The 55896-nt window shown below is 61.4% G+C and carries 55 protein-coding genes (2 of these 55 only partly in view); 13 read left to right on the top strand and 42 right to left on the bottom strand.

The window, feature by feature from the left end; genetic code table 11:
• Positions 1 to 460: the 3' portion of a bifunctional helix-turn-helix transcriptional regulator/GNAT family N-acetyltransferase gene (locus tag AACQ95_RS15770; protein ID WP_241279003.1), read on the top strand. 479 nt of this gene lie to the left of the window's left edge; only the last 460 of its 939 coding nucleotides appear in the window; its start codon lies beyond the left edge, outside the window; the stop codon is at positions 458 to 460.
• Between the two features lie 55 nt (positions 461 to 515).
• Here AACQ95_RS15770 and AACQ95_RS15765 read toward each other — a convergent pair whose 3' ends face one another.
• Entirely contained in the window at positions 516 to 974 is a 459-nt protein-coding gene (locus AACQ95_RS15765; protein ID WP_098980748.1) for a carboxymuconolactone decarboxylase family protein, read from the bottom strand.
• A 92-nt stretch (positions 975 to 1066) separates the two neighbouring features.
• Here AACQ95_RS15765 and AACQ95_RS15760 point away from each other — a divergent pair, with 92 nt between their 5' ends.
• Complete coding sequence (locus tag AACQ95_RS15760; protein ID WP_241279002.1) at positions 1067 to 1531, top strand: MarR family winged helix-turn-helix transcriptional regulator; 465 nt, start codon at positions 1067 to 1069, stop codon at positions 1529 to 1531.
• Between the two features lie 121 nt (positions 1532 to 1652).
• Here AACQ95_RS15760 and prfC read toward each other — a convergent pair whose 3' ends face one another.
• Positions 1653 to 3242, bottom strand: a complete 1590-nt coding sequence (gene prfC / locus AACQ95_RS15755) for a peptide chain release factor 3 (RefSeq protein WP_339357907.1) — start codon at positions 3240 to 3242, stop codon at positions 1653 to 1655.
• A gap of 298 nt (positions 3243 to 3540) precedes the next feature.
• A complete protein-coding gene (locus AACQ95_RS15750) occupies positions 3541 to 5403 on the bottom strand; it encodes a diguanylate cyclase (protein WP_241279022.1) in 1863 nt (620 codons plus the stop codon).
• A gap of 213 nt (positions 5404 to 5616) precedes the next feature.
• Here AACQ95_RS15750 and AACQ95_RS15745 point away from each other — a divergent pair, with 213 nt between their 5' ends.
• Positions 5617 to 6621: a sensor domain-containing diguanylate cyclase gene (locus tag AACQ95_RS15745; protein ID WP_098980751.1), complete on the top strand. Its 1005-nt coding sequence runs from the start codon at positions 5617 to 5619 to the stop codon at positions 6619 to 6621.
• A 6-nt stretch (positions 6622 to 6627) separates the two neighbouring features.
• Here the strand turns inward: AACQ95_RS15745 and AACQ95_RS15740 are convergent, their stop codons facing one another.
• Positions 6628 to 7080, bottom strand: coding sequence for an Lrp/AsnC family transcriptional regulator (locus AACQ95_RS15740; RefSeq protein WP_241279000.1), 453 nt, complete (start codon positions 7078 to 7080; stop codon positions 6628 to 6630).
• A 137-nt stretch (positions 7081 to 7217) separates the two neighbouring features.
• Between AACQ95_RS15740 and AACQ95_RS15735 the strand changes: the two genes are divergently transcribed.
• Positions 7218 to 8141, top strand: a complete 924-nt coding sequence (locus AACQ95_RS15735) for a DMT family transporter (protein WP_241278999.1) — start codon at positions 7218 to 7220, stop codon at positions 8139 to 8141.
• On the opposite strand, the gene viaA is transcribed toward AACQ95_RS15735, so the two are convergent.
• Entirely contained in the window at positions 8088 to 9542 is a 1455-nt protein-coding gene (gene viaA, locus AACQ95_RS15730; protein WP_241278998.1) for an ATPase RavA stimulator ViaA, read from the bottom strand. The two genes, AACQ95_RS15735 and viaA, sit on opposite strands and share 54 nt — an antisense overlap.
• Before the next feature lie 52 nt (positions 9543 to 9594).
• Positions 9595 to 11202: an ATPase RavA domain-containing protein gene (locus AACQ95_RS15725; RefSeq protein ID WP_241278997.1), complete on the bottom strand. Its 1608-nt coding sequence runs from the start codon at positions 11200 to 11202 to the stop codon at positions 9595 to 9597.
• A 237-nt stretch (positions 11203 to 11439) separates the two neighbouring features.
• On the opposite strand from AACQ95_RS15725, the gene AACQ95_RS15720 reads away from it, so the two are divergent.
• The gene (locus AACQ95_RS15720) at positions 11440 to 11928 is read left to right on the top strand and encodes a hypothetical protein (protein ID WP_445290537.1); all 489 of its coding nucleotides are present in this window, start codon (positions 11440 to 11442) and stop codon (positions 11926 to 11928) included.
• 58 nt (positions 11929 to 11986) lie between these two features.
• Entirely contained in the window at positions 11987 to 12436 is a 450-nt protein-coding gene (gene rimI / locus AACQ95_RS15715; RefSeq protein ID WP_241278996.1) for a ribosomal protein S18-alanine N-acetyltransferase, read from the top strand.
• An 8-nt stretch (positions 12437 to 12444) separates the two neighbouring features.
• Here rimI and AACQ95_RS15710 read toward each other — a convergent pair whose 3' ends face one another.
• Positions 12445 to 12990: a hypothetical protein gene (locus tag AACQ95_RS15710; protein WP_241278995.1), complete on the bottom strand. Its 546-nt coding sequence runs from the start codon at positions 12988 to 12990 to the stop codon at positions 12445 to 12447.
• Positions 12991 to 13176: 186 nt separating this feature from the next.
• Here AACQ95_RS15710 and AACQ95_RS15705 point away from each other — a divergent pair, with 186 nt between their 5' ends.
• Positions 13177 to 14967 carry an AMP-dependent synthetase/ligase gene (locus AACQ95_RS15705; protein ID WP_241278994.1) on the top strand — a complete coding sequence of 597 codons (1791 nt, stop codon included), beginning with the start codon at positions 13177 to 13179 and terminating at the stop codon, positions 14965 to 14967.
• A gap of 75 nt (positions 14968 to 15042) precedes the next feature.
• Here AACQ95_RS15705 and AACQ95_RS15700 read toward each other — a convergent pair whose 3' ends face one another.
• From AACQ95_RS15700 to AACQ95_RS15675, 6 genes are all read right to left on the bottom strand, one after another.
• Positions 15043 to 16257, bottom strand: a complete 1215-nt coding sequence (locus tag AACQ95_RS15700; protein WP_241278993.1) for an aldose 1-epimerase family protein — start codon at positions 16255 to 16257, stop codon at positions 15043 to 15045.
• Between the two features lie 673 nt (positions 16258 to 16930).
• Positions 16931 to 17803 carry a hypothetical protein gene (locus AACQ95_RS15695; protein WP_241278992.1) on the bottom strand — a complete coding sequence of 291 codons (873 nt, stop codon included), beginning with the start codon at positions 17801 to 17803 and terminating at the stop codon, positions 16931 to 16933.
• A 571-nt stretch (positions 17804 to 18374) separates the two neighbouring features.
• Complete coding sequence (gshA, locus tag AACQ95_RS15690) at positions 18375 to 19973, bottom strand: glutamate--cysteine ligase (protein ID WP_241278991.1); 1599 nt, start codon at positions 19971 to 19973, stop codon at positions 18375 to 18377.
• A gap of 59 nt (positions 19974 to 20032) precedes the next feature.
• Positions 20033 to 22846 (bottom strand): M16 family metallopeptidase, encoded by a 2814-nt coding sequence (locus tag AACQ95_RS15685; RefSeq protein WP_241278990.1) that lies wholly within the window; start codon positions 22844 to 22846, stop codon positions 20033 to 20035.
• Between the two features lie 26 nt (positions 22847 to 22872).
• Positions 22873 to 23310 (bottom strand): YqaA family protein, encoded by a 438-nt coding sequence (locus AACQ95_RS15680; protein WP_241278989.1) that lies wholly within the window; start codon positions 23308 to 23310, stop codon positions 22873 to 22875.
• Complete coding sequence (locus AACQ95_RS15675; RefSeq protein ID WP_241278988.1) at positions 23307 to 24296, bottom strand: NADP-dependent oxidoreductase; 990 nt, start codon at positions 24294 to 24296, stop codon at positions 23307 to 23309. Before AACQ95_RS15675 ends, AACQ95_RS15680 begins: the two co-directional genes overlap by 4 nt.
• Before the next feature lie 44 nt (positions 24297 to 24340).
• Here AACQ95_RS15675 and AACQ95_RS15670 point away from each other — a divergent pair, with 44 nt between their 5' ends.
• Positions 24341 to 24508 (top strand): hypothetical protein, encoded by a 168-nt coding sequence (locus AACQ95_RS15670; protein WP_005308905.1) that lies wholly within the window; start codon positions 24341 to 24343, stop codon positions 24506 to 24508.
• 49 nt (positions 24509 to 24557) lie between these two features.
• Here AACQ95_RS15670 and AACQ95_RS15665 read toward each other — a convergent pair whose 3' ends face one another.
• On the bottom strand, positions 24558 to 25556 hold the full coding sequence (locus AACQ95_RS15665) for a Preprotein translocase subunit SecY (RefSeq protein ID WP_241278987.1): 999 nt from the start codon (positions 25554 to 25556) through the stop codon (positions 24558 to 24560).
• Between the two features lie 345 nt (positions 25557 to 25901).
• Here AACQ95_RS15665 and AACQ95_RS15660 point away from each other — a divergent pair, with 345 nt between their 5' ends.
• Positions 25902 to 26225 carry a hypothetical protein gene (locus AACQ95_RS15660; protein WP_241278986.1) on the top strand — a complete coding sequence of 108 codons (324 nt, stop codon included), beginning with the start codon at positions 25902 to 25904 and terminating at the stop codon, positions 26223 to 26225.
• A 53-nt stretch (positions 26226 to 26278) separates the two neighbouring features.
• On the opposite strand, the gene AACQ95_RS15655 is transcribed toward AACQ95_RS15660, so the two are convergent.
• The 4 genes from AACQ95_RS15655 to rpsF form a co-directional block, all read right to left on the bottom strand.
• On the bottom strand, positions 26279 to 27022 hold the full coding sequence (locus tag AACQ95_RS15655) for a ferredoxin--NADP reductase (RefSeq protein WP_241278985.1): 744 nt from the start codon (positions 27020 to 27022) through the stop codon (positions 26279 to 26281).
• 100 nt (positions 27023 to 27122) lie between these two features.
• Positions 27123 to 27569 carry a 50S ribosomal protein L9 gene (gene rplI, locus AACQ95_RS15650; RefSeq protein ID WP_043135484.1) on the bottom strand — a complete coding sequence of 149 codons (447 nt, stop codon included), beginning with the start codon at positions 27567 to 27569 and terminating at the stop codon, positions 27123 to 27125.
• 49 nt (positions 27570 to 27618) lie between these two features.
• The gene (rpsR, locus tag AACQ95_RS15645) at positions 27619 to 27849 is read right to left on the bottom strand and encodes a 30S ribosomal protein S18 (protein ID WP_005313392.1); all 231 of its coding nucleotides are present in this window, start codon (positions 27847 to 27849) and stop codon (positions 27619 to 27621) included.
• Positions 27850 to 27879: 30 nt separating this feature from the next.
• On the bottom strand, positions 27880 to 28269 hold the full coding sequence (gene rpsF / locus AACQ95_RS15640) for a 30S ribosomal protein S6 (RefSeq protein WP_005313395.1): 390 nt from the start codon (positions 28267 to 28269) through the stop codon (positions 27880 to 27882).
• A 237-nt stretch (positions 28270 to 28506) separates the two neighbouring features.
• Between rpsF and AACQ95_RS15635 the strand changes: the two genes are divergently transcribed.
• The gene (locus tag AACQ95_RS15635) at positions 28507 to 29730 is read left to right on the top strand and encodes an Nramp family divalent metal transporter (protein WP_241278984.1); all 1224 of its coding nucleotides are present in this window, start codon (positions 28507 to 28509) and stop codon (positions 29728 to 29730) included.
• Positions 29731 to 29840: 110 nt separating this feature from the next.
• Positions 29841 to 30689, top strand: a complete 849-nt coding sequence (locus AACQ95_RS15630) for a hypothetical protein (RefSeq protein ID WP_241278983.1) — start codon at positions 29841 to 29843, stop codon at positions 30687 to 30689.
• Positions 30690 to 30734: 45 nt separating this feature from the next.
• On the opposite strand, the gene AACQ95_RS15625 is transcribed toward AACQ95_RS15630, so the two are convergent.
• The 6 genes from AACQ95_RS15625 to rnr all read right to left on the bottom strand — a co-directional run bounded on the left by AACQ95_RS15625 (position 30735) and on the right by rnr (position 37001).
• Positions 30735 to 31571, bottom strand: a complete 837-nt coding sequence (locus AACQ95_RS15625; RefSeq protein ID WP_241278982.1) for an EamA family transporter — start codon at positions 31569 to 31571, stop codon at positions 30735 to 30737.
• A 128-nt stretch (positions 31572 to 31699) separates the two neighbouring features.
• On the bottom strand, positions 31700 to 32560 hold the full coding sequence (locus tag AACQ95_RS15620) for a DMT family transporter (RefSeq protein ID WP_241278981.1): 861 nt from the start codon (positions 32558 to 32560) through the stop codon (positions 31700 to 31702).
• Positions 32561 to 32777: 217 nt separating this feature from the next.
• Entirely contained in the window at positions 32778 to 33227 is a 450-nt protein-coding gene (locus AACQ95_RS15615) for a GNAT family N-acetyltransferase (RefSeq protein ID WP_098980768.1), read from the bottom strand.
• A 57-nt stretch (positions 33228 to 33284) separates the two neighbouring features.
• Entirely contained in the window at positions 33285 to 33851 is a 567-nt protein-coding gene (locus tag AACQ95_RS15610; RefSeq protein ID WP_241278980.1) for a Crp/Fnr family transcriptional regulator, read from the bottom strand.
• A gap of 10 nt (positions 33852 to 33861) precedes the next feature.
• On the bottom strand, positions 33862 to 34611 hold the full coding sequence (gene rlmB / locus AACQ95_RS15605; RefSeq protein ID WP_241278979.1) for a 23S rRNA (guanosine(2251)-2'-O)-methyltransferase RlmB: 750 nt from the start codon (positions 34609 to 34611) through the stop codon (positions 33862 to 33864).
• A complete protein-coding gene (gene rnr / locus AACQ95_RS15600; protein ID WP_098980771.1) occupies positions 34608 to 37001 on the bottom strand; it encodes a ribonuclease R in 2394 nt (797 codons plus the stop codon). Before rnr ends, rlmB begins: the two co-directional genes overlap by 4 nt.
• A gap of 134 nt (positions 37002 to 37135) precedes the next feature.
• Between rnr and AACQ95_RS15595 the strand changes: the two genes are divergently transcribed.
• The gene (locus AACQ95_RS15595; protein ID WP_181003604.1) at positions 37136 to 38158 is read left to right on the top strand and encodes a GGDEF domain-containing protein; all 1023 of its coding nucleotides are present in this window, start codon (positions 37136 to 37138) and stop codon (positions 38156 to 38158) included.
• Between the two features lie 62 nt (positions 38159 to 38220).
• On the opposite strand, the gene luxS is transcribed toward AACQ95_RS15595, so the two are convergent.
• The 8 genes from luxS to AACQ95_RS15555 form a co-directional block, all read right to left on the bottom strand.
• Positions 38221 to 38730 (bottom strand): S-ribosylhomocysteine lyase, encoded by a 510-nt coding sequence (gene luxS / locus AACQ95_RS15590; RefSeq protein WP_241278978.1) that lies wholly within the window; start codon positions 38728 to 38730, stop codon positions 38221 to 38223.
• Positions 38731 to 38748: 18 nt separating this feature from the next.
• Positions 38749 to 39342: a transglycosylase SLT domain-containing protein gene (locus AACQ95_RS15585; protein ID WP_276203889.1), complete on the bottom strand. Its 594-nt coding sequence runs from the start codon at positions 39340 to 39342 to the stop codon at positions 38749 to 38751.
• Between the two features lie 61 nt (positions 39343 to 39403).
• Positions 39404 to 39742, bottom strand: a complete 339-nt coding sequence (glnB, locus tag AACQ95_RS15580) for a nitrogen regulatory protein P-II (RefSeq protein ID WP_005308848.1) — start codon at positions 39740 to 39742, stop codon at positions 39404 to 39406.
• 9 nt (positions 39743 to 39751) lie between these two features.
• Complete coding sequence (locus AACQ95_RS15575) at positions 39752 to 41374, bottom strand: NAD+ synthase (RefSeq protein ID WP_103471594.1); 1623 nt, start codon at positions 41372 to 41374, stop codon at positions 39752 to 39754.
• Positions 41375 to 41447: 73 nt separating this feature from the next.
• Positions 41448 to 43544: a type IV pilus modification PilV family protein gene (locus AACQ95_RS15570; RefSeq protein WP_241278977.1), complete on the bottom strand. Its 2097-nt coding sequence runs from the start codon at positions 43542 to 43544 to the stop codon at positions 41448 to 41450.
• Positions 43545 to 43556: 12 nt separating this feature from the next.
• Positions 43557 to 44654, bottom strand: coding sequence for a PilX N-terminal domain-containing pilus assembly protein (locus AACQ95_RS15565; RefSeq protein WP_241278976.1), 1098 nt, complete (start codon positions 44652 to 44654; stop codon positions 43557 to 43559).
• A gap of 1 nt (position 44655) precedes the next feature.
• The gene (locus AACQ95_RS15560; RefSeq protein WP_084214198.1) at positions 44656 to 45279 is read right to left on the bottom strand and encodes a PilW family protein; all 624 of its coding nucleotides are present in this window, start codon (positions 45277 to 45279) and stop codon (positions 44656 to 44658) included.
• Complete coding sequence (locus AACQ95_RS15555) at positions 45270 to 45806, bottom strand: GspH/FimT family pseudopilin (RefSeq protein WP_103471598.1); 537 nt, start codon at positions 45804 to 45806, stop codon at positions 45270 to 45272. The genes AACQ95_RS15560 and AACQ95_RS15555 overlap by 10 nt, the downstream gene beginning before the upstream one ends.
• Positions 45807 to 45899: 93 nt before the next feature.
• Here AACQ95_RS15555 and AACQ95_RS15550 point away from each other — a divergent pair, with 93 nt between their 5' ends.
• Positions 45900 to 46286, top strand: coding sequence for a type IV pilin protein (locus AACQ95_RS15550; protein ID WP_241278975.1), 387 nt, complete (start codon positions 45900 to 45902; stop codon positions 46284 to 46286).
• Positions 46287 to 46307: 21 nt separating this feature from the next.
• Here the strand turns inward: AACQ95_RS15550 and tppA are convergent, their stop codons facing one another.
• From tppA to ileS, 10 genes are all read right to left on the bottom strand, one after another.
• The gene (tppA, locus tag AACQ95_RS15545) at positions 46308 to 46709 is read right to left on the bottom strand and encodes a type IVa pilus pseudopilin TppA (RefSeq protein ID WP_241278974.1); all 402 of its coding nucleotides are present in this window, start codon (positions 46707 to 46709) and stop codon (positions 46308 to 46310) included.
• A gap of 8 nt (positions 46710 to 46717) precedes the next feature.
• A complete protein-coding gene (locus tag AACQ95_RS15540) occupies positions 46718 to 50071 on the bottom strand; it encodes a pilus assembly protein (protein WP_241278973.1) in 3354 nt (1117 codons plus the stop codon).
• 11 nt (positions 50072 to 50082) lie between these two features.
• On the bottom strand, positions 50083 to 50559 hold the full coding sequence (locus AACQ95_RS15535; protein ID WP_241278972.1) for a pilus assembly PilX family protein: 477 nt from the start codon (positions 50557 to 50559) through the stop codon (positions 50083 to 50085).
• Between the two features lie 11 nt (positions 50560 to 50570).
• Positions 50571 to 51665, bottom strand: a complete 1095-nt coding sequence (locus AACQ95_RS15530) for a PilW family protein (RefSeq protein ID WP_241278971.1) — start codon at positions 51663 to 51665, stop codon at positions 50571 to 50573.
• A complete protein-coding gene (gene pilV, locus AACQ95_RS15525) occupies positions 51662 to 52075 on the bottom strand; it encodes a type IV pilus modification protein PilV (RefSeq protein ID WP_043141549.1) in 414 nt (137 codons plus the stop codon). Before pilV ends, AACQ95_RS15530 begins: the two co-directional genes overlap by 4 nt.
• Positions 52072 to 52575 carry a type IVa pilus pseudopilin TppE gene (gene tppE, locus AACQ95_RS15520; protein ID WP_241278970.1) on the bottom strand — a complete coding sequence of 168 codons (504 nt, stop codon included), beginning with the start codon at positions 52573 to 52575 and terminating at the stop codon, positions 52072 to 52074. Before tppE ends, pilV begins: the two co-directional genes overlap by 4 nt.
• A 260-nt stretch (positions 52576 to 52835) precedes the next feature.
• Positions 52836 to 53771, bottom strand: coding sequence for a 4-hydroxy-3-methylbut-2-enyl diphosphate reductase (gene ispH, locus AACQ95_RS15515; RefSeq protein ID WP_043557522.1), 936 nt, complete (start codon positions 53769 to 53771; stop codon positions 52836 to 52838).
• Positions 53771 to 54223 (bottom strand): FKBP-type peptidyl-prolyl cis-trans isomerase, encoded by a 453-nt coding sequence (gene fkpB / locus AACQ95_RS15510; protein WP_205619635.1) that lies wholly within the window; start codon positions 54221 to 54223, stop codon positions 53771 to 53773. The genes ispH and fkpB overlap by 1 nt, the downstream gene beginning before the upstream one ends.
• Positions 54224 to 54231: 8 nt before the next feature.
• Positions 54232 to 54732, bottom strand: a complete 501-nt coding sequence (gene lspA / locus AACQ95_RS15505; protein WP_043141560.1) for a signal peptidase II — start codon at positions 54730 to 54732, stop codon at positions 54232 to 54234.
• Positions 54732 to 55896: the end of an isoleucine--tRNA ligase gene (ileS, locus tag AACQ95_RS15500; RefSeq protein ID WP_241278969.1), read on the bottom strand. 1697 nt of this gene lie beyond the right edge of the window; only the last 1165 of its 2862 coding nucleotides appear in the window; its start codon lies beyond the right edge, outside the window; its stop codon occupies positions 54732 to 54734. Before ileS ends, lspA begins: the two co-directional genes overlap by 1 nt.

Raw genomic sequence — 55896 nt, 5'->3', positions numbered from 1 at the left:
GGTGCGCGCCGTCTCCGCCGAATACGGCCTCACCGCCGACAAGGGCTATGGCGTGGCCGACCCCAACCTGGATCGACTGCACGAGACCTACCAAGGGGAGAAGAGCCGCTACTGGGTGATCGAGGGGCCCGATGGCACCATCCTCGGCGGCGGCGGCATAGCGCCGCTGGCGGGGGAAGAGGATCGGGTCTGCGAGCTGCAGAAGATGTACTTCATGCCCTCCCTGCGCGGGCTGGGGCTGGGGCGGCGACTGGTGTTGCAGGCGCTGGACGAGGCGAGAACCCTGGGTTACCAGCGCTGCTATCTGGAAACCACCGAGGTGTTGCGCGAGGCGACCACGCTCTACGCGTCGCTGGGTTTCGAGCACCTGCCGGGGCCGCTCGGCTGCACCGGCCACGATGCCTGCGAGATCTGCATGGTGCTGACGCTTGGCACCGGCGATGGCCAGACGCTCGCCTGAGACATGGGGTCGAGGATGAGAAAAGGGCGGCACTGGTGCCGCCCTTTTCTTCTGCTTAAAGCTGAGCGGCGGGCGGCACGAAGCGCAGCGCCACCCCGAGCCGGTTCCAGCTGTTGATGGTGGCCACAGTCACCGACAGCTGCACTATCTCGGCTTCGCTGAAGTGCTCGCGCAGCTCCCCATAAAGCGCATCGGGCACCCCGGCCTCGGGCAAACGGGTCAGGCACTCGGTCCAGGCCAGGGCCGCCCGCTCAGATGCAGTGAAGACGGTGGCATCGCGCCAGGCAGCCAGCTGATCCAGCCTGGCCTGCCCCACTCCGCTGCGACGGGCGATATTGAGATGATATTGCAGGCAGAAGCTGCAGCCGTTGAGCTGGGAGGCGCGCAGCTTCACCAGCTCGCTCAGCTCCTTGTCGAGGCCGGCGTCGTCCACCGCCTTGCCGGCGGCGATCAGGGCATCGTGGGCTGCCGGCAGCAGCTGGCGAAAGTGGGGGTAATCGATGCGGGTGCTCATTCTGGTGTTCTCCTTCGTCATGGCTTAATATCAGGACACGAACAACATATCAGCCCCCTGACATGATAGACAAGCCCCTTGTTGAGACTGGATTGAAACCAGAGACTCCCACCCCCGGCGAAGGCAAGCGTGGCGAGGCGGGCCACCTCGGCTACCTGCTGCGCCAGGCCGCCGCCGCCCAGCGCCTGCGCATGGAGCGGGCACTGGCGGACTTGCCCGTCACGGCCCCCCAGTTTGCCCTGCTGACCATGCTGGATGCCTACCCCGGCAGCTCCAACGCCGAGCTCGCCCGGCTGACCCTGCTCACCCCCCAGACGATAAGCCCCATGGTGACCAGCCTGGAGCGCAGCGGCCTGCTGGCCCGCACCCCTCACGCGGTCCATGGCCGCATCCAACAGCTCAGCCTCAGTCCCGTCGGGGCTGAACTGCTGGCGCAGGCCAAGGCCAGGGTCACCCTGCTGGAGCAGGCGCTGGCGGCCCCCCTCGATGAAACCGAGCTGCGGCTGGTCAAACGCTGGCTGGCGAGCCTCGCCAGCGGCATGGAGGGCGAGGCCTGACACCATCCAGGCCAGTCTCCAGCTGACCCTTCCCCCATCCGATCCTTGATCGCCATGCAAAAAAAGACCCCGCCTGGGCGGGGTCTTCTTTTATCTTGTCAGCCTATCGGGCAAGCGCTTATCAGTGCTCGCGAGTCTGACGGAAGTGAACGTCCGGGTGACGCTCCTGAGACAGACGCAGGTTGACCATGGTCGGGGCTATGTAGGTGAGGTTGTCACCGCCATCCAGCGCCAGGTTCAACTCGTTCTTGCGCTTGAACTCCTCGAACTTCTTGACGTCGGTCCCTTCCACCCAGCGGGCGGTGGAGACGTTGACCGCCTCGTACAGAGCCTCGACGTTGTACTCGCTCTTCAGACGCGAAACCACAACATCGAACTGCAGCACACCGACGGCGCCGACGATGAGATCGTTGCTGATCAGCGGACGGAACACCTGCACGGCGCCCTCTTCGGAGAGCTGCACCAGCCCCTTGAGCAGCTGCTTCTGCTTGAGCGGATCGCGCAGGCGGATGCGGCGGAACAGCTCGGGGGCGAAGTTCGGGATGCCGGTGAACTTGAGATCCTCACCCTGGGTGAAGGTGTCGCCTATCTGTATGGTGCCGTGGTTGTGCAGACCTATGATATCGCCCGCGACGGCCTCGATGGCCTGCTCCCGATCACCGGCCATGAAGGTGACGGCATCGGAGATGTTCACGTCCTTGCCGATGCGCACATGGCGCATCTTCATGCCCTTGCTGTAAGTGCCGGACACCACGCGCATGAAGGCGATACGGTCGCGGTGTTTCGGATCCATGTTCGCCTGGATCTTGAACACGAAGCCGGAGAATTTCTCCTCGGTCGCCTCGACCAGACGGCTCTCGGCCTTGCGCGGCATAGGCGCCGGCGCCCAGTCGGTCAGGCCATCCAGCATGTGGTCGACGCCGAAGTTGCCGAGCGCGGTACCGAAGAAGACAGGGGTCATCTCGCCGGCGATGAAGGCCTCGTGATCGAACTCGGGAGAGGCGCCCTGCACCAGCTCCAGTTCACCGCGCAGCTGGGCCGCCAGATCCTCGCCGATGGCAGCGTCCAGATCCGGGTTGTGCAGGCCCTTGACCACCCGCTTCTCCTGGATGGTGTGGCCCTGACCTGTCTGGTACAGATAGACCTCGTCCTTGTAGAGGTGATAGACACCCTTGAAGGATTTGCCGCAGCTGATGGGCCAGGTGATGGGGGCGCACATGATCTTGAGCTCGCGCTCCACCTCGTCCATGACTTCCATGGGATCGCGCACTTCGCGGTCCATCTTGTTCATGAAGGTGAGGATGGGAGTGTCCCGCAGACGGGTGACTTCCATCAGCTTGCGGGTTCTGTCTTCAACACCCTTGGCGGCGTCGATGACCATCAGGCAACAGTCGACCGCCGTCAGGGTACGGTAGGTATCTTCGGAGAAGTCCTCGTGACCCGGGGTATCGAGCAGGTTGACCAGGCAGTTGGCATAGGGGAACTGCATCACGGAGGTGGTGATGGAGATACCGCGCTGCTTCTCCATCTCCATCCAGTCGGATTTGGCGTGCTGGCCTGAGCCACGGCCCTTGACGGTACCGGCGCGCTGAATGGCCTGTCCGAACAGCAGGACTTTTTCGGTGATGGTGGTTTTACCCGCATCCGGGTGCGAGATGATCGCAAAAGTGCGTCTCTTGGAGACTTCACTCAGAAATTCAGCTGACATAATTCAACGTTCTTCTATTGAGCGATGGCCTTGGCCACCGTGGGAATAAATCCGGGATGCCGCATTCGACTCACGGCACATTTGCATGTATGCGGCCTCGGGTCCGCCGGCATACACAGGACTGCATGCAACTAACGCCACACGGGCCGGCACCGAGGCCAACCGGGTGGGACAGGGGAAACGGGTTGCATTACATGGGTCTTCTCGCCTGAGTCAAAGCAAAATTGCGCGACATTATACCCGCGCGAGTGAAAAATACCCAGCCCGGCTTAGGGCCGTTCGCGAAGGGCGCCGGAGCGCCCTACTCGGCCCGCATCACCCGATTGCGGCCGGCCTGCTTGGCCCTGTACATGGCCTCATCGGCTCGCTGGATCAGATCCCCCAGGCTGTCGTCGAGGGGGCTGTATTGGGCACAGCCTATGCTGACGTGCACCGGATGCCCCTCCGGCATTCCCTCGATGCGCAGCTGGGAGACCCGATGGCGGATCCGCTCCGCCACCTCGACCGCCTCCGCCATGCAGGTGTCGGGCAACAGCACCAGAAACTCCTCGCCGCCGTTGCGCCCCACCCTGTCCAGGGTGCGCAGCTGGGCGGCTATGCTCCTGGCGACGGCCGCCAGCACCTGATCCCCCATGTGGTGGCCCAGCCTGTCGTTGACCTGCTTGAAGTGGTCTATGTCCAGGATCAGCACGCACAGGGACTTGCCCTGCTCCCTCGCCTGCTTGAACCAGGCCTGTCCCTGGGCCTGGATCTGGCGGCGGTTGTGGATGCCGGTGAGGTCATCTGTCATGGCGAGCCGACGCAGCTTGCGGGAGCGGTTGAACTGGTACAGCGCCAGCATGCCCATCACCACCAGCAGCAGGATCACCACCAGGTATTGCCATTGCCGCCGCTCCTGCAACTGCTTGAGCTTGGCCTCCTGCAACAGTTGCTTGGTCTTGAGGGCCTGGTTCTCCAGCTCCTTGCGGGCCAGATCGAACTCGAAGCGCATCTGCAGGGAGCGCTGCTCCCTGAGCACCTGCTCGAGGGCGTGCCGGGTCTGCACGTACAGCTTGAGGCTGGCCAGGGCCGCATTGACCTGGCCCTGCTGTTCGAGAATGCGGGCCCGCACCTCGTAGACCCGTGCCAGGAAACGCTGGTTCTTCTCCCTGGCAAAGATGGGTTCGGCGTGCGTCAGGTAGTAGAGCGCCTTGGTCGGATGGCCCAGTGCGTCCTCCGCCATGCCCATCACCAGTTGCCAGTGGGCCAGGGTCACGCTGTCGACATCCTCGCGGCTGCGCAGTATGACATCGGCCTGCTGCAGTCTGGCCATGGCCTCGGCCACCTTGCCCTGGTTGATCAAGATGGTGGCCATTTCGATCTGGATCCAGGCCAGCAAGCCCTCCTTGTGTTGCGAACGATAGAGCTGCTCGGCCTGCGCCATCAGCGGCAGGGCGCGGTTGAACTCCCCCATCTCGGCATAGAGCAGCCCCTGCTGGGAGCGAATGTCCACCAGCCGCTCCTGATCCCCCAGGGTGCTGTAGTCGCGCTCCAGCTCCTGAAAGTAGCCTTCGGCCCGCGCATAGAGCCCCATGCGCCGGTAGGCGTTGGCTATCTGGGACAACACCTCCCGCGCCTTGCCATCCTGCCCCAGCGCCTCGAAGCGCTTGTGTGCCTCGATGAGCTCCATCAGCCCCTCGGCCAGCTCCCCCTGATAGGCTTTCATGTCGCCACGGTAGCTGAGGATATCGGCCTCCTGCACCCTATCCCCCAGCCTGCGCGCCAGCACCAGCGCCTGTTCGTAATCGGCCCCGGCCTGCTCCATGTTGCCCAGCATCTGCTGGTGAAAACCGCGACAGGTGAGCAGGCCGCTCTCGGTGATCCTGTCCTTGCGCTCACGGGCAAGGGCCAGCTCCTGGTCGGCAAAGGCCACCACGGCGCGATATTCGCTGTCCCGCTCGGCAGACATGGCCCAGCACTGCAGCCGGACTATGCGGCCCTGCACCTCGGGCGGGTAAGCGGCGCGGCTCGCCACCAGGGCGGCGATGCGCAAACGGAACATGCGGTCTGGCTGGAATCCCTCCTCCAGCAGTTGCAACTCTCGGGACAGTTGCGGCTCGACGAGCGGCACCCTGGCCGCCCAGGCGGGGGCACCGCACAGGCAGGTCAGCAGGATCAAGGTCATGATGCGTTTCATGCCGGTTCGGTTTCCCCATTCGATGGTGCTGGCACTCGGATGCCCCATCATATCTCTCCTTGCCCATGGGCACAGCAACCAGAGTGAGGGAGAGAAACACCACAGGTTCAGGCTGGCCCTCACACTGGCGTTCTCATCCCCTTTACAGGAGGAAAATCAGCATCGACTATAGCGACATTCACCACAGGGAAGAGTGCCTTCATGACACACGAGGAGCTGCAGGCCGCCTATGACAGGCTGCTGCAGGAGAATGAGCGGCTGAAGCGGGTGGCCGAGGATGCACGGGAGAAGCTGGAGGCCGCCATGGACGGCACAGGCCTGTGCATCTGGCAGAATCACGTGCCCACCGGCAAGCTCATCATCTTCAACCGGCGCTGGGGCGCCATGCTCGGCTACCAGCCCAAGGAGCTGTCGGCCCACTTCGATGTGTGGCGCGAACACCTGCATCCGGAGGACAGGGAGCGGGTGTTGCAGGCCTTCTTCGATCACCTGAGCGGCAAGAGCCCGTTTTATCAGGCGATGCACCGCATGATCGCCAAGGATGGCAAGATCACCTGGGTGCTGGATCGGGGCCGGGTGGTGGAGTGGGATGAAGAGGGCAAGCCGCTGCGGGTGATGGGCACCCACATCGATATCACCCACGAGAAGGAGTATGAGCAGCAGCTGGCCCAGCTGGCCCACCGGGATCCCCTCACCGGCCTGCTCAACCGCACAGCGCTGCAACGCCAGTTCCCGCAGACGTTCGAGGCCATCTGCTTCATCGATCTCGACGACTTCAAGCAGGTCAATGACAACCTGGGCCACAGGGCCGGGGACGAGCTGCTGATCGCCCTCACCCGGCGACTCAAGGCCTGCTGTGAGGAGGGGGTCAGGATCGGCCGCCTCGGCGGCGACGAGTTCGTGTTGCTGCTGCCCTGGGCCAGCGAGGATCCCCGCACCAGCCACCTGGCCCGCCGCTGCATAGATGCCATCTCGACCCCGTTCGAGCTGCCCAACGGCGACGCCGCCGTGGGGCTGAGCATGGGGATAGCGGCGATCCGGCCACAGGATGACTTCAGCACGGCGCTGGCTCGGGCCGATCAGGCCATGTACAGGGTCAAGCGCAGCGGCAAGCGGGGCTTTTACGTCTCCCAGCCGAGCGGTCAGCCGCTGCTGGATCAGGAGCAGGTGAACGAGCGCGGGCTCGGCCACCAGCCCTGTACCTGAACCTGGTCAAATGGGCAGCGGCCCCATCACCTTGACCGCGCGAATGGCGAAGTGGCTGCTGATGTCGTTGACCATGTCCTGGGACTGCAACCGCCGGATCCACTGCTCGTAGGCGGGAAGGTCGGGCACCACCACCTCCAGCAGGTAGTCGTAGTTGCCGGAGACGGTGTGACAGCTGATCACCTCCGCCATGGCCGCCACCGCCAGCTCGAAGGCCTCCACCAGCGGCTCCCTGTGCTGGCTGAGCCGCACGTTGACGAAGATGGTGATGCCAAGGCCGAGCTTCTCCCGCGCCAGCACGGCGCGATACCCCCGTATGTGGCCCTCCCCCTCCAGCCGCTTCAGGCGCCGGGCACAGGGGGAGGCAGACAACCCGACCCGCTCCGCCAGCTCCACTGTCGTGAGGCGCCCATCCTGTTGCAGCAGCCGCAGCAGATGTAAATCAATCCTGTCGAGCATCTTGGTGATATCCGGTAAAAATCCATTTTGGATTGGCTGAAACTAGCAATTACACCCGAATTTCTCAAACAGTTTGCCCTGCAACACCCTCCCCCCTGGCGAGATAATGACCCGGGACACGCCATGGAGGGAGCCCTATGTCATTCACACTGTCACCCCGTTGCAGCGGCTGGGCCGCCGCCCTCGCCACCGTGCTGCTCTGGTCCGGTTTCTTTCTCTCCCTGCGCCTCGGCGCCGAGGAGAAGCTCCCGCCACAGGCGCTGGCGCTGCTGCGCTTCGGCATTCCGGCCCTGCTGCTGCTCCCCTATTACTGGCGTCACCGCATCCGCCTGCGCCGCACACCCCTGCGCTGGCAGCTGGCCATGCTGGCGGGGGCCGGCCTGCCCTTCTTCTGGCTCGGCGCCACCGGCATGCAGCTGGCCCCTGTGGCCCAGGGCAGCGCCCTGATCCCGGGCACTGTGCCCCTCATGGTCAGCCTGCTGGGACTGCTGCTGTGGCGCGCCCCCTGCCCCGCGCAGCGGCGCTGGGGGCTCGCCCTCATAACGCTGGCTACCGCTACCCTGTTGCTGGGCGGAAAACCGGGATTGTGGCAGGGACAAGTCTGCTTTCTGGGGGCGGCCCTGCTGTGGGCCCTGTTTACCCTGGCGGTCAGACGCAGCGGACTGGCGGCGCTGGATGCGGCCGCGCTGGTGGCGGTGCCGTCGGCCCTGTTGCTGCTGCCGACGCTCCTGTGGAGCCCCTTGCCCGCCGTGAGTCATGCCAGCGTCTGGCTATGGCAGGGTCTGCTGCAAGGGATAGGCGCCGGCTTGCTGGCGGCGCTCTGTTACGCCCACGCCATCCGCACCCTGGGCGCCGAGGTCAGCTCGGCGCTCGGCTCGCTCACACCCGTGATGGCGGCCATGCTGGCCTGGTGGCTGCTGGGGGAAACCGTCACGCCGCCGGTGTGGCTGGCGCTTGGCCTCTTGTGTGTCGGGGTTGTGCTGGCCAGTCTGCCGGCACGGCGCGTTTCAGCTGCGCTGCCAGCGGCGCAGCAGGCGACCGCGCAGGCCGCAGTCGAGTAGCCAGCTGTTGTCGAACACCCGCAGCAGCGCCGGCTTGGCGTGGCGGGACATGGCGACGGCGTGGAAGCGGGTCTGCTGCTTGCGCTGGCGGTTCATCCGATCCAGCAGGGCGTGGGGCAGGCTCTGGGCGATGAAGTCGGAGACCACCAGCACGTCGGCCCTGGCGAAGGCGGGATCATCGAGCTTGATCAACGCCTTCTCGAGGCAGGGCACCAGATCGGTGCCGCCGTGAAAACTCATGGAGAGGAAGCGCTCCGCCTTGTCCAGACCCGTGTCTGCGGTGATCTCCAGGGTCGCCACCTCGGTAGAAAACAGCATCAGATAGCAGCCCCGCTTCTCGTCCATCGCCACCTTGAGCAGGGCCAGAAACAGCGCCTTGGCGCACTCCTCCGGATAACCGCCCATGGAGCCCGAGGTATCGATGCAGACGATGAAAGGGCCCCGCTGCTGCAGCTGATGGCCCCCCAGCTCGGGAGTGCGCAGAAGGAGACGCTGGCGCGGCAAGGTGCCCCGTGACTGGTAGCTGAGCAGGCGCCGCTCCAGATAGCGGCGATAGAACTCCAGCTCCAGCTCAGGCAGGGCCAGCATCACGGCCTCGCTCGGCAACAGCCGCATCAGATCGCTGGCGGGGTGTATGCCCACCAGATCGTCCGGCACGTCGTCGGTCTGCACCTCTTCCAGCTCGTGTACCTGCACCGGCGGCACCGGGGACTCGTTGGCCCGGTTGTCCTGCTCGCTGCGCCCCAGCAGGTTGGCTATCTCGGCCAGCAGGGGTTCACGCTGCAGCATGCGGGCGTACTGCTTGATCAGCACCAGGCTGCGCTTGTGCCAGCTGCCCTGGGCCAGATCCCAGAGGCCGCCGGCCGAGATCTGGTTCGGATCCAGCGCATCGGCCAGGGTGCGGCTCGCCAGCAGCTGATCTTCTATCTCCTGGCGCTGCTTCTCCCGCTCCGCCTCGGCGATCTGCTGCTGCAGCTGCAACAGGCTGCCCACCAGGCTGGTGCGCCACTTCTCCATCAGCAACAGCCGCTGACTGTCGGTGGGGTGGGCCATGATCTGGCGCACCAGGCTGCGCGCCTCGCCGGCGAAGGGGCTGAACTGTTCCAGCCCGTCCAGCAGGGTCGGCAGGCGCCCCATCAGCTCGGCCAGCGACAGACCCTTGTGCGCCTGATACAAGCGGTACTCCTGCTCCAGCGCCACCGGCACCGGCTTGTGGCGCATCTCCTCGCCGAGCTGCTCGCTCCAGCGCCAGATGCGCTTTTGCAACAGCTTGCCCTGCAGCGGGGAGCGCTTGATGAACTCGGAGATCTTGGGCGCCGAGGCGAGCAGCAGCGCCATCTCCCCCGCCAGCTCCCCCTCGCCGATGAGCAGCCCCAAGTCCATCATGCCGATCTCAAGCATGGCGACCTCCGCCGACATGGCTCATGGCTACCCCACTCACGCTCCCCATGGCTCAGGCGTCCAGCTTCGGCAGGCGATCGTGCCAGTGGCTGATGTCGCTGCGCAGCTGCTCCAGATCCCGGTTCAGCACGAAGAAGCTGTCTTCCACCTGCTGCAGCCAGTGACGGCCGATGAAGAGGTGCTGCTGATGGCGCTCGAACAGGCCGCGCTGACGCTTGAGCTCCTGTTGCAGCAGGCCGCTCTCGGCCAGCAGTCCGGTGAGCGCCGCCAGCCAGGGGGCTATCACCACCTCGGGGATGGCAGTGCGCTCCACCAGCACCAGCGGGATCTGCTGGCGTTGCAGGTCCAGCACCTGCAGCCGCAGCTCGTCGTCCAGCACCAGCTCGTAGTGCCCCTCCTTGGGGTTGCCGAGCGGCCAGCCCACCAGCGCCTCGCCGGTGGGGTGCCAGTGCGACAGCAGGGTGCGATCGAACACCAGAGTCTCGATCAGCCGCTCCGGATCGTCGCCATCCAGCGCCGCCGGGGTGAGCAGGTTGAAGTGCACCAGCTTGCCAAACGGACGAGCGTTGGCCAGCGGGATCTGGATGCCGCGGGCGCGGCGTCCGAACCACTGCTGGCGCTGTTTCGCCTTGCAGCACAGGCGCTGGGCCACAGCGCTCCTGAGCTGCTTGAACTGATCCCGCAGCCCCATCAGCTGGCGGGTCATGGCCAGCTGCTGGTAGCCATAGAGGCGGGAGAATTCGGTCATCATCTCCAGCAGGGCGGTGCGGGAGGCATCGTCGTGCCAGAGGCAATCCTTGAACAGCAGCAGATCCAGGGGGGCCACCTCGTCGCGGCCGTTGAAGAAGGCGCTCGCCTTGATGAGCCTGACCGCCTTCTTCCAGCGCCGATCCGACACGTAGCAGCTGTGGGCCAGCTGGCTGTCGAGCTGTTGGCGCAGCTGATAGATGAGCTCGAAACAGTCGTCGGGCAGCCGCACCTGGTCGATCTGCGCCTGCCAGGCCTCATACTCTTCGCTGTGGATCTGCACCGAGGGCGGCAGATTCTGGTGGGATTGGCCATCGCTCGCCAGCATGGCCTGGAAGTTGGCCTTCTCCTGCACCCTGTCCATCCAGATCCGCACCAGCATGCGATCGTAAAGCGCCTCCAGCCCGCTGTCCGGCGCCGGCAGCTCGTTGGAGGCGGTCACCAACAGCCGCATGGGGATGGGGTGCTGGCTGTCGCCGTTGCGAAACTGTCGCTCGTTGATGGCGGTGAGCAGGGTGTTGAGGATGGCGGGGCCAGCCTTCCAGATCTCGTCGAGGAACACCACCTCGGCCTCCGGCAGGTAGCCCGTGGTGAGCCGCAGGTACTTGCCATCCTCCTTCAGCGCCTGAATGGAGAGGGGGCCGAACACCTCCTCCGGCGTGCTGAAGCGGGTCATCAGGTATTCGAAGTGCCGCGCCTCATGAAAGGCCAGCTTGAGGCGGCGGGCGATCAGGCTCTTGGCAATGCCGGGCGGGCCCAGCAGGAAGACGCTCTCGCCGCTGAGGGCGGCCAGCAGACCGAGCCGCAGGGCATCCTGGCGCTCATACAATCCCTCGCCGAGGGCCGACAGCAGGCGTGGCAAGCGTTCATGAATGGGGGCAAGGCGAAAATTCTGTGGTGCTAAAGGTGGCATAAGCGCACTTCCGATACTGGGGTTGTCTGGAACCGGCACACCCGCGACTCGGTCGAATGTTCCCTGTTCTGCTTATTGTATTGTGTCGAGGCCACCTGCGGGAAAAACCGGCGGGCGCATGGGCGCTGGGCCACCACTCCTGGCTAAAACATACCGCAAAAGATGCAGCAAAACGCGTTCGAGTGTACCCTGCGCAGAGCTTTTTTCACCAATGCAGATCAAGACAGAGCCACAGCCATGCAAGATCCCGAGCGTCAGAACGCACATCAGGCGCCATCCCTTGAGCAAAGCGGCCTCACGCCCGACCTGATGCGTCAAACCCTGTTGGCCCGCATGGGCATACAGAGCTGGCAACTGCGCCGCCCGGCCCTGCTGGGGCCCCATGCCGCCCCAGGCGACCAGGAGGCCGCCGAGCCAGCCCCTGCTCGGGATCTGCCCTCCGTCGAACTGGCCCAGCCTGAGCTCGACACGCCGCCGGCCGGCAAGCTCTGGATCCTGGCCCCTCGCCTGCCCGCCCCGACCCTGCTGGCGGATCTCTGCCAGCTGCTCGGCATAGGCGTCGACGAGGTAACGCTGCTGACCACGCTGCCCGCCGGGCACAGGCCCCCCCAGCTCTGGCTGGAACGGGCCGACCCCGCCTGGCCCGATGCGCTGGTCTGCCCGCTCACGCCGACACCGGCCCAGAAACGGGCCCTGTGGCAGCAACTCAGATCGCGCCTCGGTTAAGCGACCCTGTCGCCCGGATCTGCCCCCTTTCCTTCCGCCGCCCCGACCCGGAGCCACCATGCCTGAGTTTCGTCCCCTGCTCGAGACAGATTTCGAGCTGATTTACCCCATAGAACAGGCCGCCCACAAGGAGCCCTGGAGCCAGGCCAACCTGATCTCCTGCTTCGGGCCGCGCTATCTCAATGGCTTGATGCTGCTGGATGGCCGCCCCGCCGGTTTCTACATCTCGGATCTGGTGGCGGGCGACAGCTCGCTGATGAACATCTGCGTGCACCCCGACTTTCAGGGCAAGGGGCTGGGACGGGCGCTGCTGAAGGCCTATCTGGCCCGCAGCAAGGCGAAGGGGGCCGAGGCCTGGTTCCTGGAGGTGCGCGACAGCAACAAGGCAGCCATCGGTCTCTACGAGAGCGAAGGCTTTGCCGAGTATTGCCGCCGCGCCGATTACTACGGCACCGGCCAGGATCGGGAAGACGCCGTGCTCATGTCCCGCCTGTTCGACTTCGGCTAGCCCGCCTCCTACAGCAATGGCGCATTGTCGAGGGCCGGATCCTGCAGGCTCTGGGTGGTATGCAGCACGGCTTCGAAGCCGGCCGCCGACAACGGCATGAAGAAGCCGCGCCGCCAGGTGACGCCCGGCATCCAGATCTGCTGGAGATCCACCGCTATCTTGATGGGCTTGAGCGGTTCCCCCGGCTGCTGCACATAGATGCCGGGCGGGGTCGCCACCTGCGGGAAGCGGCGCAGTATGTGCTCGCTGCCATCCCCCGCATCCGGGTTGAGCCGCACCTTGACCAGCCTGGCCAGCACGGGCTCCATCTCCTCTGACTGCCACAATGTGGCGTCCAGTCCTTTGCAGCGTCGGCACTTGGCGCGCTCGATCACATAGAGCAGCGGATACCCCTTGTGCAGGGCCAGCTGCTGCGCTTTGGCGTATCCGTCAGCGCCTATCAGCCAGGGGTTGTCTTGCTCGCTGGCCATATCCCCCAGCGCAAACCAGAGCCCGCCGGCCCCGGCCAGCAACAGCAATGCCCCCGTGACCACGCCCTTGATCCCGACACTCATTGTTCACCCTCCCTGAATGGCTCCTCTTGGTCATCGACCATCATGCCTCAAGCTCGCCCGGATTGCTGACTTTGTGATCCAGGACAAACAGCGCACACTTGTAAGCTGTAATCTTAGAGTTTAAACTCCAGCGCGATTTTTAGTGCCCCTGCGGGCGTACAACTGTTACTTGAGGATGTTTGACTGATGCCGAAACTCCATCTGGTTCAACTGATGCGTGAACGTATCGCCCGGCTTGGCAACAAGGCCGCCCTGCGCGTACAACAGGATGGCCAGTGGCGTGCCATCGGCTGGCGAACCCTGGGACAGGCCATGGACTACTGTGCCCAGGCGCTGATCCGTGCCGGCCACCAGCCCACCGAAATGGTGGGTCTCTATGCCCGCAACATGCCGGAGTGGACCCAGGCCGATCTCGGCATCCTGGCCGCCCGCGGCGTCAGCGTGCCCATCTACCCCACCAGCACCCTTGAGCAACTGCGCTATATCGTACGCGACGCCAACATAGGTCTGCTGTTCGTCGGCGAACAGGCCCAGTTCGATCAAGCGCTCACCCTGTTGAAGGATGGCGAGATCCGCCAGATCGTCGCCCTCGATGGCAAGGTCAACCTGCGTGACTGCCCGGCGGCCAGCCACTTCCAGGCTTTTCTGGTCTCCGGCAACCATCAGGCCAGCGAGCAGGAGTTGCGGGTACGGGAAACCCAGTACCGGATGGACGACCTGCTGACCCTGATCTACACCTCGGGCACCACGGGTGAACCCAAGGGGGTCATGCTCGATTTTGCCAACATCGCCGCCTGCTTCGAGATGCACAACAGCCGCCTCGACCTCAACGAGCAGGATGTATCGCTGTGCATGCTGCCGCTCAGCCACGTGTTCGAGCGCGCCTGGACCTACTACGTGCTCTACTGCGGCGCCGAGAACGTCTACATCCGCGATCCGCAGAAGGTGATGGATGTCATCGGCGAGGTGCAGCCGACCGTGATGTGCGCCGTGCCGCGCCTCTACGAGAAGGCCTACGCCATGATCCAGGCCAAGGTGGCTCAGGCGCCACGCCTGCGCCGCGCCCTGTTCGGCTGGGCCACCGGCGTCGGCAAACAGCTGGTCGCCAGCCGTCAGGCCGGCAAGGCGACCTCGCCGCTGCTCTACGCCCAGCTCTGGCTGGCGGAGCGACTGGTGTTTCGCAAGCTGCGCGCCCGCTTCGGTGGTCGCACTCGCTTCCTGCCGGTGGCGGGCGCCCGCCTCGCCGACGACGTGAACTTCTTCTTCCAGGCCATGGGGCTCAACCTCAAGTACGGCTACGGCATGACAGAGACCACGGCCACCGTCTGCTGCTACGAAGACCACCAGTTCAAGCTGGGCTCCATCGGCACTGCCCTCAGCGGAATAGAAGTGAAGCTGGGTGAGAGCAACGAGCTGCTGGTGCGCTCCCCGACCGTGATGCGCGGCTACTACAACAAGCCAGACGCCACCGCCGAGGTGATGACCGAAGACGGCTTCCTGCGCACCGGCGATGCGGGCGAGCTCGACGGCGACGGCAACATCTACTTCGCCGAGCGCCTCAAGGAGCTGATGAAGACCTCCAACGGCAAGTACGTGGCACCGCAACTGGTGGAGGGGACCATAGGCAAGGATCGCTTCATCGAGCAGATCGCCATCGTCGCCGATGCCCGTCACTTCGTGTCGGCGCTGATCGTGCCCTGCTTCGAGTCGCTGGAGGAGTATGCCCGCTCCATCAACCTGCAATACCAGTGCAAGACGGAGCTGCTGCGCAACTCCCGGGTGATGGAGTTCTTCGATGCCCGCATCCAGGATCTGCAAAAGGAGCTGGCCAAGTTCGAGCAGGTGAAGAAGTTCACCCTGTTGCCGAGTGCCTTCTCCATGGAGCTGGGGGAGATCACCCCCACCATGAAGCTGCGCCGCAAGATCATCGAATCCAAGTACCAGAGCGAGATCGAGGCCATGTACAACCATGTCTGAGCGTGCCCACGCCTGATCCCTCGCCGGACATGAAAAAGCCGCTTCAAGAGCGGCTTTTTGCTGTTTGCTTGCCACTCAGGGCAGCTTGACCAGCGGCTGCTCACGCAGCTCTGTGGGACGACCTGCCTGGATCTTATCCACCTGTGCCAGCGCCTGCTTCACCTCCTCCCCATTTCGCAGCAAACGATAGGTCAGATCGAAGGTCTTGGTCTCCCCCGGCTGGATCTTGGGCACCAGCCCCAGCGGACGCTGGTACTTGGTGCTGTAGGCATAGCTGGTGCCGGGCTCGATGCCCGTCACATAGCCCTGGGCCCGGGTATCGGTGTTCTTCCACAGGGTCAGCACGGGCAACTGGTGCGTGTTGTAACCCATAGCCACACCGGCGCTGCCCTGCCGGTTGTTCAGCACCGCCAGGGTATTGCCCTCGGCGTCGCTGTAGGGCACCAGATTGAATACCATCTCATCGAAGCCCTTGGTCGGCCCCAGATAGGTTTGCCAGCTCTTCAGCCCCGCCTTGGCGTAGTCGTTGAACGGGGAGATCTGCTTCACCGGGGTGCTGACGCGCGCCCCCTCCTCCAGGATCGGCGTCCCGAAGTTGCTGTGATAGATGATCTGGTACTCGTTCTCGTAGTCGGCGTGGTTGGTCAGCTTGTCCTGCAGGGCAAACTCCGCCTGACCTGGCACTACGCTCAGCTGGGTCCAGGTGACCAGCTCGCTCATCTTGAAGGTGCGCTCGTCCACCCGGCCCAGCACATGAATGGCATAGGGCGGCTCCTCGTCTATGGTCACGCTGACCACGGACGCCGGTATGTTCTGCACCCGGCCATGCAGGCTCTTGAGGCGACCGTCGTCGTCCACTCCGGGGTGGCCGGTCCACTCGTAGCCGCAGCGCACCAGCATCTCGTTGAAGCCATCGAGCCAGCCGAGACCGGCGCGGCTCTCCAGATCGATGAAGGCCGGGTTGACCACCTCCTTGACGGGGGAATCCCAACCGAGGCGCACATCGGCCCCCTTGACCTCCTTGATCCCCATGCCGCGGGTCGGCACCAGGGTAATCTTCATCACGCCGTTGTCGACGATGAGCAGATCCACCCCCTCCTGACGCCCGCCGTGCAGGCGCTTCTTCTCGACGGAGAAGGGCACAGGGCTCTTGATCCCCAGCTTGTCGCTGCTGATCTTCCAGTCCCCTACATCCAGTCCCTGCTGGGAGTCGGTCAGCAGAAATTCGGCGGCCTGGCCCGAGCTCGCGCCCAGGGCGAGCAGTACGGCAATGGAGAGTCTCTTCAACATGGATTTATCCTCGTGTCTCTTGTTCTTGTGAATGGTTTTTGTGAAAGCTGAATCGTTTCAGTTGCCGTGACGTTAGGCGCCCACGGCGCAAGACTCAAGCCGCAAAAGAGGGAAATGTGAGCGGATTGACAATAAAAGCCCCACCCGCCCTGCTGAAGTGAAGGCTGACTCACACTTATTTTCGGGCAGTAATAAGAGGATCGCTCATCGAACCCACCTGATTGGATCTTAGTGATGGACAACCACCACCTGACTGGTACTGTATCTTGCAAAATTATATCGAGCAGAAAATTATATAATTAAAAATATGCCCACCATACTTTTTTATTTTAAGTGCTATAGCGTTAAATTTAATTACGATATGTCTGCCCTAAAACTAAACTATTCTACGTTCGTCTTTACCCAACTGGGGCGCAGTGTTTTGTAAATATAGTTGGCTATATAAAAGGCCAGAAGATAGGGTGAGCATATAAACTTATTTAATCTATCGTTCTACATGGATATTGTAAGTAACATACCCATATACCAATGAATACATTAACTACTTTTAAATAACCAGTTAAAACATAAAAACCAGGAACACATGATTGTGCTCCTGGTTTCCAATCTGGATTAGGCTCAGTCAATTAACATTTAATACTAAAATTTCACCTTATAAAGGTGATAAGGTCATCTATCTTACAAATACCATTAACTGGTTGCTATAAGCAGCCTGTTGCTTAGGATGCCAGTTCGACTTTACCCATAAATTAGGGTAGCCAAGCGACCACTCATCTTTCTTATAACCATAGAAGCTGCCTTGATTATCTCTACTGCTTGGATGACCAACTACGGTATAATCTAAATTAGCGGTATTACAACCAGACTTTTCTGCATGAACAATTTTCGCTTTACTTAAATTATTATCAAGTGGAGAGCAGAATGCAGGATTACTTGCCTGAGAGATGCTCATAATACCCCATAGCTTTGTGTTTGGCTGCATAAACAGTATTTCTGTAGATTCATCCTTTAGTTGTGCCCATGCACCAGGGTTTAGATATTGATTACTTGTCAGAGATGTCAATTTATCAACAGGAATATGAGGGTCTTTATTAAATCGGACAGCAACCAAACGCCATCCACCGCCATCAATATCAGCATTACAATATAAATTATGATACCACCCAGTTTCTGTCGCTAAACGGCAATCTGGATTCTCTTCCTCACCCCACTCAATTCTAAAATCCCCCTCCCTCCCATTCATATCGTACCAAACACCTTGATATTGCCGTTCAGCTATCATCTTACCTAAATAATACGTGGAACTTTCATTTACATTTTGCTTTAGTTGGAAGAGCTTGTTTCCTTCCATAAACTCACCCTTTATATCTCCCCCTAAGCGCCCAGGGGAAATGATATTACCATCAAGATTGACAATAATAGTCGATGATGATGATGTTGCCTTATCTATTTTTCCATCAACCCATTCATCCCTGACAATCCGGTAGTCCTGTTCAGCTGCAGATAAACCGACAGGAAGTAATAGTGCCAACATTATCGCTTTCATACATACTCCATTAATGGCTCATTAAAATAATATGATACCATATAACAAACCAAAAGGAGGGCTCATATGGGGCATTTACTTTCAGTTAAACAAGTGAACCAATTGGTGTGTGAATCTAGGAAATATAATATTATGTCTAACAAAAACCACCTAAAACAAGACATAATAACGCAACTTATTTATTAATATACGTATCCATAAATAAGTATGGCTTACAAATCTCACCACATATTTCAGGGCCTAGATGGTACAAAGTGTTAAGTAAGCACCATGAAACTGCTCGCGGACTTTTAAATTTTCCGTGATTTAGCTCCAAGGATGCGGATTCCAGTTTGAACGCTGCAGTAAATGAGCAACATAGCCTTGTCATTAAACTTCTTTAGCTATGGTTGCAACAGTACAGTACCACCTAAAATGTTGTCCTAGATGACTCTCCAACTACAAACAGCACAGACAACGAGTAGGTAATAAAAAATATTAAAAGACTTGGGTATTCATACGAAATACGTTGGGGAAAGACGCAATAAAAAAGCCGCTCCAGGAGCGGCTTGCGGATCGAAAGGCGGACGGATCAGGTCGTGGTCTGGCGGGTACCGAAATAGTCGGCCAGGAAGTCGTCGAACGACAGGCTGTCGCTGCGCTCCCGCTCCCGCTGCTTGGCCAGCGATTCCCGCGCCTCGCCCGCGAAGTAGGCCTGGTCCCAGTACTGCAGCTCGCCGGCCAGCATCTCTTCCCGATAGCGGCTCGCCAGCTCGTCGCCGAAGCAGCCGTTGTCCTGACCGCTCTCAAGCAACTGCTTGAGCAGGCGGGCGGAGTAGGTGAGCTCGGGATTGAGCAGCTTCTCGCGGTGCATGGCCAGCGTCTCGCGGTAGCGGTTGCGGCCACAGCAGCGATCCAGCAGGGAGGCCACCTGAGCCAGCTCGTCAAACAGCTTGAGGCCGTACTCCTTGAGGCCAATGGCGTTGCCCTGCTCATCTTCAAGCTCCAGGCCGGGGCGACGCCCCTCCAGCACCACCTTGTTCTGGTTGCGGCGATTGCGGGCAATCTCCTCGTCACCCAGCACGGGAGACGGGCGCAGCAGGCACCAGACCAGGAACAGATCGAAGAAGCGGATCTGATCCACATCTATGCCGAACGGGGTGAAGGGGTTCACGTCCACGGTGCGCAGCTCTATGTATTCGATGCCGCGCTGCTCCAGCGCATCCGAGGGTTTCTCGCCGCTGCGCGGGGTGCGCTTGGGCCGGATCGGGGCGTACAGCTCGTTCTCCAGCTGCAGCACGTTGTCATTGAGCTGACGGTACTCGCCGTTCACCTTGACCCCTATCTTGGCAAACTCGGGATCATGGGTGCTGATGGCGCGGCGCAGGCTGGCCACATAGGCGGGCAGGTTGTCGTGGCTGATATTGAGCTTGCTCTGGGAGCTGCTGGTGTAGCCGAGATCAGACAGGCGCAGGGCGGTGGCATAGGGTAGATAGAGGGTACCCTTGCCGGTCTTCTGGAACGGCAGGCTGCTCTTGCGCCCCTTGAGGAAGGAGTCGCAGATGGCAGGGGAGGCGCCGAACAGATAGGGCACCAGCCAGCCGAAGCGGTAGACGTTGCGAATAAGCCCCATGTACTTGTCGGAGATGAAGCGCTGGCTGCAGCAGCCCTCGCACACCAGATCCTGCCACTCGCTCCAGAAGCTGTCCGGCATGGAGAAGTTGAAGTGCACCCCGGCGATCACCTGCATCAGGCTGCCGTAGCGGTTCTTCAGCCCCTGCCGGTAGAGGGTCTTCATCCGCCCTATGTTGGAGCTGCCGTACTGGGCCAGCCGTATGCTCTCCTCGTCGCCGACGAAGCAGGGCATGGAGAGCGGCCAGATGCGCTCGTCACCGAGATGATGGATGGCGTGGCGATGAATGTCGCCCAGCTGTTCGATCAGGCTGTCGATGGAGTCGGTGGCCGGGGTGATGAACTCCAGCAGGCTCTCCGAGTAGTCGGTGGTGATGTTGGCATGGGTCAGGGCCGAGCCCAGACTCCTGGGGTGATCCGTCTGGGAGAGGGTCCCTTCCGGCGTGATGCGCAGACATTCACGTTCGATCCCGCGCCGGATCCCCTTGAGGGCCGTCAGCCGTTCCGGCGAACCCAGGGCGGTCAACAACTCGGTGAGTGACAAGCTAGTAGTAGTCATATTCACGGCTCATGTGTGGCCGCCCCACAGGGGGGCGGCGCTATTTTTATGAAGCGCCCTCAGGGCAGCTGCAGCGGATAGATGGGAAGATGAAGCTCCTTCAGGGGTTTTTCAAGCTTTTGCTTGTCGCCCACCACCACAATCACCATGTCGGCCGGATCGAGCCAGCGGGCGGCGCTGGCTTTGAGCGCCTCGGGTGACACCGTTTTGATCAGCTGGTTCTGGGCCTGCACATAGTCCGGCTTCAGGTCATACATGATCATCTGCAGCAGGAAACCGGCCTTCTGACCAAGGGTTTCGTATGAGAGCGCATCCTGCTGGGAAACGGCGCTGCGCATGTAGGCCAGCTCCACCGGGGTCGGGCCGGTCGCGCGGTAGCTGTCCATCTCCTTGAGGAACTGGCGGATGGCGTCCACGGTCGCATCGGCCCGCACATTGGCGCCGGTGGCGAAGGTGCCCACCTCGCGGTTGGCGGAGAAGCCCGAGCTGGCCCCGTAGGTGTAGCCCTTGTCTTCGCGCAGGTTGAGGTTGATGCGGCTGTTGAAGTTGCCCCCCAGGTTGAAGTTCATCAGCCCGGCGGTGAAGTAATCCCCCGTGGTATCAAACGCCATGGCGCGACGACCGATGCGGATCACCGACTGAGGCGCCCCCGGCTTGTCCACCAGATAGATACCCGGCTTGGCCTGCTCACCCTTGGGCTTGAGGCTGCCGAGTACCGGCGTGGCGCCCTTCCACTGGGTCAGGAAGCCGAGTTGATCCTCCACCTGCTGCTGAGCCACATCCCCGACTACCACTACCTTGGCGTTGGTCGGGTTGTAGTAGTTCTGATAGAAGCGCTTCACGTCCGCCAGGGTCAGCTTCTCGACGTCGGCCAGCACACCGTCACCCGGTTGACCGAGGCGGTTCTGCTTGCCATAGACCAGCTCGCGGAACGCCTGGCCTGCCAGCCACTCCGGCTGCTGTTCGCTCTGTTTCATGCCTTGCAGCATCTGCGCCTTGACCCGCTCGAAGTCCGCCTCCCGCATGCCGGGCCGCTCGAACACCTCGCGCACCAGCGCCAGGGTCTGGGGCAGCTTGTCGGTCAGGCTGCTGATGGTGACCAGGTTGCTGTACTGGGCACTGGAGACGCTGACGCTGGAGCCGAGCTTTTGCAGCTCGTCGCTGAGCTGGGCCTCGGTCAGGCGTACCGAGCCCTGTCCCATCATGCTGGCGGTGAGGCTGGCGAGCCCCAGCTCTCCCTTGCCTTCGGCCCGCATGCCGCCCGGCAGGGCGACCATGATGGAGACGGCCGGGATCTCGTCACTCTGGGTGCCGATGATCTCGATCCCCTTGTCGAGCTTGCCGTGCCAGATGGCGGGCACCTTGACACTGACCGCATCCGCCGCCTTGGGCTGCACGCTGCGATCGAAGTTGTCCTTGACCGGGCGCAGCGCCAGCGGCTCCCCATGCTGGCTGTAATCGGGCAGCTCGCGCTTGGCGGGGGTAAAGTTCGGCTTGGTCACCTGCCAATCCGTCTTGCCCTTGGGCACCACGCTCAGCACCACGGCCGGCTTGTCCACGATGAACTTGTCATAGGCCGCCTTGACCTGCTCTGGGGTCACCTTGCCGATGGCATCCAGGCTCTTGAACACATAGTTGGGATCCTGGGCAAACACCTGGCCCATGGCGAGCTGGCTCACCTTGCCTGAAACGCTGTCCAGACCCCAGATGGCCGAGGCGCGATAGCTGCTGATGGCCTTTTCCAGATCCTCCGGCTTGAGGCCGCGACCGGCAAACTCGCCGATCACCTTGTCCACTTCCCCCTTGAGGGTCTTGAGGCTGCCATCCACCGCCGGGTTGGGATAGGCGTAGACGGTCAGGGTGCAGGCCAGCTCCTCGCAGTAGTGGGAGGAGCCCACGTCTATGGCCTTGCCGGTTTTCACCAGCGACTGGTAGAGCATGGAGCTGGCGGAGCCGCCGAGCACGTCGGCAAACATGTCCAGCGCCGGCTCCTGCGGATCGCCGAGGGCGACGGTCGGGTAGCTGATGTAGAGCAGCGGCAGATGGACCTTGTCTTCCAGCGTCACGTAGCGGGTCTCGGGCAGGCTCACCGGCTCCGGGGTCGGCTCGGCCACGTCAGGACCGCGCGGGATGGAACCGAAGTACTGCTCGATCCAGGCCAGCGCCTGTTTGGTATCGAAGTCGCCACCCAGGGTCAGGGTGGCGTTGTTCGGGCCGTACCAGCGCAGGAAGAACTGCTTGAGGTCATCCACCCCGACCCGGTCCAGATCCTCCACATAGCCGATGGGCTGCCAGGAGTAGGGATGGGTGCGCGGGTAGAGCGCCTCCCCCACCTTCTCGCTCACCAGGCCATAGGGCTGGTTGTCGATGCGCTGGGCGCGCTCGTTCTTGACGGTGGCGCGCTGGATCTCGAACTTCTTCTGGCTCACCGCATCGAGCAGGAAGCCCATGCGATCCGCTTCCAGCCAGAGCACCTTCTCCAGCTGATTGGCCGGCACAGTCTCGTAATAATTGGTGCGATCCTTGTTGGTGGTGCCGTTCATGTCGCCACCCGCCTCGTTGATGATCCGCATATGCTCCTGATCGCCAACGTGTTTCGAGCCCTGGAACATCATGTGTTCGAAGAAGTGGGCAAACCCGGACTTGCCCACCTGCTCGCGGGCCGAGCCCACGTGATAGGTGACGTCGAGGTGCACCAGGGGATCTGACTTGTCGGGTGCCAGGATCACGGTCAGACCGTTGTCCAGCTTGTACATCTGGTAAGGGATGCCGAGCTTGCCCTCTTCCTTGACCTGCTCCGACACCAGGGTGGGGGCTGCCAGCACGGGCAGGGTGAAGCCCAGAAGAAGACTTAATGGAATGAGTTTGTTCACGGTTACCTCGTGAGTGAAGAAAAGGGCTAGAAAATGTGACTGGCCAACAGAAAAACCAGGGCATAACGCAATAATTTGCCGAGCCCGATCAGGATGAGAGAGCGCCAGAAGGAGAGACGCAGCCAACCGGCCAGCAGACAGAGGCCATCACCGACCACTGGCGTCCAGGCCAGCAGCAGACACCAGTGACCATGTTGTTTGAGCCAGCCGAGGGCTTTTTGTTCCCCACGGCCTTGAAAATCTTCCGGTTTTTTCTTGAAGGTGGCGAACCAGCCGAGCCACCAGGTGGTCATGGAGCCCAGAGTATTGCCAAGCGTCGCCCACAGCAGCAGGCTGGTCATGCTCCACTCGCCCTTGGTCGCCATGGCCCCCAGCAGCACTTCCGAACTGCCGGGCAGCAGGGTGGCGGAGGTGAAGGCGCTCAGAAACAGCCAGCCCAGCCCCATCTCGGCAATGCCAGTCATCCGGGCAGGCCATCGGCGGCAGGCATGCGCAGCACCAGCTTGCCACGCACATGGCCCTGTTCGATGGCCTGATGGGCCAGCGCCCCCTCGGCCAGGGCAAACTCGCCACCGACCGTGATGTGTACATCCCCCTGGCGCAGCAGGATCAGCATCTGGGCCAGCTGTTTGCTGTCGGGGTGCACCAGCATGCCGAGCACCTCAATGCCGGCATCGGCCGCCGCATCCTTGATCTGCTGGGCCGTGATGGTCGGCACAGTCACCAGACGACCACCGGACTTGACGCAAGCCAGCGCCGCCTTGCCGCTCTCACCGCCCACCAGATCCAGCACCAGATCGACCTGACCACCCAGGGCCAGGATCTGCGCGACCCAGTCAGGGTCGTGGTAATCCACAAGATGACCGGCCCCCAGGCCATGGAGAAAACCGTGATTGTCACGACTGGCCGTGGCGACCACCTCGGCGCCGTAAGCGCTGGCAAACTGCACCGCCAGATGGCCAACGCCGCCGGCACCGGCCAGGATCAGCACCCGCTGACCAGCCTTGAGGGCACCATGTTCAAACAGCCCCTGCCAGGCGGTGAGACCGGCCAGCGGCAGGGCGGCGCCCTGCTTGAGGCTGATGCCATCTAGCTTGACCAGCGCCTCTGCACTCACCACTGTGCTGTCGGCATAGGCGCCGCCCGCCAGCGGAAAGCCCACCATGCCGCACACTTGATCTCCCTCTGCCAGCGAGGTCACGCCTGGGCCCACCTTCTCAATCACGCCAGCCACATCATAACCCGGCGTCCAGGGCAGCTTGTCCTTGTTCTGGGCCGCCGCCCAGCCAAGGCCAGCCCGAGTCTTGGCATCGATGGGATTGACTCCCGCAAAGCAGATGCGCACCCGGACTTCCCCCTCGGCGGGCACCTTGCCCTGCGAAGGGTTGAGCTTGAGTACCGAGGGGTCGCCGAATGCGGTAATCTGTAGCTGCGTCATTGCACAATCCATCCTGTTGACTGATCAAGGGTCAACAGAATAACAGCGAGGACACCATGGCTCGAATGTTTCTTATTCCTCTGTTGCTGGCCCTGGGGTGGTGGGCGTTTCTGCTCTACTTCCGCATCCCGCTCAAACAGGGGGCCAAGGGGTTTTACTGGATCATCGGCATAGGTGGGGGGCTGGCCGCCTTCCTCAGCCTGATGATGGTGCTGACTCACTAGCGCCGCACGCACGCGGCAATAAAAAGGCCACCTCTAGGTGGCCAGATCATCAACCCGCTTGCGCGCTGAGGTGGTAGTGGCGATTGCTGCCCTGCCCCAGCACCCCCTGGGCCAGCAGATGCTGGAATACCCTGTCTACCTCTTCCAGCGACAGCGACAACGCCTCGGCTACCCCGCGCTTGCTGCACTTGAGCTCGCCACTCTCCAGCACGGAGCGCACCTGGGCCACCACGGCGGGCTCGGGTTCCGACTTGCTCACCACAGGGGGCACAGTGATCGCAGCCTCCGCCTGCCGCGCCGCGGCCTGCTCCCGCGCCTGCTGCCACAGCCAGATGCGGCGAAAGCGGTTCTCCTTGCCGATCAGGCTGACGAAGAAGGCGCCAAACACATCCAGCAGCACCGAGAGGAAGCAGACCAGCAGAAACTGCACCTGGCTGATGCTCATGCCCACCCCGTCCGCCAGACTGCTCATCAGCCCCAGCATGGAGGACTGCTCGTTGAGCGGCTTGGCGTCCCGCTCCTGGCGCAACTCATCCTGCTTCAACCTGAGCTTGGTGTTGGCCTGCTGCAAGCCGCTGACGCCGCTGGAGATACGCGCCATCTCTATGTACTTGCGGGCCGCCTCCTCGTTGAGCTGGATCTGCCGCTCTATGCTGGCGATCTGCTCGTCGAAGCGGGCCAGCTCCCGCTCGTGGCGCGCCTGCTGGCTCAAGATGGTGTTGGTGGCACTGTTGATGCCGCCGATGCTGCCGCCGATGGAGATGGCGGCCAGCACGCTGTAGAACAGCAGCGACCAGAAGGCGCCGCCGAGATCGCGGCGCGCCTTGCACTCGCCGTACTCGTACCAGACGTAGAACTTGCCCAGTTCGAAGATGATGGCCAGACCGCCGAACAGCCACTTCATCAGGGGGTTGTCGTCGATGGAGAGAAACAGCAACAGGGAGAAGACGATGGAGGCCAGAATGGCCAACCCGGTAAAACTGTACACCGTGGTCAGAGCGAACCACCCCTTGGGGTAGCGCAATATGGCGGAAGCCTGTGTATTCATGATGAAGTGGGGATACTGTGCAGGAAAAGTTGGCTGCCGATTATAGTCCCCCCATCGACAGAATGAAGGCTAATCGTTTGAATTCAATCAGATACTTCCCTGGATGGACAGGCTGCGACCAGATTGGGCAAATAGCCGCCACCGGCATGATGACGGCTCGAACCCAAGCGGCCATCCTCGACGCAATGACAAGCTGGCCCGTCGCACCGAAGAAGTGGCGCAGCCCCCCTGGCAAGGTGAGGTGCCAAGCCGCAAAGCCGGCGCAGCCACAATGATGGTTGGTTCCGTTCAGGTTAAGCCTGCACCTTCTAGACTGATAGCAATCACCCTGAATCCGAGGTCATCATGAATAAAACCGCCCTGCTGCTCTCCCTCCTGCTGGTCCATGGCGTGGCCTTTGCGGCGCCGCCCTCCAAAAACAACGATGGCGTCAAGCTCTCCACCGACGACATCAAGCTGGACATCAACTGGGATCAGAAAGAGTACGACTGGTGGCAGAACAACTGCCTGGATCTCGGCATAGGCGACAGCCGGATCCAGCTCAACTGCGACAAGGTGGATGGCAAGTATCGCGATCACTACAACCGCAGCATCCACAGCGGCAACAATCCGGGTCAGGGCCACAACAAGCAGAAGGGCAACGGGAATGGGAACGGCAAGAAGAACTAGCCGAAACCACAGCAGACAGCACACAGGGGCCCATGGCCCCTGTGTGCATTGAACTACCAGTAATTCTCCGCACTGATGTTGCCCGGCGCCCGCCGCAGGTTCTTGGCCAGCCCCAATGCCAGCAAGGTCTGTTGCGTCTCCTTCACCATGGCCGGATTGCCACAGATCAGCACCTGGCTCAGCTCGGGTGAAAATACGAGCCCGACTCGCTCCTGCAGTCGCCCGTCGGCGATGGCCGCCGGGATCCGCCCTTCCATCGCATCGGGCCAGGCCTCGCGGCTGACGAAGGGCACGTAGCGAAAACGCTCGCCGTGGCGCTCGGAAAAACCATCGATCAGTGCTCGGTAGCTCAGCTCCTCCCCCTTGCGTACCCCGTGCACCAGCACCAGGTTCTCGAAGCGCTCGAACGCCTCGCCGTCCGCCAGCATGGAGAGGAAGGGGCCTATGGCGGTACCTGTGGAGAGCAGCCAGAGATCGCGGCCGGACGGGAGCTCATCCAGGGTCAGAAAGCCGGTCGCCTGGGATTGCACCAGCAGAGTGTCGCCCGCTTGCAGGGAACCGAGGGAAGGAGTCAGCTCACCGCCCTGGATCTCGACGAAGTAAAACTCGTGGTAAGGCGCAGAGGGGGGATTGACGAAAGAGTAGGCCCGCTGGATGCGGCGCTCACCCTGCTCGAGGGCCAGCTTGGTAAATTGACCTGCCTTGTAGGGGACGAGTTCGGCCTCCACACGCAGGGAAAACAGGGTGGGGGTCCATTCGATGCGCTCGATGACCCTACCTTCGACCCAGGCTGCCATAAGGATCTCCTCCAGAGGAACAGAACCTCACTTTACCCTTTGATCCCAAAATAAAAAACCCGCGCAAGTGCGCGGGTTTTTCTACAAAAGCGAAACGCTATTACAGGGCAACAACCTGAACTTGTACGGTTGCTTTGACGTCAGCGTGCAGCTGAACAACAACTTCGTACTCGCCGGTGTTACGCAGAACGTTGCCCATGCGGACCTCGCTCTTGGCAACAGCAACGCCGGCAGCAGTGATGGCTTCAGCCACGTCACGGGTACCGATGGAACCGAACAGCTTGCCTTCGTCGCCAGATTTGGAGGCGATGACAACAGCAGCCAGTTCACCCAGCTTGGCAGCGCGCTCTTCAGCGGCAGCTTTACCGGCAGCCAGTTTGGCTTCCAGTTCAGCACGGCGAGCATCGAAAGTCTCGATGTTGGCCTTGGTAGCCATAACGGCTTTGCCTTGCGGGATCAGATAGTTACGGGCGTAGCCAGCTTTAACAGCGACTTGATCACCCAGACCGCCCAGTTTGGCGATTTTGTCGAGCAGGATAACTTGCATTACCTTTCCTCTATAAAAGTTGAGTTAGGCTTAAGTGCCGGGCCGATTCTTACTTGTTGTGCAGATCGGTGTACGGCAGCAGAGCCAGGTAACGAGCACGCTTGATGGCGCGTGCCAGCTGACGCTGATACTTGGCGCGGGTACCGGTGATACGGCTCGGTACGATCTTGCCAGATTCAGTGACGTAGTTTTTCAGAGTAACGATATCTTTGTAGTCGATCTCGGTAACGTTCTCGGCAGTGAAGCGGCAGAACTTACGACGACGGAAATAACGTGCCATGGCCTTTATCCTCTATTCAGTGATCCAGAATTACTCTTCGGAAGACGCTGCTTCAACAGTATCTTCGCGGCGCTCGTCGTCACGACGGACGAAGCGCTCTTCCTTGGCCTTGGCCATCGGAGAAACTTCAGTCACGGCGTGCTTGGTGCGCATGATCATGTTGCGGATAACGGCATCGTTGAAACGGAAGTTGGTTTCCAGTTCATCGATAACGGCTTGCTCTGCTTCCACGTTCATCAGAACGTAGTGAGCTTTGTGCAGCTTGTCGATCGGGTAAGCCAGTTGACGACGGCCCCAATCTTCCATGCGATGGATAGTACCACCCGCGGTGGTGATAGCGCCGGTGTAACGCTCGATCATGCCGGGTACTTGCTCGCTCTGGTCCGGATGAACCATGAAGACGATTTCGTAATGACGCATTTTAGCTCCTTACGGATTAATTCAGCCTCCGCCCAGGTGCAGCCAGACCTCGGAGGCAAGGAACGTATGGTGTGTTTAGACACTGCTTTCTAGGGCGGCGTATTGTACGAAATCACATCCCTCACTGCAACTGGCCGCCACAGATGTTTTTATCTATGGGTATGATACAAAACATCAATTGATAATAATTATCATTTAGATCTATTCTATCTCCATAATCTTATGGAGGGTGATTCCATGCAACCCGCGCTGACCACGGCCATCCCGGCCCGCAAATTCAAACTGACCCTGCTTGGCCCCGCCTTTATCGCCGCCATCGGCTATATAGATCCGGGCAACTTCGCCACCAATATCCAGGCCGGCTCCACCTTCGGCTATCAGCTGCTGTGGGTGGTGGTCTGGGCGAATCTGATGGCCATGCTGGTGCAGACCCTCTCCGCCAAGCTCGGCATAGTCACCGGCAAGAACCTGGCGGAGCACATCCGCGATCGGCTGCCCAAACCGGCGGTCTGGGCCTACTGGGTACAGGCGGAGATCATCGCCATGGCCACGGATCTTGCCGAGTTCATCGGTGCGGCCGTGGGCTTCAAGCTGCTGCTCGGCGTCACCCTGCTGGAAGGCGCCGGCATCACGGCCGTGGTCACCTGGGGCATTCTGATGCTGCAATCCCGCGGTCAGAAGCCGCTGGAGTTCGTGGTTGGCGGCCTCTTGCTGTTCGTGGCGGCGGCCTATATCGTCGAGCTGGTGTTCTCCCGCCCCCACCTGCCCAGCCTGCTGGAAGGCGCCCTCTTCCCGGGTCTGCCCAACAGCGACGCCGTCTATCTGGCCGCTGGCGTACTCGGTGCGACCGTCATGCCTCACGTCATCTACCTGCACTCGGCGCTGACCCAGCACACTCAGGATCAGGGCACAGTGCCTCAGCGACTGCACACCACCCGGGTGGACGTAGCGATCGCCATGACCATAGCCGGCTTCGTCAACCTGGCCATGATGGCCATGGCGGCCGCCGCCTTCCACGGCGCCGGCAACCAGCCCGTGGCCGAACTCGAAACCGCCTACCAGACGCTCACTCCCTTGCTCGGGCAGGCTGCCGCCACCCTGTTCGGCCTGTCACTGGTGGCCTCCGGTATCTCCTCCACGGTGGTGGGTACACTCGCCGGTCAGGTGGTGATGCAAGGCTTCGTGCGCTTCACCATACCGCTCTGGCTGCGCCGCGCCATCACCATGGCCCCCGCCTTCGTGGTGATCGCCATGGGGCTCAACACCACCGAAATATTGGTGCTGAGCCAGGTGGTGCTGAGCTTCGGTATCGCGCTGGCGCTCATTCCGCTGCTGATCCTGACCGGCGATAAGGCGCTGATGGGCGAGTATCGCAACCACCCGGTGACCCAGGCAGTCGGCCGCCTCATAGTCGCGCTGGTGATCGGGCTCAACGCCTACCTGCTGGTTGCCATGATCTAGCGCTCACAACCCGCTATTCAGGCCGGCTCATTAACCTGGGTTAATGAGCCGGCCTGCACTTTGGCGTATGCTGCGGCTCTCTCTTCCTCTTCGATTCGCAGGAGCCATCCATGGAACATACCCGAGCCAGCTTCGTGCTGGGCCACCATCATGAACAGGCCAGCGTGCTCTTCTGCCAGAGCGGCGACACCAGCCTGCTGGTCACCGACCTCACCCCTTTCCACCCCCAGAGCCACCTCTGGCCCGATCAGCCAGGCGATGTGGGCACGGTTTGCTGGGATGGCGGCGATGCCAGCGTGGGCCCCTGCCGCACGGGTGCCATCAGCCCAGAGGGCGAACTGTTCGTGGACACAGAGATTCCGGTCAAGCGTGGCGCCGAAGGCTGGGCTTTCGTGGTGGTGCATCCCCTGGCAGGCCGGCACTCTCTGGCGGTGGGCTCACGGGTTGAACTGAAGGTGGATGCCGCAGCCCGCCACGCCCTGAACCTGGGCCACAGCGGCTGCCATCTGGCGGCGCTGGCCCTCAACCGGGTGCTGGTTCCCTACTGGCGCAAAGAGGTGAGCGAGCGCGACGCGCTGGATCAGCCCGACTTTGACCGCCTCGCCATCCAGACCTCGCGGGTCGAGCCCATGGGTTCCCAGGAGCAGTACCGCATCGGCAAGAGCCTGCGCAAGAAGGGGGTCAACAGCGAGGCGCTGCTGGCGGATCTGCCGCAGATAGAAGAGAGGATCAACCAGCAGCTGGCAGACTGGCTGGCGGCCGGTGGCGAGATCCGCCGCAGCCGGGCCGGCGAGGCCATCATAGATTCGCGCTACTGGCACTGCATGCTTGAAGGTAAAGAGGTCACCATCCCCTGCGGCGGCACCCATGTCGGCAACCTGGCCGAACTGGGCCAGGTTCGGGTGCAGCTCGCCCCCTGCGAGGAGGGCTTCACCCTGACGACCCGGGTCACTCCCTGAGCCAACCGTCAGGCCGGGGCTATCCCGGCCTGACGTCGTCACCAATCAGCCGAGGCGGATCAGCAAGATACCGCAGAGGATCACCAGCGCGGCCCACAGCCGTACCCGCCCCAGCTTCTCCCCCAGCCAGCACCAGGAGAGCAGCACGGCAAACAGCACGCTGCTCTCGCGCAGCGCCGCCACCAGTCCGATGGGCGCCAGGGTCATGGCCCAGATGACGATGCCATAGGCAAGCAGTGACAGGGCGCCGCCGAGCGCACCGGTACGCCATGCCGCGAGATCGAGTGCGCGCCAGGCGGTGCGACTCTGCCAGCGCATCAGCAACGGCATCATCAGCGCAGTCAGGGCAAACAGCCAGAGGGTGTAGCGCACAGGCGCCCCGGCCGAGCGAGCGCCAGCGCCGTCGGAGAGGGTATAGGCTGCGGTGAACAGCGCCGTGATCAGCACGGCACGCAGGGCTGCAGGCGCCAGCCTGATACCGCCGCGCCAAGCCATCAGCAGCACCCCGCTCACCAGCACCAGGGCACCCGCTACCGCCAGCCCACCGGGCACCTCCCCCAGCAGCAGGGCCCCGAGCAAGAGGGTCACCAGGGGGGCACTGCCACGGGCCAGCGGATAGATCTGGCCGAACTCCCCCAGTCGATAGGCCCGACCGAGAAACAGGCAATAGCCGCAATGCAGCAGGATGGAGAGCGCCAGCCAGGGATATTCGGCTGCCACAGGCCAGCCCACCAAGGGCAGAAAGGGGGCGGCAAACAGCCCGGAGCAGAGGGAGACCAGCAAGACGCTGACGCGCCCCTCGGCCTGGCGCTTGGCCAGCGCATTCCAGAGGGCGTGCAGCAGCGCGGCCAGCAGGATGGCCGCAAAGAGGGTGGGTGTCACGATGGGGTTCCTGTCACTGAGAGCGGGACAGGCTAGCCTATTTTCGGTGCCACAACCGGGATCGGCTTCATAAGCTGCTCATATGACACACCGGCAAGCAGCCGGTTTGTCATATGGAGGAGAGCGCGCTAGCGCAGGCGACGCTGCCAATGGATGGCCAGCAGGATAAAGCCCACCCCGACCCAGAGGTTCCAGGCCGGGATCTCGCCAAACAGCCAGACCCCCAGCAGCACCACGAACATCAGGCCGGAATACTCGGTCGTCGCGATGCGGTTGGCCTCGACCTGCCGATAGGCATAGATGCAACTGGCATGGTAGAGCAGTTGCATCACGCCGCTGCCACCGATCAGCGCCAGCAGACGCCAGTCCACCGGCTGCCATTGATTCACCGCCAAGCCCGCCGTCAGCGGCAACGCCAGCAGATTGGCCCAGAACAGGGTCGCCACCACAGAGATACCCGCTGGCAGCTTGCGACCGGTCACATTGAACAGCGCCAGGGTGAAGGCGGTCATCAGGGCACCCAGCCCCGCCAGATGAAAATCCCCCGGCTTGAGCACGAACACGACCCCGAGCAGCCCCATGCCCCCCAGCAGCCAGACCCGGGAGTGGATCTTCTCCTTGAGCAGCCAGGCCGCCAGCGGCAGCGTGAGCAACGGGGAGACGTAGAAGATGGCGTTGGCCGTGGCCAGCGGCAGCTGGGTCAGGGCCAGCATCATGCCCCCCCCGCCGAGCAGGCAGAGGTGACCGCGCAGCAGGTGCCATTTCCAGGCACCCAGTCCCCAGGCCGCTCTCGGCACCCGCAGCATGAAAGGCAGCAACACCAGCAGGGTCAGCAGCTGGCGCAGGAACATGTATTGGAAGGGGCTGAAACCGGGGCCGATCAGTTTGACCAGCACATCGGAGAAGGCCTGGGCCAGATTGCCCAGCACCAGGGTGATGATGGCGAAGGTTTGCAGGTCCAGAGCGAACCGCTTGCGCAACAGCTCCATCAGCGACAGCCACTCGTGTGGCGAACGCAGATAAAATGGCTCAACGGCTCAATCGCTGAATCTTGTTCTGTATTAATGGGGTAAAAAACCATTTTTAAACCTATCCATCAACGGTTGCCGATTAATCACTCAGAGGGTACCCAGTAACATGGCGGCGAGCACCCGTTTTCTTTACTACCTCAAGACATAATAATTTCATTGTTATGCCTAAAAGATATTAAGAGGAGGTCATGCCGATGTGGGGAATGTCATCTTCCAGATAGGGCTCGCCCACGGCGGTGAAGCCATGGCGACCATAGAAACCCTGCAGGTGCGCCTGAGCGCCCAGATAGATGCTGACCCCGGGCCACAGTTGTTCGCATTCCAGCAGCGCCTGCTGCATCAACTGGTGACCCAGACCGTCGCCTCTGGCCTCGGGCGCCGTCACCACCCGACCGATCACCACCTGATTCGCCTTGGCGACGCCGGGCGCCATCAGTCTGGCGTAGGCCACCAGCACGCCATCCTGCCAGCCGAGCAGGTGCTGCACGTCGGGACGCTTGTCGACCCCGTCCAGATCGAGGAAGACACAGGTCTGCTCCACCACGAAGACGCGGGATCTCAGGGTGAGCAGTTCATACAGTTCGTTGACGTCGAGTTGTTCAAAAGACTTGAGGGACCAGTTCATGGGGATTCCTTGCTCATGATGAGAAGGGCAGCATAGCCAGCCAGCAAGGGGCTGGCATTAACCTTTGTTAAGATCCTTCAGCCGTTTGCGAATGCGGCTCAGGCTGATGGGGGTGATGCCCAGATAGGCGGCGATCTGGTGATCCGGCACCCTGGCATCCAGCTCGGGAAAACATTGCAGGAAGTGCTGATAACGGGCCTGGGGGCTCTCGGTCAGCAAGAGCAGCTCCTTCTCCTCCTTGATGCGCAGTTGCACCGCCAGCAGGTGGTGATACCAGGCGGACCAGCAAGGGAGCTGACGCAAGTCGCCGAGGTTGAAGAGTTGCAGCCGGCAGGGCTCCAGCGCCTCCACGCTGTAGCGGGCAGGTTCACCACTGAGCAGATGGTGGAAGTCGATAAACTCGTCCCCCTCCCAGTAGAACTCCTTGATGTACTCGCGGCCATCCGCCAGCACCACCTTGGCCCGCAGCAACCCCTTCTCCACCCTGACCAGCAGATCGGGCCTGTCACCTGCATGCCAGAGACAGGCGCGGGGGCTCAAGGTCAACGAGCGGGCAAAAGAGAGGAGGCGCGTGGCCTCCTGCTCATTCATGACCCGATCCCGGCTGAACGGGGGTCTGTCCATCCCGTTCGCCTCAGGCGCGACGCTGACGCACGGCTTCGAACAGGCAGACGCCCGTTGCCACCGAGACGTTGAGGCTGGAGACGGCCCCGGCCATGGGGATGCTCACCAGTTCATCGCAATGCTCGCGAGTCAGGCGGCGCATGCCCTTGCCTTCGGCGCCCATGACCAGAGCCATGGGGCCGGTCAGCTTGGCCTGATAGAGGTCGTGATCCGCCTCACCGGCGGTGCCGACCAGCCAGACGCCGCGCTCCTGCAACTCGCGCAGGCTGCGGGCCAGGTTGGTGACCTGGATGAGCGGCACCACTTCGGCGGCGCCACAGGCGACCTTGCGCACCACAGAGGTCAGGCCGCTGGCCTTGTCCCGCGGCACTATCACCGCATGGACCCCGGCCGCATCGGCGCTGCGCAGGCAGGCACCCAGGTTGTGCGGGTCAGTCACCCCGTCCAGCACCAGCAGGAAGGGGGCGGTCTCTTGCACCGCCAAGCCGTCCAGCAGGCTGGCCAGATCGTGCTCGGCCAGCTTGGGCGCCTCTATCACCTTGGCCATGATGCCCTGGTGATTGTTGCCCTCGGCTTTGTCATCGAGCGTCTTGCGGTTCACGCTCTGCACCTTGAGACCGAGGGATTCAAGCTCGGTCAGCAGGGGTTGCAGCCGGTCGTCATCCCGGCCCTTGAGGGCCCACACTTCGATGAAACGCTCCGGGGTGCGCTCAAGCAGCGCGGATACAGCGTGAATGCCGTAGATCAGTTCAGTACTCATTTCGTGCTCTTGACCTTATCACGAGCCTTTTTGCTCGGTCGTCTGTTGCTGGGCTTGGCGCGGCCACCCTTGTCGGATTTGCCGATCTCCTTGCCCTCTTTGCGTTTTTCGTGGCGCTGGGCGCTCTTGGCCTTCTCTTTCTTGATCTCGGCCTGCTTGCGCGCCATCTCTTTGGCGTTCTTGCCGGTGGCCTGGAGCGGCTCTTCCACCATCACGAAGTCGATCTTGCGATCGTCCAGGTTCACGCCCATCACCTTGACGCGAACCTTGTCGCCCAGACGGTAGCGACGGCGGAAGTTTTCGCCGATCAGCTGCATGTGCAGGGGATCAAACTGGTAGTAGTCGTTGGTGAGGGTGCTGACGTGCACCAGACCGTCGATGTGGATCTCCGCCAGACGGACGAAGAAACCAAAGCCGGTGACGCTGGCGATGACGCCGTCAAACTCGTCACCCACGTGGTCCAGCATGTACTCGCACTTGAGCCAGTCGGCCACGTCGCGGGTCGCATCGTCGGCTCGGCGCTCTGTCATGGAGCAGTGCTCGCCCATGGGATCCACTTCTTCCAGCTGGTAGTGGTAACCACCGCTCGGAGTCCATTTGTGGCGCAGATTGCCCTGCTGCTCCTTGGCCGTCTGGTACTTGATGGCGCGGTGCAGGATCAGGTCGGGGTAACGACGGATCGGCGAGGTGAAGTGGGCGTAGGACTTCAGGGCCAGACCGAAGTGACCTATGTTGTCGGCCTGATAGACGGCCTGACGCATGGAGCGCAGCAGCATGGTGGAGAGCAGCTCCGCATCCGGACGCCCTTCAAACTTGGCGGCCAGCTCGGCAAAGTCTTTCGGCTCGGGCTCGAGGCCACCCTTGAGCTCCAGACCCAGTTCGGCCAGGAAGTCACGGAAACCGGTCAGGCGCTCTTCGCCCGGACGGTCGTGCACCCGGAACAGGGCAAAGGCTTCGTTCTTCTCGATGTAACGGGCCGCGGCCACGTTCGCCTGGATCATGCACTCTTCGATGATCTTGTGGGCATCGTTGCGTACCAGCGGCACTATCTGGTCGATCTTGCGCTGGGCGTTGAAGATGAAGCGGGTCTCTTCGCTCTCGAATTCCACGGCGCCACGCTGGTGACGGGCGTGCTTGAGCGCCTTGTAGAGGTTGTTGAGCTCCTCGATGTGACCCACCAGCGGCTCGTACTGCTGACGCAGCTTGGGCTCGCCATCCAGGATCGCCGCCACCTTGCTGTAGGTCATGCGCGCGTGGGAGTTCATCACGGCTTCGTAGAACTTGTAACCGGACATGCGGCCGGCGGCTGAGATGGTCATCTCGCACACCATGCACAGACGGTCGACCTGCGGGTTCAGGGAGCAGAGGCCGTTGGAGAGTACCTCCGGCAGCATGGGCACCACGAACTCGGGGAAATAGACGGAGTTGCCGCGCTGATACGCTTCGGCATCCAGTGCAGTGCCGGGCTTCACATAGGAGGAGACATCCGCGATGGCCACCCACAGGCGCCAGCCGCCACCACGCTTGGCTTCACAGAAGACGGCGTCATCGAAATCACGGGCATCTTCCCCGTCTATGGTGACCAACGGCAGGGCACGCAGGTCGATACGACCCTCTTTGGCCTTCTCCGGTACCTGTTCGCCCAGACCGGCAACCTCCTTGGTCACCTCTTCCGGCCAGGTATGCGGGATGCCGTGGGTACGCAGGGCGATCTCTATCTCCATGCCCGGCGCCATGTTCTCGCCCAGCACGTCCAGCACGGTACCGACCGCGTTGATGCGGGAGGTGGCGCGCTGATTGATGCGCACCACTACCACCTGGCTCTGGCGGGCACCCTTGTTTTCTCCTTCGGGGATGATGATGTCCTGGCCGATGCGGCTGTCATCCGGCACCACGAAACCGACGCCGTTCTCGACGAAGTAACGGCCGACGATATCCGCCTCGCGGGACTTGAGCAGACGCACCAGACGCGCTTCCTGACGACCCTTGCGGTCAATCTCGGTCGGCTGCACCAGCACGTAGTCGCCATGCATCAGGCGCTGCATCTCGCGGTTGTTCAAATAGAGATCCGGTCCACCACCTTCCGGGCGCAGAAAACCGAAACCATCTTTGTGGCCGAGTACATACCCTTTCACCAGATTCAGACGATCCGGCAGGGCATAACATTGGTTGCGAGTGAACACGAGTTGCCCATCACGCTCCATGGCGCGCAGACGACGGCGCAAGGCTTCCAACGGCTCTTCGTCGGTCAGTTTGAGAGCCTTGGCCAGCTCTTCCCGGGACATGGGTTTTTCATGGCCCTTGATGAGCTCCAGCAGCATCTCGCGACTGGCGATGGGGTTTTCGTATTTTTCGGCCTCGCGTTGGAGGAAAGGATCTTTTTGAGACATAAGCAGGCCTTAGGGTAGGTAATAACGCAGACATTATATCGAAGGGGGGAGCTAATGGCATCCATCGGCTGCCTTTTGGCCAATCTCTCTGTCATACTATGCAAAGTTTGCAGGCATGATGAGACACGGAACTCATGAGCAAGGACTCGTTCGCCCAATCCGCCGCCTATCTGAAGCAGGCGGTTCCCCTGATGATCAAGTATCAAATTCCCACGACGCCGGATAATTACACCCTTTGGTATAACTATGTGGCCGCCAGCATGCCCGAGCTCAATCAGGCCATCGATCAGGCCATCAAGCTGCAGGGCACCTGCTCTCTCACCACCTGCGAACGGCTCTATCACCAGCATCTCGCCGCCGAGGACGAGCAGCAGATGGAGGCGATGAAGCTCACTCTGGCTGCCATGGCCAACGAGCTCGGCCATAGCATGCAGGATGCCATCTCCGACACCGGCATGTTCCAGGAGATGCTCGACAAGAGCTTCGATCGGCTGAGCCTCATCGACGATGAGGGACTGAGCCTGGAGGATACCATGGGTATCCTGCGGGATCTGGTACGCGAGTCGCGGGATGTTCGCATGTCGACCATGCATTTTCGCAATCAGCTCAGCAGCGCCGAGAAGGAGATCAAGGAGCTGCGTGAGGCGCTGAATGAGACTCGCAAGCTGGCCAACGAGGATGCCCTCACCTCCCTGCTCAACCGACGCGCCTTCGATCTGGAGATCGACGGCCTGATCCGCAGCAAGCGCCCCTTCTCTCTCATTTTGTCGGACATAGACCGCTTCAAGAACTTCAACGACGAATATGGCCATCTGCTGGGGGATCAGGTATTGCGCGCCTTCAGCAAACGGCTGCGGGAAACCTGCAAGGAGGGCATCACCGCCTACCGGCTCGGTGGCGAGGAGTTTGCCCTGCTGGTGCCCATGCGCAGCCTGGCCCTGAGCCGCCAGATGGCCGAGAGCCTGCGCCGGGCCATCGAGAAGATGTCCATTCTGGATCGCAAGTCAGGCCGCCGCATCGACCACATCACGGCTTCGTTCGGGGTGGGCGAGTACAATGGCCAGGAGACCGGCGATGCCCTGGTCGAACGTACCGACAAGCTGCTCTACAAGGCCAAGGAACTGGGCCGCAACCGGGTGATGCCGCTGCCATCCTGATCCTTCCAGACAACAAAAAGGCCGGTCAATGACCGGCCTTTTTCATGCTGGCGATACCAGGCTCAGAGGCTTTTCAGCTTCTCTTCCGGCAGGGCCAGCTCGTCGTTGTGGTTGACGCCGATGCCGCGCTCCAGCACGTGGCGGGCGATGGCGTGGGCCTCTTCCAGCGAGTGCATGCTGAAGGTGCCACACTGGTATTCGTTCAACTCCGGTATCTTGGCCTGATCCTGCACTGTCAGCACATCGGCCATGGCCGCTTGCCAGGCTGCGCCGACACGGGCCTCGTCCGGTGCGCCGATCAGGCTCATGTAGAAGCCGGTACGGCAACCCATGGGGGAGATGTCGATGATCTCCACCCCATTGCCGTTCAGGTGATCACGCATGAAACCGGCAAACAGGTGCTCGAGGGTGTGGATGCCGCGCTCGGAGAGGATCTCCTGGTTCGGCACGCAGAAACGCAGATCGAACACGGTAATGGTGTCCTTGTTCGGGGTCTGCATTGTCTTGGCCACGCGTACCGCAGGGGCTTCCATGCGGGTGTGGTCAACGGTAAAACTGTCCAATAACGGCATTTCTGACTCCTGATTTGGTTACCAGAACCAGCCCCCGCTGGAGAGCTGATCCTTGCATTGTCGATACTGGGCGCCGTAGCGCTGGGCGCGAGCCTCTACCTTGCGGGAGGTCTTCATCAACCACCCCTTGCTGCGGTAGCTGCCACGCCGGTAGCCACCCCACCCTTCGTGATAGTTGAGATACTGGCCATAGGCATCCCACTTGGAGGTGCCATTCAGCCGCTGGGCCTTGTTAGTGTACCAGCCCATGAAATCGATGGCGTCGGCAAAGTCGTCGCGACTGCTCCAGCCGTTGCCAGTTTCCCGCTGGTAATCGTCCCAGGTTTCGTCTTTCACCTGGGCATAACCATAAGCGGAGCTGGCCCGCCCGGTCGGGATGAAGAGGAAGTATCCCATCGGCGGCTGGGCATCGTGTACGAAGGAGGACTCCTGGTACATCATGGCCATCACCACCTGGATCGGCGTCCCCCACTTCTCGTTCATCTTGAGTGCCGCCTTGTGCCACTCGGGTTTCTCCCGAAAGATCTGGCACAGGTTCTCCGGCTGGGCCGGCGGCCGGGTACTGCAGGCGGTCAGGCCGGCCAGCAGGCCTGCCACCGCAGCGAGGCGCATCCATGACATCAACCGTGTTGCATCTTCGTTCTCTTGATCGTTACGAGGCACATGCATCACATCAAATCGCGTCTTCGTTCTCTTCGCCGGTACGAATGCGAATGACCCGTTCCACCTCGCAGACGAAAATCTTGCCGTCACCTATCTTGCCGGTGCGGGCTGTGTTCTGGATGGCTTCCAGGCAGGCATCGAGATCCTCGTCCTGCACCACCAGCTCCACCTTTACCTTCGGCAGGAAATCCACCATGTATTCGGCGCCGCGATAGAGCTCGGTGTGCCCTTTCTGGCGGCCGAAGCCTTTGACTTCGGATACCGTCATGCCGTTGATGCCGATCTCGGCCAGGGCCTCGCGCACATCGTCCAGCTTGAACGGTTTGATGATGGCTTCAATCTTCTTCATGGTGACTCCTTACCAGTTCTGTTTGCCAAACCCGGATGTGATGGGGTAACGGCGATCCTTACCAAAGTTGCGGGCCGTGATACGGGGCCCGACGGCGGCCTGACGGCGCTTGTATTCGTTGAGATCCACCAGCCGGATCACCTTGCGCACCACCGCCTCCTCGAATCCCTCTGCCACCAGATCGGCGACCGAGGCATCCTCTTCCACGTAGCGCTTGAGGATGGCATCCAGGATGTCGTAGGGGGGCAGGCTGTCCTGATCCACCTGGTCTGGCGCAAGCTCTGCCGAGGGGGGACGGTCGATGACCCGCTGCGGGATCACGTAATCGACCGAGTTGCGATATTCGCACAATTTGAAGACCAGCGTCTTGGGCACGTCCTTGAGCACGTCGAAACCGCCCGCCATGTCACCATACAGGGTGGCATAGCCCACGGCCATCTCGCTCTTGTTGCCCGTGGTCAGCACTATGCGCCGACGCTTGTTGGAGAGCGCCATCAAGAGCACGCCACGGCAGCGAGCCTGCAGGTTCTCTTCCGTGGTATCCCGGGCTGTGCCGGCAAACAGCGGCGCCAGCTGGGTCATGAAACCTTCGAACATGGGCTCGATGGAGATAATGTCGAACTCGACCCCCATCCGCTCGGCCTGCTCCTTGGCATCCTCCACACTCATCTGGGCTGTGTAGCGGAACGGCATCATCACAGCCTGCACCTTATCCGCCCCTATGGCATCGGCCGCTATGGCCAGGGTCAGGGCGGAATCGATGCCGCCGGAGAGACCCAGCACGGCCCCCTGGAAACCGTTCTTGGTGATGTAGTCACGCACCGCCAGCACCAGTGCCTGATAGGTCTCGGCCAAGGGGTCGAGCGACGCGGCAGGCTCACGTTCTTTCAGCGGCTGCCCGGCGGCAAAGCGCACCAGCGCCAGCTCTTCGGCAAACGGAGCCAATTTATGGGTCAGCTCGCCCCGACCATTGAACACCTTGGAACAACCGTCGAAGATCAGCTCGTCCTGGCCACACACCTGATTGAGATAGACCAGCGGCAAACCTGTCTGGTGGCAGCGGGTCGTCATCAGTTCATGGCGGATCCAGGGTTTCTCCTGATCGTAGGGCGAGGCGTTGATGGTGAGCAGCAGCTCAGCTCCCGCCGCCTTGGCGGCCAGCGCCGGGCCCGGTTGCCACAGATCTTCGCAGATGAGCAGTCCCAGCTGATGACCACGGAAGGGCACCACGCAGCTATCCGTGCCAGCGGTGAAGTAGCGCTTCTCGTCAAATACCCCGTAGTTGGGCAGATCCTGCTTGAAGTAACGGGCGATAAGCTTGCCCTGCTCATAGAGAGAGGCCGCATTATGGAGCGCAGCCCCCTCACGCCAGGGGTGACCCACCAGAATGGCACACTTGCCCTGCCAGGCCGCGATGCGAGCCAGAGCAGCGTCGACCCGGATCATCAGATCGGCACGCAACAGCAGATCTTCCGGCGGGTAGCCGGTCAGGGCCAGCTCGGAGCACACCAGCAGATCAGCACCTTGCTGCTCGGCCTGGGTGGCCGCAGCCAGCACCTTGTCACAGTTATCTTCGATGGCGCCTACCGTCAGATTCAACTGGGCAAGCATCAGAGAGAGGGCTTTTGCCATGGCGATGCATCTTAAAATCGAAAATGATGGGGAATGATAAAGAAAAGGCGCTGGCTGTGCCAGCGCCCAAGGCTCAAGGGGTGCAAGTCAGGTTGGCAGCGTTGGTGACGCCATTGTCCACCAGTAGGGAACAGGGCCCGCTCAACACCTGGTTGTTGGGCTGTGGCGTCATCTGCACGCTGAAAGAGGGCGGCTGCAGCATGTAGGTTGTGCTGCCCTGATTGGTGTAGGAAAGATTGATGGCCAGCGTCGCATTTTCCGGGGCCTCGCACAGATAGGCTGCGGGCTGGTTGTTCGCCTGCGGTTTGTCGATACGGCAGGTCGCCCCCGAGTTTGGCGTGCTGATGCTCAGGTTGTTGAAGGTGTTCTTGCTGCAGGCCTCTGGCGGGGCATTTTTACCATTACCCCGCGTCAAACACTCGATCCGCCCACCGACTTTGATGGTCGGTACCGTCTGCTGGCTTGCATCAATTTTCACCAGCATGTCGGCGCTCAATGCCAATGATTGATCCTGCGGGGAGATCAGGGAGGCGGTGATCCCCGAGTTCCCCTGATAGGCGGCGACCCGGATAATGACGTCCCGCAGTATCTGGCCGCTGTCTTTGGTCGATTTTTTCGCCGTCATGTAGCCGCGACTGTAACTGCCGAAATAGTAGTTATTGAGGTCCACCACGGTTTTCACCGCTTCATTGGTGACGGTCGCATAATCGGTGGCGCTGCCGGTCAACAGGGTCAGTGGTCCCATGGTCCACTCTGCCAGCATTGTCAGGTTGATATCCTGAAACGGTACCTTGGTCAGATAGTCAGTCGCGCTGGTGTCGATGCCAACCAGATAGACAGGGTCGAGCACGTCCACATAGATGCCGCGAGCGATGAGCTGCGCCGTGCCGGTACTGACTGTGATGCCTGTCGTGGTATCTCCCCCAGTCTCTGCATTGGAGGCCAGCCAGGCCGAAAAGTCGGTGATCGTCGGGAGCGTGGCGGAGGCGCCTTGCGTCCAGTTCAGGGTCGACTTCTGCCAGTCGATGTAAGTCTTGACCACGTACTTGATGTATTTCTGATAGCTGGCCTGATTGGCTGGCTTGGCCAGAAAATCGGCCGTGGTCACCACTACCTTGACCAGGTTCCAGTCTGGCAAGGGGCGATAGAAACCGTCCAGCCGGACAAAACGACAGGCGTCCACATATTTGCCACTGGTGACAGTGCTCAAGGCACTGTTGTAACGCACCCGGCTGGTGTTGAGCGGAGCATAGAAGTTAGTAAAGCTGGAGCCACTGCCATCGAAGTGATCCTTGCAGCAACTGGTACACAGCGTGGGCTGGCCATTGACGCTGCTGTCGAGCGTCCCGGTCGGCTTGCTCTGCATGGCACCGGCTTTCCAGTAAAGTTGCTTGCTCGCCGAACTGTAGACCTGCCCCGGCAAATAGGCGGTCAGGCTGGAGCCATAACTGCATGAGCAGGAGACTGAGGCCATGTCCTGCAACACCTGCTGGGTGTTGCCTCCGGCCTCAGGCTTGTAAGTCACGGTTTCAAACTGTACCAACTTGCCGACCTGACCGTCTTTGGACGTGACTGTGGGCAGAGGCTTGCTGGTCTCCTGCTTGTTGCCATCGCCCAGCTCAACCGAGATGACATCCGGGGCAACCCCAGGCGTATAGTTGACCTTGGGTCCCTGCCTTGCGGTGTTCAAGCCCCCATTCAGCTGATCTGTGCTCAAGGACTCTATCGGCGATACATTCCCGACAAGCTGCAGCGTATGGGATTGCCCTTCGCTATCCGACCAGCCGACATTGACTGCCACCGCCTTTCTCCCCGGATAGCTGAGGCGATAGCCGGCTGGCGCCGTGCCTTGCCAGGTTGAGCCATTCAGATACTGATTGGTCACGGTCCAGGCCAGAGAATAGGGTTCCCCCGACAGGGTAACGGCGGCGCTGGCCGAGGTGATCTGGTTGTAGGCCGTGAGCGGCGCCGTTGCCGTCATCACGCCATTGAAGTTGCGGAACTCATCGAGTTTTGACTCAGCCAGGCGCATCGCCGTCTCATAGCGACGGCCATCCTGCGAGACAGTCAGCGCCGACTTTGACATGGCGACCAGGCCGACAACCCCAACCCCCAGCACGACCAGCGTGATCAAAATCTCAAGCAGGCCAAATCCTTTTTGCCTATTCATCCTCATCTTCCTCTACCAGTCCCGCCAACTGCCGGGCACCTGATTGACGACCTGAAAAGCGGCGCCATTCGAGATGTTACTCAATACATTGGCATCGAACTTTGCATCGTAGGTGCCGTTGGCATTTCCCAGCTGATAATTGGATACCATGGCGCCATGCACTATGGCCCCGCCGGTCAGCTTCACATCCGTGCCGGCCGCAGCCGGATTGGACGAGTAGGCAAAGACCAGACCGTACAGCACAGTGTTGCCATTCACCGCCAAATTGCCGTTGCGCACTATCAGGATCACGGGGGCGGCCTCTGAACCGACGTTGGCAGAAGGCTTGCAGTCGCCATCCACTATGATGAGCCCGGTCGAGGTGGGGCCGAGGGAGCTGCAATCGGTCAGTCGCAGTGTGGCTCTGGCCTCCAGATTGGTCCAACCGGCAGCATCATCCTTTTCATTGAACAGATACCAGACCAGATCGGTCGGAAAGGCGGTATCGTTGTCCTTGATATCCGACTGCTTGTCCCCTTTCTGGCTGATATTGGCCGAGCAACCGCCGCTGTAATCCCCCTGATGACAGGTTTGCCCCGTGCCCGTAATGAGGTCGACGTTGCCACTGGTCCAGACCGACAGGGGCACACCCAGCCCACCGCCATTGGGATTGGCCACTATGGTGAAGTTTCCCCCCACCGCCATGCCGCCGGCCACTGTCAAGGGGGCCGCTGGCGATCCCGCCAACACGCTGAAACGAACCACCTTGGTCTCTACTGCTGCCTGTGCCTGATCATTGCTCAGCGTCGCCTGGGAGCGTACCTGGATCGGAGTCACCACCACGGACCCCACGGTAATGGCCGTGTCATCCACTGACGAGAGTGTGTAACTGCCCGTGGTCAGCGTGGTCGTTGCCGAACTGGTACGCCAACCCGGATCCAGCGTCAGCCGTCCCAATCCATCCGCCATGCCCTGCTCTGCCATCGCCATGGCTTGACGATAGAGCACCTCATTGAGGGTCACGCGTCGATCGGCCACCAGCATCTTGCCGACCAACAGTGAGATACCCAACAAGATCAGCACCAGCAGCAACGTGATGGTGAAGGTGGTAAAACCCGACTGTCGGCTCATATCAGTACCCATCATTACGCAGTTTGATGTCCCGCTGCAGATTCAGGGTCAGTGCGGGCGCAGACTTGAAGCGACCGCTCATCATCAGCTGCAGTGCCCGCGCCCCGCTGACCTGGCTGCTCGGCAGCAACCTGAGGGTCATGGCGGTTATCTCTATGGTGTCATCGGTAGAAACAAGGCTGCCGTTACCACATGTCGTCGCGCCAGTCCCCTGCTTGATCCCCTTGTCAGCACTGCTGTAGCTGTAGACCAGGGTGTCGTCCGTGTTCAGTACACCGTTCTCATCATTGTCATAGCGCACCCTGATGCAGGTATAGAGGCCGGAGCCCGTCGCCGTTTCATTCATCAGATCCGTTGCCGTATCAAAATAGAAACTGGAGCGGCTGCCGGATGCTGCGGCAAGAAATTGAGTCGCATTGGTGTCATACCCGGTTCGCTGGATATCGCGCGCTATCATGTCCGTCAGCAGCTGGATCTCCTGATTCAGGCGACTGGTCTGCATGGCGGTATGATTGGCCTTGAGGATGGTGGCGAACAGCGAGGTGACAGCCGCGACCAGCAGCAACCCGGCCACCATGGCGACCATCAGTTCGACCAGGTTGAAGCCATGAGCCCTCAATCGCATGTCACCTCCCCGACCAGGTTGCTGACGGCACAGGTACGTACCCGCCCGAGGTTGCTGGTCACCACCTTCATGCTGGCAACGGACGAGGCAACCGTGATGCTGCCGCTGGGCAGGGTGCCGCGACGGGGGGAAAACGTGATGGGGCGCACCTGGCTCGATGATTCGGTATAGGTCGCCGTCAGGACAATGCCCGGGAACTCGCTGGCATCGGCCCCCTTGCGACCCTCGATACTGGAGCAAGTATCGCTGCAACTGCCGCAGGTCCCGTCGATGCTGATACGATAGCACCAGTTGTTGGTGCCACTGTTGAACAGGATCATCTGCAAGTTGCGATTGCGCTTGAGTGCTTCGGACTTGAGCAACATAACATCCGTATAGACGGCCAGAGTCGCCGCCTTGACCATCTGGTCCTGGCGCAATGATTGATAGCTGGGGATGGCCACGGTCAACAGCAGGGCGACCAGGGCCAGAGCAACCATCAGTTCGATCAGGGTAAAACCGGCGGATCTGCCCTCTGTGCATTCCATTAGCTCAAGACTCCTTTCTTTTTGCTCATGCCAGTAGAGCGTACTGTCAGTACTATCCTATAGTATCAACCTGTTTCACGAACCATGCCGCCCATGAGAATCAAACAATCAGGAATCACGCTGCTGGAGTTGATGGTCGTGATCGCCATCGTCGCCATCATTGCTTCTGTCGCCTACCCCAGCTTCACCGATGGTTTGCGCAAATCCCGCCGGGCTGAAGCCTTCAAGGGATTGCTCAGCATGCAGCTCAAGCAGGAAGAGTTTCGGGTCTCCAACACCAGCTACAGCGCCACCCCTTCCCAGGTGGGCAACCCTGCCAGCGATTACTACACCTTCACCATTTCAGGGGCGACCGCGACCGCCTATACCCTGATCGCCACCACCAAAGGGGCTCAGGCCGGAGACAAGGCTGGCAGCACTGCCTGCGATACCCTGACACTCAACAAGGCCGACACCAAAACCCCAGCCGATTGCTGGTAACAGGCGACCGGTATCGACGTTCTACCAGCACTCCGCCGCCGTCATGGTGGCGCCTGACACCCCTTGCTGCCCGCCCTGATCCAGGGTCAGCAGGCCGCAGGGGTCACCATCCATGGCCCCGGTTGGAATCGCCGTCAGGGTATAACGGCCCCCGCTGGCATTGAGCGCCAGGTTGTAATAAGCCTCCCCCCCCTCCTTTGGCAGGGTCGCCAGTCCGGCAGAGGCCAGATTCCCGCCATCATAATTACCCTCGGCGGTAAACTGCCGCTCCAGATATTGCGCGGCCTCTAGCAAGGTCGCCTTGGCTTCGGCCCGCTTGGCCGAGGCGATGTAGTTGTTGTAACTGGGGTAGGCAATCACGGTCAGGATGGCCATCACGGCCACCGCAATCATCAACTCCATCAGGGAAAATCCACGATCCATGCCAGCCTCTAGTCCAGTTGCAACCAGGATTGACGACCACCCAGATCGCCCGCCCCCTCTTCCAGCGTGACCGAGATGTTGCCACTGGATCCGCTGATGTATTTACGCTCCATGTCTGCATCCTCCACCACGCTTGGGGTCGTGGTGAGTTCGTCAAATTGCTTGCCACTGACCGGCACCTTGACGTCATTGCCGGCATCATCCTTGATCCCCACATAGTCATCATCGTTGACGGCACCGTCACCATTGACGTCAAACACCGAGTAGGTCAAACGGGCCCCCGACACGGGATCCAGCTCCATCAACCAGGAACGGCCGCCAAAGTCACACGCATCTGCCGAGGGGATCAGGGTGTTGAAGATCAGCCGCTTGTTCCGAAACAGCATCTCGGAGACGGCGCGCTCCCCCACTCCTTTGCTCAGCCCGGGTGACTTCAAGACCAGGTACCAGCCCTTCTGGCTGGTGTAGTTGACTGCCTTGCTGGACACCACCCGCACGTTGAACTTGATGCTGGTGCCATTGGCCGAATACTCGTGGGTGATGCTCTGTTGCAGCAACTGGCTGCTGCTCACCTCGGCCCCCGTGTCCCAGATGCCATAGACGGCCTCCAGCCTCGGAGTTGCAGGCAACAGCTTGTCATCGTTGGTGAAATAGCTCCCCGTCCCCATCAGCACCATGATGCCCCCCTTGGGATGGCGGATCGCCAGTGGCCGCATGGTGATGGGTTGGCGCGTGCTGGCAGAGCAGGTGCCATTGCAGGCCTGGAACAGCGGCTTTGGCTTGTTGCCGGTCTTGAAGGCGCTGCCCCACTGGGCGCTGTTGTTGTCGGTCAGATCGAACTTCCACAGGTTGCCCTGCAGATCGCCGGCATAGACATAATCAGCCACCCGATCGCCATCCTCATCCACCGGCAAGGGCGATGAGAGACCGTTCGGTTCGCTGGCCGAGCCCACCTGGGTATCTATCTCCTTGATCACGGCGCCGGTCGCCAGATCCAGCACGAACAGGCGCGCCGTCTGGCTGGTACTGTTGTAACCATTGGCCACCAACGCCACCCACTTGCTGCCGGACTTGACCCGAACCAGGGTCGGTGCAGCCAGTGCCACTCCCATCTCGGCATTGGTGAATTCCCAGAGCATCTTGTCGGCGCTGAAATTGTCCGGTGCCGTCACATCGATGGCGAATACCGCCTTGCCACCGGCCCCCGTCGACCCCAGCAGCACCGTCTTCCAGCTGCTGCCAAGATAGGCATCGCCCACCTTGGCAGTACCATCGACATAGTAACGATGACTGTAATCCGGCTTGGTCAACAGGCTCAGATCTCCCAGCAGGCTGGCAGGAATATAGGCCAGGGTCTCCACCCCGTTGGCGACCCTGAAACCGTGCAGCATGCCGTCATTTGCTCCCACATAGAGCATGGGTGTACGGCGACTGATCGCCGTCGAGCCGAGGAACGTCTGGTAGCTGTCCCGTTCCGTCTGGCTCAGCCCGGTGGCGCTGGCATAGCCGTAGTCCCTGACACCGACATAGACGGGATCCGAGTTGATGATGTCCCCCAGCAGATCGCTGCGACTGCGAAACAGGCCGCCATTGCTCTGTTCACGGCTGCGATCACCGCGCAGATAGGCGACCCGGTTCTCCCCCTGGTTGTCGCCAGCGATGTTGAACAAGGCGCGGTTGGTGGCATTGAGATCGGTCCAGGTAAAAGGGATACCGACCCCGTTTTGCCGGGTGAAAATAGTGCGGGCCGAATGCGCCGGGATCAGGGTCGCCGCATCCCAGGCCATGGAGCCCAATGAGCCATCGCTGTTGAGCGGAATGGAAACCAGTTGTCCCGACCAGTCCCCGCTGTTGTAACGGGCCTGATAGATGTGGGTATTGCTGTCCAGCCGGGTCGCGTTGGCGGTCACCGAACTGGCTGAGCTGTTGCGGGCCGCGATCTGGGCCAGGGTGCTGCTCAGGGCCGCGGCAAAGGTGTCGGGGTCGGCCGCACTGAAGAAGCTGCCCTTGCTGTTGAGTGCCGCATGCCAGAGATCATCGATCTTGTACTCCGGAATGTAGGTCGGGTTCTTGTACTCCTCGTCATCCGGATCATGGGGATTGGGCCAGCTGCTCGGGATGCCGTTGGCCGGATTGAGCGAGCCATTCACCCCCAGCCCGACGGTGAAATTGACCAGATGCTGCCAGTTGGCGGGATCTGCCGTGCTGGTCGGCACCTTGTTGGCCAGATCGGTACGCAGATCCGTCTTCCAATACAGGTAGGCCACATCGGCCAGGGTATTGCTGTAGCCGTCCTTGTCCTGATCCCCCACCGAAGGGGTGTCTCCGTTCCAGTAGCCGTCCGTCATCAGTATGTTGTAACTCTGACGGCAGGTGAGGTGCGGCAGAGTACTGCCCGCACTGGCGGCCCAGGGGCCATTGTTGTCCGTGCGGGAGAAGTACTCCCCCACATCCTTCAGACTGGTGCGCAGCGGTGTGCCGGACGCCAGAATGTCGCGACTGTAGAGGTCACTGAAAAATGCGCTGCGATCGGTGCCGGAGAAGGGGGCCACGCCACGGATCACGCTGCCACTGGCGTTGATGGTGGCAAAGCCGACCCGGATGGCTTGCCCCTGACTGGCAAAGGCCCGCCCAACCCCGGCCCTGGCCGCCAGGATCCTGGAGCGATAGTAGGTATACCAGTTGGCGAAGTTCTGGATCTCCTCGTCATAGGTACAGACGGGCGCGCTCTTGCAGTCGCTGCGGTTGGGGCGTCCGCCATAGGTGCTGCCCGACTTGATCTCGACCCGGGTGTAGCTGCCCACCTTCTTCACATCGCCACTGCCCTTGTAGGCAAAGTAGACGGCGGGCCAGAACGTCTCGTCATCGTTGTAGTCGCTGGAGGAGAATCCGGTGTAGTAACGCAGCGATCTAGACCGGTTGTTCTTGGTCAGGTCACGGCAACCGGCGGCCGTATTGAACGGATTGTGCGGCGCACAGCTGATGCTGGCGTTCGCCATCAGGGTGCCATCCGCCTTGGCCCAGGGACGGTAGCTCTGCAGCGGGTTGTAGTAGAGCTTGTTGTTGTTGCTTGAGCGGGTATAGGCGTTGCGGTCGTTGTTGCTGGTGAAGGTGACGGTCCGGTTGTCATAGTCCTCGCTGCCATACACGTTGTCGACGCGGGGATAGACGTAGCGGGCGCTGTTCTCGATCAGCCCCTCCGGCATCAGCTCGAAGTGCATGGAGCCGGAATCATCGAGGCTGAACATGATGTTGGGCTCGGCCCGGGTACCGAGATAGAGGGGAACCTGGGCAATATCGAGCGCGGCCTGCACCGACGAGCAGAGCAGCAGGGCCGAGAGTCCGTAGCCAGATGTGCGCATGGGTTGCCCTCCTAGCGGCTGTAGGTCGATTGCAACAGCACCCGGCTCTCATCCGAGAGACCGAATCCCCTTGCCGTGATGCGATAGAGCCGACGCTCGCCTATGGGTTCGTCGACCGCCAGACTCTCGTTGCCAGCCTGGGTGTAGGGCAGTCGCTCGATGAAGTACTCGGGCGCGCGCCCCGCCAGACCGCTGTTGGCATAGGTACGCCAGGCCGTGGAGAGAGACGCGGGATCCACCGCCACGCTGACGAACTCGTACAAACCGGCGCTGTTGTCATAGGGGCCTGAATTACCGGCTTCCAGATAGCGCTCGGCGGCACGCAAACCGGCCTCCGCCGCCTGCAACGCCTGCTGTGACTCCTTCTGGTTGCCCGCCATCTTCTCCTGCAGCAGTGCGCCCTGCATGCTGGCCATCGCCAGCAGGCTCACCATGGCCAGAAAAATCAGGCTGATCACCAGTGCCATTCCCTGTTGTCGAGGCATCATGGATTCCATCCTCATGGCAGCCGGTTGCGCAAGGCGACCGTGGTCTCGGCCACCCAGTACCAGTGATTGTCGCCAGCCTGGAAGGTCGAGCCCGCAAAGCTCAAGGCCTGGGGCGCGGAGACCAGATTGCCCTGAGCGCTGCGCATCAAGAGCTGGACACCAATCCCCAGCACGTTGTCCCAGTTCGGATTGCTGGCGGCGCTCACGTAACGATCCGCCGCCCGATCCCGGTTCTGATCCTCGCCGAAGGTCAGCTGGATGTCGGTCACCCCCTCGACCAGCGGCATGCCGGCGGTGAGACCGCTCTTGCGATAGAGGGTGTAGGGGGCGCTGGCCGAGGCCCGGGCAATGTAGTAGATCCGGGTCTCCATCCGGCTCAGTATCGAACCGGCACCAAAGCGCTCCTCGACCGGGCTGCTGGCCCCGCCCCAGGAGCTGACAGCATTGCCAGGGGTGTATTTGTTGTCATTGGAGTGACCTATGTTGACCTCGGTCCCCGCTCCCACCACCTGGGTCTGGGTGATCTGGAAGATCCGGGCCTTCTGGCAATCGGAGACCATGACTATGTCTCCTTCGCACAGGTCGCTGTAACCCTGCTTGCCGGTGCCGCAGTAGTTCGCCTTGCTGGAGATCTGCTGCACGAACAGCTGGGCTGCGCTGTTGTTGCGCGTCACCGGCACCCCGGCCCCGGTCGGCCCCTGGATCAACAAGACATCGCTACCCGGCCTGGGCTTGGGCTCGCCCGCCGTGAACAGGGCCGACAAGGCGGCGGGCAAAGTGGCGGTGACGTTGTCATAGCCGCGCAGATAGACGGTGAAGTTGTAGGGCAGTGCAGTCCCGCCGGTGAGGGTATTGGTAATGTTGACCCCCTGCTTGCTCAGACACCCCTGATAACCCACCATTCGCAGCTCTTTTTGCAGCAGGTTGACGGCAAATCGGCTGTCTTCCTGCACCCGGGCTATGGCCTCGCCGGTCAGATAGGTCTTATGGTTGCCGAGAAAAACCTGAATGATGATGCCCACCGTCAGCAGAGACAGCACCAGGGCTATCATGACCTCCACCAGACCGACCCCGGCCTGCCGTCGCAGTGACGGGCGCCCGCTCACAGATCCGTCCTCAGCGTCATGCTGCGCAACGAAGGCTCGGTCGGCAGCCGGCTGGCATCCCATTGAATGGTGATGGTGGCCTGCCCCGCGCTGATCACAATGGCGCCATCGCCGCTCGGCAGACCGGTCAGCGCCTGTTTCCAGTACTGCAGATCCAACATGGCCATCGAACTGCCGGAGACGGCCTCCCCCAGCCCCACGTTGTACTGGCCGAGCAGGGCCGCGCTGCGATTGGCCCGCATCATGTCGGTGATCATGTAGGCGTACTGGGTTGCCTCGGTACGGGTCAGCGCCGACTGGTTGCTCTTGAGCGCCTGCAGCTGCAGGGTCGCCATGCCGAGGATGCCGATCGACAGCACCAGCACGGAGATCAGGATTTCGAGCAGTGACAGCCCTTGTTGACGCTTCATATGCAGCTGGTCTCCTGGATGGAGGGACGGCCGGCGGGGGTGATCATGATGTCCCGTGCCGGCTCGGCGGCACAGTCTGGTGGTTGCAGGGAAAACACCAGCGTCACCTGCTGGCGGCCATCGAGAAAGCCGTTGCCACTGAAACGCAAGAGCGAGGTGTTGCTGACCAGAGTGCCTGACCCCATGTCGGGGAAGAGGCGCAGCAGCTCACCGTTATCCAGGGTGCCATTGCCGTTGCTGTCGACCCAGATCTGCCAGCCCGACTCCCAGTGATGCTGGGTAAGGTTGCTGGCTGTGGCGGAGAGGGTCACCGCCGTATTGCGGCGAATGGCTTCGGAGCGGGCAAGGTTGATGGCGGCCACGAAATTGTTGGCCTGGGTGGTCAGCGTGATGTTGCGCAATACCGCGCTAAAGGAGGGGACTCCCAGGGTCAGCAGGATCGACACGATCGCTATGGTGACCATCAGCTCGATAAGGCTAAAACCTGAACGCAAAAACATCCTGTTTCGCTCTGATTTCGTTGGGGGCTTGCCTGCATATCCATGCGCCATCAAGCCAGATGAGAAGATCATCAGCAGTCTAGACTGCGGCTCTTCGCTTGCAATTCAATCTACTCAAATCTTGGACATACATCATCAATTTTCGCTGGGTTCCTGCGGCATCCGGCTAAACAAGATTCATAAGAATCGTGCATAAAAAAGCCACCTCGCAGGAGGTGGCTCGGGGATCCATCATCTCATCCCGACCAACAGGATACGGATCAGAGGATCCGCAGCTCGGGCGGCACTTCAAACACCACGTTCTCTTCGCGACCAGGGTGCTCGACGACCATATTGCCGCCCAGCTCGCGCAGACGGGCGATGACGTTCTGCACCAGCACGTCCGGTGCCGAGGCGCCGGCCGTCACCCCGATGCGCTCGACCCCCTCCAGCCAGCCGGTTTCGATCATGGAGGCATCGTCGATCAGGTAGGCGCGAGCCCCCACCTTCTCGGCCAGCTCGCGCAGACGGTTGGAGTTGGAAGAGTTGCGTGACCCGACCACCAGCATGGCGTCTACCAGCCCTGCCATCTCCCGCACCGCATCCTGACGGTTCTGGGTGGCGTAACAGATATCGTCCTTGCGCGGCCCCTGGATCTTGGGGAACTGCTTGCGCAGGGCGTCGATCACATCCGAGGTCTCATCCACACTCAGGGTAGTCTGGGTGACGAAGCAGAGATCATCCGGATTCTTCACCTGGAGTTTGGCCACATCGTCCGGCGTCTCCACCAGATACATGCCGCCTTCGCGGTTCTCGTACTGGCCCATGGTGCCGATCACCTCGGGGTGACCCGCGTGACCGATGAGCACGGCTTCGGAGCCCTTGCGACTGGCGCGATGGACTTCCATGTGTACCTTGGTCACCAGCGGGCAGGTGGCATCAAACACCTTGAGGGCGCGGGATTTGGCCATCTCGCGCACCGTCTTGGCCACGCCGTGGGCGGAGAAGATGACGATACTGTCGTCCGGCACCTCGTCCAGCTCCTCGACGAACACGGCGCCCGCCTCTTTCAGCTTGTTCACCACATAGCGGTTGTGCACCACTTCGTGACGGACATAGATGGGAGCACCGAACTTCTCCAGCGCACTCTCGACAATGCTGATGGCACGATCGACGCCGGCGCAGAAACCGCGAGGATTCGCGAGCAGAATATCCATCAGGTCACCTTCTCCTCGTCATCAACGCCCAGGATCTCCACCTCGAAGGTGACGGTATGACCGGCCAGGGGGTGGTTGAAATCGACCGTCACCGACATGCCTTCCACCGCCCGAATGATGCCGGGCAGCTCGCTGCCATTGGGCTGGTCGAACAGTATGATGGTGCCGACCTTGGGCTCCACCTCGGCGCCGAACTTGGCTCGATCCAGATGGTAGATGTTGTCGGGATTGGCGAGGCCGAACGCCTGCTCCGGCGCCAACGTGAAGCTCTTGGCGTCACCCTGTTGCAGACCCAGCAGGCACTGCTCGAAGGTGTTGGTCAGGCTGCCATCGCCCATCCGCAGGCGGGCCGGTTTGCCGTGCAGCGCAGTGCTGTCCGCAACCGAGCCGTCTTCCAGCTTGATGGCGAAGTGAAACAGCACGCTGCTGTTGGCCGTAATTTCGGCGGCGATAGGCTGACTCATGCCACCTCCCTCTTCTTCTCGGAACGGAAGCCTTCCAGCACTATCATGGCGGCGCCGATGAAGATGAAGCTGTCCGCCAGGTTGAACGCCGGCCAATGGGAGCGCTGCCAGTAGAAGTCGAGGAAGTCGACCACGTGGCCAAGCACCAGCCGATCAAACACGTTGCCAAGGGCCCCGCCTATGATCAGGGAGTAGGCGATGCCGCTCCAGCGCTGGGTAACCGACTGCTTGCGCAGCCAGTGGATCAGCAGCCCGCAGATGGCAAACGCCAGCACGGCGAAGAACCAGCGCTGCCAGCCCCCCTGATCGGCCAGGAAGCTGAACGCCGCGCCCTTGTTGTAGACGTGCACCAGATTGAAGAAGGGGGTGATCTCCACCCCCGGATAGCCAAACGGCAGCAGCTTGACCACGGCGAGCTTGCTCGCCTGGTCCAGTACGAATGCCAGCACCGCCAGCCACAGCCAACGCAGGCCGCTCTTGTTATGAGTCATGTTCATCAGGCAAATTGACGTGTTTCGCCGTCACCCTCGACGTTGGTGACGCAGCGGCCACAGATCTCTTCGTGACCGGCTATGGTGCCCACGTCTTCCACATGGTGCCAGCAGCGGTCGCACTTGGCGGCGGCGGACTGGGCCACGCTCAGCCAGAGGTCATCGCGCTCGGTCGCAACGGAACCTTCCGGTGCACTGTCAGCGATCACGACCTTGGCCTTGGAGGTGAGCAGCACGAAGCGCAGCTCATCGGCCAGGGCATTCAGGCGCTCGGCCAGCGCAGGCTTGGCGAACAGGGTCAGTTCGGCCTGCAGGGAGCCGCCGATGCGCTTCTCGCCACGGGCCGCTTCCAGCGCCTTGTTCACTTCACCGCGCACGGTCAGGATCTCGGCCCAGAAGGCATCGCCCATCTGCTCGCCGGCATCCAGCCCGAACAGGCCGTCATACCACTCCTCGGTGAACACGAATTCGCTGCGCTCACCCGGCAGCAGGGCCCAGATTTCATCGGCGGTGAAGCTCATGATAGGCGCCATCCAGCGCACCATGGCTTCCACGATGTGATACAGGGCGGTCTGGCAGGAGCGACGAGCCAGGCTGTCTGCCTTGGCGGTGTACTGACGGTCCTTGATGACGTCCAGATAGAAGGAGCCCATCTCGATGGAGCAGAACTGCATCAGCTTCTGGGTCACGCCGTGGAAATTGTACTCGTCGAATGCCGCCACTATCTCGGCCTGTACCGCCTTGGCACGACCCACGGCCCAGCGATCCACCACCACCATGTCAGCCGGAGCCACCATGTCGGTTGCCGGATTGAAGCCGTTCAGGTTGGCCAGCAGGAAACGGGCTGTGTTGCGGATGCGGCGATAGGCATCGGCAGAGCGCTTGAGGATCTCGTCGGAGACCGTCATCTCGCCGGTGTAATCGGTACTGGCGACCCACAGACGCAGGATGTCGGCACCCAGCTTGTTCATCACGTCCTGCGGGCTGACCACGTTGCCGATGGACTTGGACATCTTGCGACCCTGACCATCCACGGTGAAACCGTGAGTCAGCACCTGGTTGTAGGGCGCCTTGTCTTTCATGGCCACGCCGATCATCAGGGAGGACATGAACCAGCCACGGTGCTGGTCGGAACCTTCCAGATAGAGGTCGGCGGAGTGACCGTTGAAC

The sequence above is a fragment of the Aeromonas sp. MR19 genome, from assembly GCF_963899305.1.
In the GTDB taxonomy this organism is placed as follows: domain Bacteria; phylum Pseudomonadota; class Gammaproteobacteria; order Enterobacterales; family Aeromonadaceae; genus Aeromonas; species Aeromonas bestiarum.
The sequence above is the reverse complement of the archived record's forward strand: the minus strand, read 5'-3'. Positions and strand labels throughout refer to the sequence as shown.

Excerpts from the sequence above, each read along its gene's own strand:
- AACQ95_RS15740 (WP_241279000.1), bottom strand. The coding sequence starts at position 7,080 with ATGCTCGACAGGATTGATTTACATCTGCTGCGGCTGCTGCAACAGGAT.
- AACQ95_RS15720 (WP_445290537.1), top strand. The coding sequence starts at position 11,440 with ATGCAAGATCCCGAGCGTCAGAACGCACATCAGGCGCCATCCCTTGAG.
- AACQ95_RS15615 (WP_098980768.1), bottom strand. The coding sequence starts at position 33,227 with ATGAACTGGTCCCTCAAGTCTTTTGAACAACTCGACGTCAACGAACTG.
- rplI (WP_043135484.1), bottom strand. The coding sequence starts at position 27,569 with ATGCAAGTTATCCTGCTCGACAAAATCGCCAAACTGGGCGGTCTGGGT.
- AACQ95_RS15745 (WP_098980751.1), top strand. The coding sequence starts at position 5,617 with ATGACACACGAGGAGCTGCAGGCCGCCTATGACAGGCTGCTGCAGGAG.
- AACQ95_RS15620 (WP_241278981.1), bottom strand. The coding sequence starts at position 32,560 with ATGGAGCTGTTGCGCAAGCGGTTCGCTCTGGACCTGCAAACCTTCGCC.
- AACQ95_RS15660 (WP_241278986.1), top strand. The coding sequence starts at position 25,902 with ATGAATAAAACCGCCCTGCTGCTCTCCCTCCTGCTGGTCCATGGCGTG.
- glnB (WP_005308848.1), bottom strand. The coding sequence starts at position 39,742 with ATGAAGAAGATTGAAGCCATCATCAAACCGTTCAAGCTGGACGATGTG.
- luxS (WP_241278978.1), bottom strand. The coding sequence starts at position 38,730 with ATGCCGTTATTGGACAGTTTTACCGTTGACCACACCCGCATGGAAGCC.
- AACQ95_RS15550 (WP_241278975.1), top strand. The coding sequence starts at position 45,900 with ATGAGAATCAAACAATCAGGAATCACGCTGCTGGAGTTGATGGTCGTG.
- AACQ95_RS15675 (WP_241278988.1), bottom strand. The coding sequence starts at position 24,296 with ATGGATTGTGCAATGACGCAGCTACAGATTACCGCATTCGGCGACCCC.
- rlmB (WP_241278979.1), bottom strand. The coding sequence starts at position 34,611 with ATGAGTACTGAACTGATCTACGGCATTCACGCTGTATCCGCGCTGCTT.
- AACQ95_RS15680 (WP_241278989.1), bottom strand. The coding sequence starts at position 23,310 with ATGACTGGCATTGCCGAGATGGGGCTGGGCTGGCTGTTTCTGAGCGCC.
- rnr (WP_098980771.1), bottom strand. The coding sequence starts at position 37,001 with ATGTCTCAAAAAGATCCTTTCCTCCAACGCGAGGCCGAAAAATACGAA.
- AACQ95_RS15555 (WP_103471598.1), bottom strand. The coding sequence starts at position 45,806 with ATGGAATGCACAGAGGGCAGATCCGCCGGTTTTACCCTGATCGAACTG.
- rimI (WP_241278996.1), top strand. The coding sequence starts at position 11,987 with ATGCCTGAGTTTCGTCCCCTGCTCGAGACAGATTTCGAGCTGATTTAC.
- pilV (WP_043141549.1), bottom strand. The coding sequence starts at position 52,075 with ATGAAGCGTCAACAAGGGCTGTCACTGCTCGAAATCCTGATCTCCGTG.
- rpsR (WP_005313392.1), bottom strand. The coding sequence starts at position 27,849 with ATGGCACGTTATTTCCGTCGTCGTAAGTTCTGCCGCTTCACTGCCGAG.
- AACQ95_RS15635 (WP_241278984.1), top strand. The coding sequence starts at position 28,507 with ATGCAACCCGCGCTGACCACGGCCATCCCGGCCCGCAAATTCAAACTG.
- AACQ95_RS15540 (WP_241278973.1), bottom strand. The coding sequence starts at position 50,071 with ATGCGCACATCTGGCTACGGACTCTCGGCCCTGCTGCTCTGCTCGTCG.
- AACQ95_RS15610 (WP_241278980.1), bottom strand. The coding sequence starts at position 33,851 with ATGGACAGACCCCCGTTCAGCCGGGATCGGGTCATGAATGAGCAGGAG.
- AACQ95_RS15665 (WP_241278987.1), bottom strand. The coding sequence starts at position 25,556 with ATGAATACACAGGCTTCCGCCATATTGCGCTACCCCAAGGGGTGGTTC.
- AACQ95_RS15705 (WP_241278994.1), top strand. The coding sequence starts at position 13,177 with ATGCCGAAACTCCATCTGGTTCAACTGATGCGTGAACGTATCGCCCGG.
- ispH (WP_043557522.1), bottom strand. The coding sequence starts at position 53,771 with ATGGATATTCTGCTCGCGAATCCTCGCGGTTTCTGCGCCGGCGTCGAT.
- AACQ95_RS15695 (WP_241278992.1), bottom strand. The coding sequence starts at position 17,803 with ATGAAAGCGATAATGTTGGCACTATTACTTCCTGTCGGTTTATCTGCA.
- AACQ95_RS15565 (WP_241278976.1), bottom strand. The coding sequence starts at position 44,654 with ATGAGCCGACAGTCGGGTTTTACCACCTTCACCATCACGTTGCTGCTG.
- AACQ95_RS15595 (WP_181003604.1), top strand. The coding sequence starts at position 37,136 with ATGAGCAAGGACTCGTTCGCCCAATCCGCCGCCTATCTGAAGCAGGCG.
- AACQ95_RS15725 (WP_241278997.1), bottom strand. The coding sequence starts at position 11,202 with ATGCCACCTTTAGCACCACAGAATTTTCGCCTTGCCCCCATTCATGAA.
- AACQ95_RS15735 (WP_241278999.1), top strand. The coding sequence starts at position 7,218 with ATGTCATTCACACTGTCACCCCGTTGCAGCGGCTGGGCCGCCGCCCTC.
- AACQ95_RS15570 (WP_241278977.1), bottom strand. The coding sequence starts at position 43,544 with ATGAATAGGCAAAAAGGATTTGGCCTGCTTGAGATTTTGATCACGCTG.
- AACQ95_RS15655 (WP_241278985.1), bottom strand. The coding sequence starts at position 27,022 with ATGGCAGCCTGGGTCGAAGGTAGGGTCATCGAGCGCATCGAATGGACC.
- AACQ95_RS15575 (WP_103471594.1), bottom strand. The coding sequence starts at position 41,374 with ATGGCAAAAGCCCTCTCTCTGATGCTTGCCCAGTTGAATCTGACGGTA.
- AACQ95_RS15700 (WP_241278993.1), bottom strand. The coding sequence starts at position 16,257 with ATGTTGAAGAGACTCTCCATTGCCGTACTGCTCGCCCTGGGCGCGAGC.
- AACQ95_RS15630 (WP_241278983.1), top strand. The coding sequence starts at position 29,841 with ATGGAACATACCCGAGCCAGCTTCGTGCTGGGCCACCATCATGAACAG.
- rpsF (WP_005313395.1), bottom strand. The coding sequence starts at position 28,269 with ATGCGTCATTACGAAATCGTCTTCATGGTTCATCCGGACCAGAGCGAG.
- AACQ95_RS15710 (WP_241278995.1), bottom strand. The coding sequence starts at position 12,990 with ATGAGTGTCGGGATCAAGGGCGTGGTCACGGGGGCATTGCTGTTGCTG.
- AACQ95_RS15560 (WP_084214198.1), bottom strand. The coding sequence starts at position 45,279 with ATGCGATTGAGGGCTCATGGCTTCAACCTGGTCGAACTGATGGTCGCC.
- AACQ95_RS15535 (WP_241278972.1), bottom strand. The coding sequence starts at position 50,559 with ATGATGCCTCGACAACAGGGAATGGCACTGGTGATCAGCCTGATTTTT.
- AACQ95_RS15585 (WP_276203889.1), bottom strand. The coding sequence starts at position 39,342 with ATGCGCCTCGCTGCGGTGGCAGGCCTGCTGGCCGGCCTGACCGCCTGC.
- lspA (WP_043141560.1), bottom strand. The coding sequence starts at position 54,732 with ATGAACATGACTCATAACAAGAGCGGCCTGCGTTGGCTGTGGCTGGCG.
- AACQ95_RS15670 (WP_005308905.1), top strand. The coding sequence starts at position 24,341 with ATGGCTCGAATGTTTCTTATTCCTCTGTTGCTGGCCCTGGGGTGGTGG.
- AACQ95_RS15765 (WP_098980748.1), bottom strand. The coding sequence starts at position 974 with ATGAGCACCCGCATCGATTACCCCCACTTTCGCCAGCTGCTGCCGGCA.
- tppA (WP_241278974.1), bottom strand. The coding sequence starts at position 46,709 with ATGGATCGTGGATTTTCCCTGATGGAGTTGATGATTGCGGTGGCCGTG.
- tppE (WP_241278970.1), bottom strand. The coding sequence starts at position 52,575 with ATGTTTTTGCGTTCAGGTTTTAGCCTTATCGAGCTGATGGTCACCATA.
- viaA (WP_241278998.1), bottom strand. The coding sequence starts at position 9,542 with ATGCTTGAGATCGGCATGATGGACTTGGGGCTGCTCATCGGCGAGGGG.
- AACQ95_RS15750 (WP_241279022.1), bottom strand. The coding sequence starts at position 5,403 with ATGACCTTGATCCTGCTGACCTGCCTGTGCGGTGCCCCCGCCTGGGCG.
- gshA (WP_241278991.1), bottom strand. The coding sequence starts at position 19,973 with ATGACTACTACTAGCTTGTCACTCACCGAGTTGTTGACCGCCCTGGGT.